Source organism: Candidatus Accumulibacter contiguus, assembly GCF_036625285.1.
Taxonomy (GTDB): domain Bacteria; phylum Pseudomonadota; class Gammaproteobacteria; order Burkholderiales; family Rhodocyclaceae; genus Accumulibacter; species Accumulibacter contiguus.
The window spans coordinates 57,672-115,342 of record NZ_JAZKUC010000003.1 but is presented as its reverse complement, the minus strand read 5'-3'; the positions used below and the strand labels follow the sequence as shown (position 1 = coordinate 115,342).

Genomic DNA, 57,671 nt, shown 5'->3' with positions numbered 1-57,671 from the left:
AGAGGTACGCGCGACCCCAGGGATCGAGCGGCACCGCTTTCTGCAGGTATGGCCCGTTCCAGCGGGTGGCATTGGCCGGCCTGGTCAGCAGCGCATTGAGTCCTTCTTCAGTCGTCGGATAGTGGCCGACGTCGAGCCGGTACGTATCGAGCGCGCGCGCGAAAGCCTCGATCTGTGCCTTGGCGACGCCCTGCTCCGACTTGCCCAGCTGCGAGAAATACTTCGGGCCGACATAGGCTGCCAGGAGACCGATGATCGTCACCACCACCAGCAGTTCGAGCAGGGTGAAGCCGCGCGCGCGGCGCCGATCCGGGGAGCTGCCGTCTGCGGGTAGGATCATGGCCGGTTTCCCCGCGCCGCCGCAGCGAGTACCGCCGGGACATACAGCATGGTTTCGGGATACGGCGGAATGCGCCCGCGGTGCCTGGCCACCGCTCCCTGGCCGGCGTTGTAGGCGGCCAGTGCGAGGGCGACGTTGCCCTGATGCGCGTTGAGCAGATCCCTGAGATGACGCACGCCGGCATCGATGTTCTGTGCCGCATCGCCGGCATCGGTGACCCCGTAGCGGGCGGCCGTCGCCGGCATGAGCTGCATGGCGCCGAGTGCGCCCTTCGGCGAGACGGCCCGGGCGTTATACCCGGACTCCACCCCGACCACCGCCGCCACGAGTTCAGGTGCGACCTGGTGGAGGCGTGCGTAGTGGTCGATCAGCGGCGTCAATTGCAGTTTTCCGGCGGCCTGGTCCACCCTCGCGAGCTTCCTTGAAGCCGTGCCGCGATCCTGGGGCGGGTTCTCGCCGCGGATCAACAGCCGGTAGCTCGGATCGAGGCGCTGGCTGGCGTAGCTCGGCACACCATCGGCAGCATACGAGACGTAAACGCTGCCCGTCGCGCAAGCCATCGCAGGATGCAGCAACAGACCGCCGGCGAACCAGGCCAAGGCGACTCGCAGCCGCTCTGGCTGCGCCCAGGAACCAGCAGATTTCCCCCTTGAACGACCCATTGGTGACTCGGCAGGCAAATTTCGAGAGCAGAGGATAACACGCTGCTGTCCAAATTGTGATCAATGGTAGAGTTCCCGGCCAGGATCGTCGGACCAAAAACCGCTTTACAATTTCGACCGGATGGACTATAACCCGCCGAACGAAAGGGTCAGACCTGTGGCAAACACTGCCCGGCCCCATCGGCCGGCAAAGCCTCGCGGAGTGGCTGGCCCAACAGCCGTAAAAACCGTTCGCCCGAGAGCGGGCGCAGCAGGCAGCACAGACTGCCGACCAATGAGCTGAACGCCAGGCAAGGGGCCTGGCCTTGATTCGAGGTAACTACTCAGGAGTCCTCCGCCAAGCGGACAGGCTGAAGCGTGGCGACGCTCAGGTACTGGAATTTTTGCTCAGAGCGAACGTCCAAGCTTTCAAGAGAACCCAGCATTGACCTCGCAATGGATAGGCTTCGTACAGGTGAGTGGGCATGGACGAGATTCCCGACCTTGAACGACTGAGTGTTGCCGAGAAGGATGATCTGATCCGCGAGCTTTGGCCCTTACGTGCGCTGGTGCGGCAGTTGAGGGGAGAAGTGGAGAAGCTGCAGGCGAAGGTGCAGGAACTGGAAGGTCGAGGGGCCAAGAATAGCCACAATTCGAGCAAACCACCGTCCTCGGATGGGCTGGCCAAGCTGCCGGCCAAGCCCCGTTCGCTGCGCAAACCGGGGCAGCACCCGAATGGCGGACAGCCGGGGCATACTGGACACACGCTCCAGAAGGTAGAAAAGCCGGATCGAGTCGTCGTGCATTTGCCCGCGGCCCACTGCCACGCGTGCCAAGGCCCCCTGGGGGAAGCGACGATGGCCGAGAGCCGGCAGGTGTTCGATCTGCCGCCGTTGCGCTTTGAGGTCACCGAGCATCAAGTTTGGGCGGCGACCTGCGCCTGCGGCGAGGTGTGCCGTGGCGAGTTCCCGGAAGGCGTTTCTTCGCCGGTCCAGTACGGGCCGGCGGCGTTGGCGGCAGCGGTGCATCTGACGCAACACCACATGATGCCGGTGCAACGCACGTCGGAGCTGATGGACGATTTCTTCGGACTGCCGATGGCCGAAGCCACGGTACTCGCCGCCTCACAGGAGGCCGGGGTCCGGCTGACGCCGACGGTGAGCACCATCGGCCAGGCCCTTCAAGTCGCCGATGTCGCGCACGCCGATGAGACCGGGCTGCGTGTCGCCGGCTCGCTGCACTGGATGCACGTCCTGGCGACCACGCTGCTGACCTGGGTCGCCTGCCATGCGAAACGCGGCAAGCAGGCGTTCGATGCCCTGGGAATTCTGCCCGGCTTCCTGGGCACCCTCATTCACGATGGCTGGAAGCCTTATCGTGACCTCCTCTGCAAGCACGGTCTGTGCAATGCCCATCACTTGCGCGAGCTGACCTACCTCTTTGAGGATCTCGGGCAAGCCTGGGCCGGCCGCATGATCGATCTCCTGCGGACGGCCTGTCATGAGGTCGGTCAGACCGGCGCGCCGCTGCCGGAATCCCGCCGGGCGTTCTTCCTGTCCCGCTACGCCGACATTCTCAGTGAAGGGGAAGCCCTCAATCCCCGGGCTCCACCCTCGGGCAAACGCGGGCGTCCCCGGCAAAGCAAGGCGACGAACCTCCTCCTGCGCTTGCGCACCTACACCGACGATGTCTGGCGCTTTGCCACGGATCCCGGCGTTCCGTTCACCAACAACCTGGCCGAGCAAGCCGTGCGCATGTCCAAGGTCAAACAGAAAGTCTCCGGCGGCTTCCGGACCAAGAAGGGGGCCGATGCCTACTGCATCATTCACTCGTATCTCGCAACCATGCACAAGCAGGGCGCCAATCTCTTCCACGCCCTGATCCTCACTTTCCAGGGCCAGCCCCCTCAGCCTCGCCTCGCTTGAGCTTCGGCGTGGTCGCCCTGAGTAGTTACGATTCGAGGCTGTTTTTGAGCGCCTCCAACGCTCGCCCGGGGGGACATGGGGTCGATGTTTCGAACTGCGAAACATGGGGTAGGGCTGCTCCTGTGCTGGTTCGTGCTGGCGGGTCAGGTCTGGGCCAAAACCTGCGACCTCGACGGCGACGGGGATGTCGACCTCGACGACATCACCCTGCTGCAGCGCATGTTGCCGAGCCGTCCCACGGTTACCGGCCCGGATGACCCCCGCGATGCCAATCACGATGGCCGCATCGACATTCTCGACGTGCGCGCCTGCGTACTGTCCTGCACGCGCGCCAAATGCAGCACGATCAACCAGGCGCCCTTCGCCAACGCCGGTCCCGACCAGAGCGTATCGCTCGGCAGCTGGATCCCACTCGATGGCAGCGCCTCCAGGGACCCCGAAGGCGCGACCCTCAGCTACGCCTGGTCACTGATCGCCAGACCCCCCGACAGCCAGGCCGTGCTCACCGCCGCCCACAGCACAAATCCCACCTTCCGCGCCGACCTCCCCGGCCAGTACGTCGTGCAGTTGATCGTCCATGACGGCCAACTCGCCAGCGCCCCCGCCACGGTCAGCATCCTCGTCACCAATACTCCGCCGACGGTCAGTCTGAGTGCTCCAGCGGCCCACCAGAGCTTCACCGCCCTGGCGACGATCACCGTCAGCGCCGAGGCCGCGGACAGCACCGGCAGCATCACTGAAGTCGCCTTCTATCAAGGCAGCACGCCGATCGGCAGCGCCACCAGCGCACCGTACCGCATCACCTGGAGCAACGTCCCTGCCGGCAGCTACGTGCTGAAGGCCCGGGCCACCGACAGTGGCGGAGCGATGACCTGGTCCGCGGAAGTGCCGATCACCGTGGCTGCCGGCGGGGTGAAGCTCTACTACCTGCATCACGATCATCTGAATACGCCACGCCTGGTCACCGATGAGGCGAACCGGGTGGTCTGGAGAAATACGCCGCTCGGCGAGCCGTTCGGGATGAGTCTGCCCGAAGAGGATCCGGATGGCGATGGACAAGCGTTCACATTGAACCTGCGGTTTCCGGGGCAGTACGCAGACACGGAGAGTCATCTGAATTACAACTATTTCAGGGACTATGATCCGATTACTGGGAGGTATGTGCAGAGCGATCCCATTGGGTTAGGAGGCGGCATAAACACCTATGCCTATGTAAAAGGGAATCCGCTTAAATTTGTTGATCCTGAAGGACTCGCCTTCTGCTGGTTCAGCATTTCAGCAGGGCGACTCACCTGTGTCTCAGATGACCACGCTTTGAACAATCCTTTTGCTCTCGATATTCCTGTTGCATCCGGAAACAACGGATACGGAATGCAGTGCAAGAACAATCCAAGTTGTACCCATCTTGCAAACCGAGGTCCGATTCCACAAGGTATGTGGGGTTTCGGCGCGGCGGGATCAAGCGGAAAGCCCAACGGCAGAAGGCTCACGCCGCATCCTGGAACGAATACCTATAACAGGAGCCTGTTAGCGTCGCATAGCTGCCTGAACGCTTTCGGACCATCGCTTAACTCACCTTTTTGCTCCGAAGGCTGCATAACTGGCTCCTCCGCAGATATCCAGCGACTGAACCAGTTGATTGACAGCGAACCCGGTAGCATTCTCCTCGTGACAGATTAACATGCGGAACATATTTGCCCTCGTGCTAGCGGCCCTATTGAACCAGCCGAATCTATCATCGGTCGCTATAGCTGCTGAGGATCGAGAGGATCGCCTGATCTCACACGCTCGCTACTGTCTCCTCAACGATATTATGCTTTCAAGTGTTTCCCCCGGAACGTATCAGTCGTTAGTCTCTTGCCGTGGCAGCGAGTTGGGGCTTGCTTTTATTGGCGAAAGGTCTTCAAGAAGGGCCGACGCAGAGCTGGCGAAGCTTCGCCGCTATGTGTTAGATGGCGCGCTGGGGGAGAGCTATACGTGCTATATCCTGTCAAAAGGCAAGCGCATGCTTCCACTGCTTGACGCCCTGGATTTCTCCGAACAGCGTAAAATCTGCGAAGCCGAGGTAGGACAGCGGATTAGGGAATTAGGTATCGTCCCGAACAAGCTGAATGTTGATACCGTGTGTTCCACACAAAGCAGCGCACAAAACTGGATCAAAGATATCTCCGTTGCGGCCAAAGCAGGGAGAAAATGCAGTGAGCAGGACTGGTAACGTAGTCAGGGCATTCCCACTCGGAATGCATACGCCCCTGAAGACCGTGGCCTGACCCAAATGGCGCAATCAGCGCCAGCTTCGCCCCGTAGCGCGGAGTGTGCATCGCTCGATCACCTGCCGTCGGCAACGAAAACCGGAAACCGCTCACCCACATGTAAACAAGCTCCAAGCGACAAGGACACGGCCATGACCAGACTCTCCCCTGAACATCAGCTCACCGCCCTCCGCACCGTCTCCGCCCTCTGTGCCACGCTGTTCTCCAGCCTCGCCTGGAGCACCGCATGCAGCTACACCAACTTCTCGATCGGCAGCGAGTTCGTGGCCAAGGCGGGGCCGGTCAATGGCCAATACCTGTATTCCTTCCTGTCGCTGCGCTGCGGTCCTGACGGCCAGGTGATCGATGGTGGCATTGGCGGTGGCGGGGAGATCGAAGTCGGTTGGTATGAGCCGGCGAATCTGGAGTCCGGTCTGAAGAAAACCTTTGGCGCGGCGTTCGCCGAGAGTCGCGTCTTTGCCAGTAACTGCAAGTTGCACCTGCTGCTCGTCAACCGTCGTTATCCGGCTTCTCAGAGCATCGCCGGGGTGTCCATGGCCGATTACCCGGATACCACCGGCAGGACCACCTATGAAAACGTTTTCCCCGGGCCGTTGCTGCTCCCCTTCGGCACCAATATCCCGCCCCCCGGAAGCTGTGGCTGCTCTGGTGGCCTGGTCAAGCTGCCCGGATCGCCGCTGTGTGCGCTGCCGCCGGAGAAGAAGAAACCCGACTTGTGCATCGCCAACCCGATCGTTCCCGGCCAGGGCTGCAAGGTCCAGTGGGAAACCGATTATGCCTTTGCCGGCACCTCGCCCCTGGCCTTCAAGCGCTATTACGACAGTCAAAGCCCATATCACGTCGGCAGCGCCTCGCGCCGCAGCCTGGGCAACCGCTGGCGCCACCATTACGACGTGCTGCTCAATCCCGCGGCAGCGACCAATCTCGTCCTGATGCTGCGCGACGATGGTCAGATCCTCTATTTCCGACCCCGACCCGGCAGCGCCACCCAGTGGATCGGCGACGCCGACATCGTCGGCCAACTGGAAAAGACCGCCACCGGCTGGACCTACCGCGACAGCGACGACGCCGTCGAGACCTACGATGCCAGCGGCCGGCGCCTCACGCGCACCGACCGCGACGGTCTCTCGCTCCGCTTCAGTTATGCTCCTGGCGCCAACACGCCGAGCCGCGTCGAGGACCACTTCGGGCGCCGTCTGACTTTCACCCATGACAGCCAGGGACTGCTCAGCGAACTGACCGACCCGGCCGGCCACAAAGTCATCTACACCTACGACGCCGCCGGCAACCTGATCACGGTCACCTATCCCGATGGCACGACTCGTTCCTACACCTACACCAGCCTCCCCGTTGCCGGCCAGGTCGAGCCTGCCTTGCTCACCGGCTTGACCGACGAGAACGGCGTCCCCTACGCCCACTGGACCTACGACAGCAGCGCCCTCGTCGCCAGCAGCGAACACGCCGGTGGCGTCGACCAGCACCGCCTGAGCTACCAGAAAGACGGCAGCGGCAAGATCACCGGCGCCACCCACACCAACCCGTTCAACGCCGTCAGTGAATACCGCTTCCAGGAAATCCTCGGCGCCCACAAGATCAACAGCATCAGCCATGCACTCCTTCCCGGCGTCACGCAGCGCTTCACCTACGACGCCAACGGCAACCTCAGCACGCGCACCGACTTCAACGGCCGCCTCGACACCTACACCTACGACCTTCCCCGCAACCTCGAAACCCGCCGCGTCGAAGCCAGCGGCCAGGCCGAAGCGCGCACTGTCTCGACCCAGTGGCACCCGGCCTGGCGTCGCCCGGTCAAAGTCGCCGAGCCCAAACGCCTCACCACCTGGATTCTCCACGGCGACAGCGTCGGCGGCAACGTCGTCAGCTGCGCCCCGAGTACCAACCCAGCGCTCAGCGTCGTCTGCCAGAAGAGCGAACAAGCCACCGCCGACGCCGCTGGCAGTAGCGGCTTCGCCGCCACTCCTAGCGGGCTCCCGCGGACCTGGACCTTCACCTACAACGACCGCGGCCGTGTGCTCACCGCCGACGGTCCGCGTACCAACGTCGCCGACCTCACCACCTATGGCTATTACGACGCCGCCGACCCCGACCCCGGCAAGCGCGGCCATCTCGCCACCGTCACCAACGCCCTCGGCCACCTCACCCAGATCACCGCCTACGACCCGCACGGCAACCCGCTCACCGTCATCGACGCCAACGGCCGTATCACCACGCTGAGCTACGACTCCCGCCAGCGCCTGGCGAGTCGCAGTATCGACGGCGAAGTCACCACGTACTCCTACGACCCTGCCGGCCAACTCACCCGCGTCACGCTCCCCGACGGTAGCAGCCTCGCTTATACCTGGGATCCCGCGCATCGACTCACCGCCATCAGCGACAACCTCGGCAACCAGATCGTCTACACCCTCGACGCCATGGGCAACCGCCTCCGCGAAGACATCCGCGACCCCGCCAACCAACTTGCCCAGACCCGCCAACGCCTCTACGATGGCCTCGGCCGGCTCGCGCAGGACATCGGTGCCCGCGGCCAGATCACCGCCTACCGTTACGACGCCAACGGCAACCGTAGCCAGATCACCGACCCCCTGGACCAGCGCAGCAGCTTCGCCTACGACGCCCTCGACCGCCTGCTCCAGTTCACCGACCCCACCTCCGGCCAGACCCGCTACCAGTACGACGGTCTCGATCGCCTGACCAGCGTCACCGACCCGAGAAACCTCGCCACCACCTACAGCGTAGACGGCCTCGGCAACCGCCTGCGCCAACAAAGCCCCGACAGCGGCCTGACGACCAGCACGTACGACGCCGCCGGCAACGAAATCACCCGTACCGACGCCAAGGGCCAGACCAGCGTCTTCACCTGGGACGCCCTGAACCGCCCGACGCGCATCTCGTACGCCGACGGCAGCCGCACCGATTACTTCTGGGATCAGGGCGAGAACGGCATTGGCCGCCTGACGCGCATCGACGACACCCGCAACGACGCACTCGTCAGCCGCCTGGAGAACCGCTACGACGCGCAGGGCCGCCTGCTCAGCCAGACCCGCAGCGTTGGCGGTGTCAGTCACACCACCGCCTGGACCTGGTCGGCTGGCCGCATGACCGGCCTGACCACCCCGAGCGGCCGGACGATTGCCTACAGCCGCGATGCCATCGGCCGGATCAGCGAAGTCCGCCTGACCGACAGCGCCCCGGGCGGTGACGGTCAGACACGGGTGATCGCGACCGACATCCACTACCACCCCTTCGGCGGCATCAAGAGCTATCGCAACGGCGCCGGCCAGGTCCACACCCGCAACCAGGACCAGGATGGCCGCATCGCGAGCTACACCCTCGGCAGCCAGAACTGGCTCCTGAGCTACGACGCCGCCGGTCGCATCAGCGCCCAGTTCGACGCCGCCAATGCCGCCCAGAGCGCAACTTACGGCTACGACGGGCTCGATCGCCTGACGAGCGCCAGCCTGCCGAGCACCGCCTACGGCTACACCTGGGACGCCACCGGCAACCGCAGCAGCCACACCCTCGGCAGCAGCATCCGCAACTACACCATCGACCCACTCAGCAACCGTTTGCAAAGTGTCGGCAGCGCCCCGCCGAAGATCTACAGTCACGACGCCAATGGCAGCATCACCAGCGACGGCGCCAACACCTACGTCTATGACGGCAAAGGCCGCCTGACCCAGACCAGCACGGCCGCCGGCGTCACCCGCTACGACTACAACGGTCTCGGCGAACGCATCCGCAAGCAGAACGCCACCGACACCCGCTACCTCTACGACCCCGAAGGTCGTCTGATCGCCGAGAGCGCCGCCGATGGCACGATCCAGCGCGAATACCTGTGGCTCGAAGACCTCCCGCTGGCGGTGATGCAATGAAGACGACCGAGCACGGGCAAAGAGATCTGACGCACTTCTGGCAATTCGATCAGCCCCCATGTCGCGCAGTGCGCCATTCGCCTGCACCCAGTTCCACGCTTTACACAACTTCTTCGACAAAGCCCTACGTCGTGATGGAGGCCTTGCAGAATGCGAAGACCTCCCTCGCGCGCTTTCGCAAGATGTTGTTTGGCGCGTCTACGGAGAGCAAAGACAACTGCTAGAGCGGCCAGCTCGATGGGAAACCGCCGAGGCCGACCATCAACAGCCAGTTCAGACGGGAAGCAGTCGCACAGATTTCGTAGGCCACCGGCAGCCACCGACCCAGAACGGCCTGATGGATTTATCATGGGCAATGGCGGCTTACTGATCAATAAGTTGCCGGCGGCGGGAATCTGACTTTAGCCAACTGTTTGGCCAAAGCGGCCGGTGAGGTGGCTCAGTTGAATGGCCGGTGTCGGTACACATTACGATTGACGAATCACTTGCCAAAACATATCGTAGACGATATAGAATGTCAGTTCTGAACACGATCGAAGAGTTCGAAGACGAGCTCGATGCGTTGGTGGAAACCAACCCAGATGACGCCGGGCTGATCGATGCACTGATCGAGGAACTGGGGGCTGACCATGACCTCTTGGGAACGCCCACGAAATAACTTCCCGGTTTTATGCTGTTGAATTTGGCAGGATGGTGTAATTCCATGGGGGCAGTAGTGCATCGGCGACGATGCGCAGGGATGCCTTGAGATCAAGCGCCGCTTTCCGTCCGGTTTCGTAGACGCGATCGATAATATCGACGGTGACCTGAAGTCCAGTTCGAGTCTGGGTACGCTCGATCAGTTGTTTGACCAGAGGCACGCTTTCAAATACGACGCCTTCGCAAGCGCGCGTGACATGGGGGAAGACGCGGTGCTCAATCGGATTGTGCTTGGAGCAATACGGCGGGAAGTGGGCGATCCGAATTTCCCGCTTGAGCCGATTGGCAAGCGCTTGCAAGTCCTGCTGAAACAACGGCGAGCGTGAGGGGTTGCTGCCACCGCCATCGCACAGAATCAATATCTTATCGGCATTGGGATGATCGTGACGTCCGTGCAAAGACCACCAACGTTCCACGCTGTCACACGCGAACTGCGTGGTGTCATGACTCGTGCCCAGATTGACATGGGCTTTGTTCAAACCGATGTCGTACAAGCCATGCGGTACGACTTTGCCTTCGCTATAGCTGGGAAAGTCATGATCCAGCACGGCCAGGGTCTCTCGGGTGTAAAGCGTGCCGTTCCGGTAAAAATTGCCGAGCATCTCTTTCTTCTTGGTGTCCATGGAGAGTACGGGCTGACCAGCCGCCAGGTACGCGGCCTTGAGCGCTGTGATGTTTTCAAACTGCGGGTTGCGCTCAGGGTGCTGCTTGAACGACGTCTTCTTCTGCGCCTGACGGCGAACAAAGCCATGCTGCTTCAGCAACTGGCGAACAATCCGGCAACTGACCGGGGTTCCCGTCGCGCTAATGCGCCGGGCAATCTCCGGCTGGCGCAGATGGGTCCAACGAATGGCGTGCTGCGGACAGCCCGCCGTATGCTCTCGAACGACGTCCAGAAACGTCGTCGATAATTCGGGCGTCAGGTCGAGCTTACGCTTCCGCCCACCGCCTTTTTTCGGAGCTTATCCCCCGTCGCCTCTTCCGCTATGTCCAGGTCGGCCAGTCCTTGTCGGATCGTCTTGCTATCGATCTCAAACAACTGCGCGATGTACTGCTGGCCCCCATGCCCCAACTTGTCAGACTCCACCGCCGCGTACCGGCGACGATCCTTTTCCGATAGTCGCCGATAGAATTCCTTCATTCGCCGCTCTACGTCTTCCCGGTAATAGCCCACGCTGCATTCCCTTTGCTGTTTTCAGAACAACCAAGCAAGCAAGTGGCATGCCCGAGCGCACAGTCAAAACGGGAAGTTATTTCGTAGGCGTTCCTTGGACACACTCAGCGACGAGGTTCCCAAGTGGCACTACATGTTCAGTCCCTCCTTCGAGATCAAGTGCTTCGCAGAGTGTTGGCAAGCGTGCCGAAGAATTTACACGCTGAAACCTTATGACGAAGACGGACATCTGATTGATTACCGTGTTTTCATCGGGCATGACGCGCATACCGACGAATATTTTGTTTTGACCGTTCAACCCAGGGCGACTTGCTATGACACCACAACTGATGAACACCGAAGTCTCTGTGATCGGTACGACAGGCTCAACATTCCTGCCATTAGGCGGGTCCCATAGCGGCCTCTTCGGATTGCAGATCACGCCGGTATTGATCGCGATGAATCGGCATGTGGCCGGCGATAGCTCGCCGAAGAGAGGCGTTTCTGCAACCGAGCGCATTGCGCGCATCAGGAACAACCCCCTGCGTGCTGTGGCGATCGTGAAAGGGCGACAGCGTCTTGCCAAAGTTGCTGACCACCTTAATCCGGGATTCCGGCCACTTTCCGCCTTGCGCCTGGCGGCCGGCCTGTCGCAGTCTGAGCTGGCTGGGAAGATGGACATGAAGCAGCCCAACATTGCGCGCCTCGAGAAAAAACCAGGGGACCCGAGTCTGTCTACCCTCCAGAAACTTGCCGCCGTGCTCGGGGTTGATATCAGAGAGGTCATCGCTGCGGTTGAGGCGACTAATAAAGCGGAGGCTGACCGTGTCTAACTCCCCGTACCTCTTTTGCCTCTATGCCGAGGATGTCCGCCAGGAAATTACCGGGCAGATGTCGATCATTGGAGCTTTTCAAGGTGGGTTGCGGGTTCCCTCGGTGCCAACCCATCTCCCTAAATTGGCGATCATTGCCAACTTGCGCATGCCATCTGAAAAGGCACCTTCCTCTGTAAAACTTGAGGTGCATCGTGATGGCGAGGTCTTGCAAGCGATCGAGCCGCCGCCTGAGTTTTTACAATCGGTTATCAAGCAACCCCGTGTAGGACTGGACGACGGCTACGCCATGCAGTTCGTCGTCGGATTTGCCGGTTTCCCGGTACCTGCCGCAGGTAAGCTGGAGGTTCGTGCAATGATCGACAGCGTGGTCCTGCGAGGCAACTCGCTGGAAATCACCGTCGGCGATGTGCCGCCCGCGACTGTCGGACTGAAAAGCGAGTAACGCGATGATTACCGGGTGGATGAGCACCCGATTCCGGCGTTTCAATCCCCTCTTTTCGCTGTAGTCCGCAGGGTTTGGCAAGATTCCGCAACTTCGGTAATCCGCCCCTTCACCTCCATCTCGGTTGCGAACGAAGCTGGACAGCCTCGTGGCTCGGCCCGCAGGAGGCAAACCAGATCGGGCAGGCAGCGGCCTGCTCCAGCCGCTCGAGCAGCGACGCCGCTGCAGTCAGCGTGCGCGCCTGATAGACCGGACGTACCCGGAAGAGCAGGTCCGTCAGCGCTGCCTGGTGTGCCAGGTCTTCTCTGGCGCTGCACGGCAGGCTCGTCACGCGCCCGGACGGCGCCAGCCAGCCGGCAGCCTGGCACTCTTCTCCGGGCACGGTCGTCTCGTAGGCCTCGCACCAGCGCAGCCCGGGAACATGCCCGAAGGCATCGAGGTGACTGACCAGCAGGCCGTCGAGACGCCCGGTGGCCGCCAGTGCGTAGCGCAGGAGCACACCGTCCGGGTGGCCACGCCGGAAGCGGCCCTGCCAGCCCTGGTCGCTGTTATGCGGCTCCGGGAGAACGTCCAGTCCGGCGTCGGCCGTCGGGAAGGGACCCGCTCCGTGCCGCGTGAGATAGGCGCGCAGGACCCCGAGGTGCTCGACCCGGGCAGGGCAGCCGTAGTCTGCCGCTACCGCTTCGACGGCGCGCGGGTGGATGCTGCTCCAGGTGGTGTGCGGATGGAATCCCCGCCATTCATCGAGGAGAACGCCCTGTGCCCCCTCGAACAAGACCGTCCCGGGGCGCGTCAGGCGCGCGGCGATTCTTTCTGCTGACGATGGGGGAACGTACCGCAACAGGTTCTGGATGTTTTCCAGCCAGGCTTCGGCAAGCTGCGCGTCGGCGAGCAAACGATGCTCGGCCGCGATTGCTGCAGCATTTGCGACAGCCTTGCCCAGGGCGGCGAACACGGGCAGGAGATCGCGGCGAATGGCCTGCAGTTTCTGCATCGCCAGCGCGGGTCGCGCCAGGTCGCCGTAATGCAGCGTGTGCTCGGGGTGAGCGAGCGCATGGTGTACGGTTTCGCCGACCCCGACCCCGCAGCTTCCATGTGCCGCGGCGCCACGCGCCAGCTCGCGCAGACGACCGGCGGCCTGATGAAACGGCGTATTGACCCGACAGCGCCGATCGATGAACAGGCGCGCCAGGCCATCATCGACGCCCATCGACTGCAGCCGGGAATGCTCGACCAGAAGCGCGCCGGGATGGACGACCACCGGATAGGCGAGAACGGTCGCCACTCCCGGCACCAGCGTCCCGGCAGCGAATTGCGAGAAGGTATGCTGCCGGCCGTCGGGCAGGACGACGTTGTGTCCGGCCTGCGCGCCGCCGTTGAAACGGACGACCGTGTGTACCTGCCAGCGCCGGCAGAGGGCGTCGGTAAACACGCCCTTGCCACAATCGCCGAAACCCAGACCGAGCAGGGAGACCAGGCGGGGCATGCGCACAGGCCCTCCCCCTTAGTGTGAAAGTCGCATCAGCGACTCACGAATCTCCCCTCCCCCCTCGCGGGGGAGGGGTCGGGGGAGAGGGAAACGGTCATGACTGTCATGATCGGGGATACCTGCAACCGCCATGACCGTCAGGAAAACAGGCGCTTCCACCAGTCGGGTTTGCCGATCGCGGTCGAAGCCGGATGCGTGTGTATACGCTTTGGCGCGTCCGGGTCGAGCAGATCAGCATAAGGCTGCAGCGCACGGACGGTGGCGGCAATGCGATCACGCGGGGTGCCGTTGGCGTGCAGGACATCGGCGACCGCGTCGACGCCGCTGAGGGCGCCCTCGGTCAGACCGACAATCGCTGCCGCGATCGCGCAGGTATCCACATGAGATTCCATGCAGATCACCTGATCGCCGAGCACCTCGCGCCAGCGTGCTTCACAGCCTTGACGGCGTTGCCGATCCGGAATCAGGAAGAAGAGATGCCAGGTTTCGGCGGCAGCGGCGACGACCTCCTCGAGCGCGATGTCTTCGTCGAGCCTCTCGCCGATCAGGGCTTCGATCTGATGACGAGAAACGGCCGGATAGGGGTGCTCATCGCCGGTCATGAACAGATAGCCACGCTTCCTGCGCTTCACCCAGCAGTCGAGGTCGGTGTGTTGCGCGAGTACGTAGAAAGCCAGCTCGTAACTCTCGCTATTCGAGCCACCGCCTCCTCCTTCGAGGTAACTCCAGGTGAGCCACTGGTCGATCAGTTCCGCAGTGGTTTCGAACTGCCCGACCTGCAGCGGCGCGCCATCCGAGGTGGCATCGCCAATCGCCATGAACATCACCTGCGGGTCGGGAACCCGGCAATCGGTCAGCAACTTCATGAAAGTCGGCAGATCGTGGCGCGCGAGGAATTCGGGAATATTTCCCATCGAGCCGGTGACATCGAGCGCAAAGACGATGCCGAGCGAGTTCGGATGTTCGGCGCTGTCGCGCGCTTCGCGAACCGTCAGGCCCCTGGGGTCCATCAAGGCGTGACAGCCCCGTTGTTTGAAGACTTCGGCGCGTGACAGCGCCGCCCGATCCGTGGTCAGCGCCGCATGCGCGCTGTGTGAATAACTACCGTAGCCCATGATTTTCTCCTAGCGGCAAGTCGCCGAAGTGGGGTTGAAAGGGATGAATTTCGGTGGCCCGAAGGCGGCGCGAGCGGCCGCGACCAGCGCCTGGTCGAGCCCACGCGCGCCGACCTCGGCACACCAGGCGGCGTCTTCGCTGCTGCGTTGCAGCAAAGCCACCAGGGGAGAAGGCGTACTGCGCCCGCAGGTGGGCAGCGCGTCGCCTCCGCACAAGAGCGCACGCAGGGTCCACGCCGATTGCCGCAGATCGCGGGCGATCGCTGCGCCATCCGCGCCAGGCATGGCGTGCGACCAGCCGACGAGGAGCACGCCGTGATCGCGCGGGTGTACGAGCCAGTGCTCGGGTCGCAGGTCGCCGTGCGTCCAGCCGCTGTCGTGCGCAAATGCCAGCACTTCGAGGACTCGCCTCCAGATCCAGACAGCGTGCCGCGGATCGATTCCGGTTGCTGCGTAACGCAGGGCCTGCGCCAGACTGCCCCAGTATCCGGAAGGATGGCGAAGCAGCAGCCCTTCCCGCTCGTTCCCGCCGGCCGTTTCGCCGACACCGCTGGCAATCGCTTGCGGAACCCTTTGCGAGAGGTACGCCGCCTCTGCCAGCGTACTCGCCTGCAGGGCGCGCAGGATCTCGGCCTCGGCTGCAAGCACGCCGGGTTTCGTACCGGCGTGCGCCAGTTTGACGATCACCCGTTCCGGAAAGAGACCCATGCGTTCGGCGAGATGGACTTCGGCGTGTTCGCCGATGCCCACCCGCTTGAGCAGTTGGTAGCGTTGCCCCTGCCAGCGCAGCACCGGCAAGGTCGATGGGTAGCCGGCCAGGGCCTGCGCACGAACTCGCGCCGCCGCTTCGCGCAAGGGCGCCGCCTGCACCAGCGACTTGTTGCGGGTGACCGTCGCGCTGCAATAGGGACAGATCACCATGCGCCAGCTCGCCTGCCTGGGCAGCGCCGCGCCGCATTGCGGACAGGTGAGTGCGGTGAATGACATCGCGCCAGGCTCAGGGATGCAGGGACAGGAAGTGGTCGAGCAGGTTGAAGTGATCTTCAAAAAAGCGACTTTCCATGGCCTGGAGTTCTGCAATCGGAGTCCACCTGGCTTGCGCCGCATCGTCGGCGCCGCAGACATCGGGCAAGCGGCAGTCGCCGAGATCGAAGCAGTGCGCATGCGTGATCGTTCGCCCGCGCAGACTGCGGTCGGGATGATCGAAAACGGCGACGCTTTGCAGGGCCACTTCAAGGGTGGAATCGAGCAGGCCGAGGCCGGTTTCTTCGCGCAACTCGCGAATCGCGCCCTGCAGGACGCGCTCACGCGCCTCGAGGAAACCGCCCGGTACCGCCCACAAGCCCTTTCCCGGCGGATGCCCACGTTCGATGAGGAGGACGTGCGCGGACGCGATGACGACCGCGTCCACGGTCACGAAAGGACCGTTTCCCCAGATCCGCCGGTTCTCCTCGAGGGCCAGATGCTCACCGCGCAGTTGGCGGTAATGCGGCAGACGGGTCCAGCCCTTCAGATAATGAACGATCGTCGCCGGTAGCAGCCCGCCGAGCAGTGCCTGCGTCGCCGGCCAGTCTTCGCTCTCGAAGTAGATCTGGCGGATGCTGGTCGCATCGATCTCGTCAAATTGCGGCGCGGCGACGAACTGCCAGCGCGGAAAACGTTGCAGGTATTGGCTGGAGGCATCCTTGAGGTAGCCGACGAGGGCAATCCGCGCGCCCGGCGCACTGTGCTCCTGCACCGCGGCGACGACCGCCTCGCTCCAGCGCCGATCGTCGTAGTAGTCGCGAATCGGCAGAAAACGGACACGCTCGCGCGTCGCGTCGTCGAGCGTGCTGCCGATCATGGCGGCGCGCTCCTCCCAGGTAAACGGGTTCTTCGCATTGCGCGCGGCGTGCGCCGACCCGAGCAGGACGATCACCTGCCCGGCGCTTTGCAGTGTTCTGGCGAGCAAGGCCGCATGCGCATTGTGGAAGGGCTGGAAACGGCCAATCAGTACGGCGATGTCGAATCGGTCGGGGGTCATTTGGGCTCCTGGTCAATGGGCTCCTGTTCAGTCATAGCAAGCGGCAATCGGCATCTGCCGGCCGCTGCCGAAAGCGCGCCCGCGCAGGCGCAGAATCGGCGGGGCCTGGCGTCGCTTGTATTCGTTGCGCGCGATCATGCGCCGAATTCTCGTCAGCAGCGCCCTGCCCTCGGCGTCGGCCAGCAGTTGCGCATAGGCGGACTCGACTTCCGCGCGCTCGCCGGCACCGAGGCGCTCACCCTCGATCAGCACCTTGAGGATCGTATCCAGGAGCGGATACGGCGGCAGGCTGTCGGTGTCCCGCTGACCGGGCGCGAGTTCGGCCGAAGGCTCCTTGTCGAGGATCGCCTGCGGGATCACTTCGCCACCGGCGCATTCGTTGAGGTGCCGGCTCAAGGCAAAGACTTCGGTCTTGTAGAGGTCGCCGATCAAACCCAGACCGCCGTTGGTGTCGCCGTACAGCGTGCAATAGCCGACCGAGATTTCACTCTTGTTGCCGGTGGTGAGCAGCAGGTGGCCATAACTGTTGGAATACTCCATCAGGATGGTGCCGCGCACCCGCGCCTGCAGATTCTCGAGCGCCAGGCCGCGCAAGGGGCCGTTGCAGGCTGAGGCAAAATCCGCTGCGAACTGGCTGACGAGGTCGCGGATCGGATGCTCGATCAGGCGGATTCCGAGCCTGCGGCAGAGCACTTCGGAGTCGCAGACGCTGCCTGGCGTCGAGAAAGACGAGGGCATGGTGATGGCGACGACATGGTCCGCGCCGAGTGCCTCGACCGCGAGCGCCAGCGTCAGCGCGCTGTCGATCCCGCCCGAGGAACCGACGACCGCGCGGCTGAAGCCGCAGCGGCGAGCGTAGTCGCGCAAGCCGAGAACGATCTGCCGGCGGTAGAACTCCATCACCGGCAAACCACCGGCGACGATCGGCGGCAGCGCTTCCCCGGTAGCCGACAGAAAAAGCGTGCCGTCCCACAGCAGCGTGCTCACCGCTTCGGCAAAGCGCGGCGCCTCGAAAACCACACCAGCCGTTGGAGAAACTGCGAACGAGGCGCCGTCGAAGACCAGTTGGTCGTGCCCGCCGATCTGGTTCACATAGACCAGCGGGATCTGGTGGCGCTGGCTGGCCGCCGCAAAGAGACGATGGCGCTGTTCGCGCTTGCCGATGTTCGACGGACTGGCGTTGATCGTCACCAGCAGATCGGGACGGGCATCGGCGAGGCGGCTAAACGGGTTGACCGCATAGTCGCTGCCGGCGTCATTCCAGCCGTCTTCACAGATCAGGAAGCCGACCTGCGTGCCGCCAACGCGCAGGATCCGGGCGACATCCGGCCCCGGCTCGAAATGGCGGCGCTCGTCAAAGATGTTGTAGGTCGGCAGCAACTGCTTCGCGTAGCGGACAACGACGGCGCCATCACAAATCACGAGCAGACTGTTTTCGAGCGGCTTGCCGGGGCCGCTGCGCCGCGTCGGCGCGCCGACCACCCAATACAGGCCCGGTGTCGCATGGCTGGCTGCAAGCAGCGTGTTCAGGCCCGCCGCCGCGCGCTCGATGAATTCGGGTTCATCGAGCAGGTCACCGGGCGAGTAAGCGGTCAGCGACAGTTCGGGGAAAACCACCATCTGCGCCTGCTCGGCATGCGCCTGAGCGGCTGCTCGACACATCAGGCCGATGTTGCCGTCGATGTCGCCGATCGTCGGATTCAACTGCGCGAGGGTGATGCGAAAGTGGCTCATGGCGTTTCCAGCGGATGATTGAAGACCTGGCGCAGGTAGGCAAGGAAGGTGCGGTCCTCGCACAACGTCTTGCCCGCAGAATCGGAGAGCTTGGCGACCGGCTGCCCGTTGCACGCCATGATTTTCATGACCACATTCAGCGCCTGGTGCGGCGTATCGTTCGAAAGGTCGGTACCGATGCCGTAGGAGGTCTGCACACGTCCGCGCAAACGCCGGTACAGATCGACCGCGCGCGGCAGGTTGAGGCCGTCGGAGAAGACCAGGCGCTTGCTCATCGGGTCGATGTGCAGTTGCGCATAGTGGCGCAGCGCCTTCTCCGCCCATTCGACGGGATCGCCCGAATCGTGGCGCAGGCCGTCGAACAGCTTGGCAAAGTACAGGTCGAAATCGGCGAGAAAGGCATCCATGCCGACCACGTCGGTCAGCGCGATGCCGAGATCGCCGCGGTACTCCTGCACCCAGGCCTCGAGTGCCGCTTTCTGAAAATCGCGCAGGCGGAAGCCGAACGCCTGGTAAGCCTGCAGGTACTCGTGCGCCATCGTGCCGATCGGCGTCAGCCCCAGCTTCTTCGCAAAGTAGACGTTGGACGTGCCGCGGAAATGCTCCGGCACCTCTCTGGCCAGCGTGCGCACGACTTCCTCGTGCCAGGCAGCGGAATAGCGCCGGCGCAGGCCGAAGTCGAAGAAGATGAAAGGCTCGTTCGCCGACAGCAGCGCCGGGCGCTCCGACTTGAGGAATTCGACCTTCGCCTGCAGTCGTTCGCGCGCCACGGCAAGGATCGAAGCCTCGGTCGACAGCCGGCGGAAATAGAGCTCATTGACGATGTAGAGCACAAAAATCTCGAAGGCCATGACATGCACCAGGGGGCCGCTGGCGACGACCCGCAGATGCTCGCCGTCGGCGCGCGTGCTGATGAAGCGGCGCTGGAAGCGAAACACCGAGAGGAAGTCGACGAAGTCGCTCTTGATGAAGCGCAGGCTGCGCAGATACGCGAGTTCATCGTCGCCGAAGGTCAGGGTGCACAACTGGTCGAGTTCGGCATCGACGTCGGCCTTAAGCTCTGCCAGCGGATAGACGGGCCGGTTCCGGCAGAAGAAGGCGTATTCGGCCTGCGCTCCCGGGTGGCTATGCAGCAGCGCCTGCCACATCGTGAACTTGTACAGGTCGTTTTCCAGCAGGCTGCGAACGACGGGGGGATGAATCTTCTGCCAGGTCATACTCACTCTCCTTCTTCGGCAACGCCGACCAGCCGGCGCATGAACACACTGTAGACCACTTTGTTGCATTTTGCAACTAACAGACACAAAATTTTTTCTGCCCGCTCCCCCGCGAGTGGCGAGGGAAGCTATCGGGCCGAGCTATGAACGCGGCTTCATCGACCACAGCTATCTAAAAGAGCAGGCGATCGCCTGGCCCGGGGACTAATGCTCTATATTTGTAAGCATTACTATGGAAGTCGCGAGCGACTCTCGAATCTCCCCTCCCCCCTCGCGGGGGCGAAGGCGGGGTTTCGCGGAGCACTGCTCCGCGCCGCCGCAGCCGGCCCGCGATGCAGCGCGGGCCGTGGGAGGGGTTGGGGGAGAGGGGAAACGGTCATGACTTTCATCATCGGGGGTGTCTTGCAAAGTCATGACCGTTTGTGACCGGACATCGATTCGGTGTACCGAGCAGAGGCGTGTTCACTGATCGCCCGCTCGCGAACCGACAAAACGGTAGCCCACACCCGCTTCGGTCAGAATGTGCTGCGGTCGCGACGGATTGTCTTCGATCTTCTTGCGCAGATAGCCCATATAAACGCGCACGTAGTGGCTGTCTTCGACATGCGCCGGACCCCAGACGTTTTTCAGCAATTGCCGATGCGTCAGCACGCAGTCGGGGTTAGCGATCAGATAGCAGAGCAATCGGTATTCGATCGGCGTCAGGTGAATCACGGTGCCGTTGCGTTCGACGCTTCGCCGCGTCAGGTCGACACGCATCGCACCGAATTCAATGATGGCCACACCGCGATCATCACGGCTGCGACGGCGCAATTGCGCACGTACCCTGGCGAGCAACTCGGCGGTGCCGAAGGGCTTGGTCAGGTAGTCATCGGCACCGGCATCGAGTGCAGCGACCTTGTCGGTCTCGGCGTTGCGCGCCGAAAGCACGATCACCGGCATCTCCGACCAGCTTCTCAGTTCGTGAATGAAATCGATCCCGTTACCGTCAGGAAGACCGAGGTCGAGCACTACCAAGTCGGGGCGGCGGGTGCCGGTCTCGATCAGGGCACGCTGCACACTGTCGGCTTCGAAGACCTGATAGCCTTCGCTTTCGAGCGCAAGTTTGATGAAACGGCGGATATTGGCTTCATCCTCGACGACGACAATGCCGGCGATCGGGTTGTTCATGGAGTGATGTCCTCTGCCGCCAGCAAGTCATCTTCGCAGACCGTCGGCGGTACACCGCGAGGCAGAGAAAAGAGGAAACGTGCCCCGCCATTGGCGCGGTTCTCGGCATGAATCCTGCCTCCGTGCGCTTCGACGATGGCGCGGCAGATGGCCAGACCCAGCCCTACCCCCGGCGTCGTGCTTTCCCGCGCACCGCGTTCAAACTTCTGGAAAATACTCTCTTCGCGTCCTTTCGGCAAACCCGGACCGCAGTCGTCGACCCAGACTTCGATCTCGTACTCGCGCAGCATGGCACCGATGCTGATTACGGTGCCGGCCGGTGTGTACTTGACGGCATTTTCGAGAAGATTGCAGAGCACCCGCTCAATCAGTACCGCATCAATCTCGATCAGTGGCAGCTCATCGGGTAGCGCCGTACGAACCGAATGTGCAGTCAGCGACATTTCCATGGCCTTGAGCGCGCTGCCGACCACTTCCTCGAGCGGCTGCCACTGGCGGTTGAGCTGAACCCTGCCGGCCTGCAGACGAGCCATAACGAGCAACTTGTTGACCTTGGTGCTCATGCGTAGCGCTTCCTCCTTGAGGGTTTCGACGATCAAAGCCTGAGCGTCGCTCGGCTGCGTCAGCCTGAGCGATTCAGCCAGGCCGACGAGTACGCTCAGCGGTGTTCGCAGATCGTGCGAGATGGCGGCCAGAAGCGAGTTGCGAAGGCTCTCGGATTCCATCTGCAGCAGCGTCGCCTGCGCCACCTCGACATAGTGCATGCGCTCGACGGCGATCGCCACCAGACTGGCAAAGGTCTCGAGCTGGCGGCGCGTCTCCGGACCCTGGACGCGTAGCGGGTCGCGCGGCGCGATGGCGAGAACGCCACGCGTGCGCATCGGCGCCTTGAGCGGCAAATAGAGCAGCGGGCTGCCCGGCAGGGTGTCGGTAGACAGTCCTGCCGCTTCGCCGTGATCGAAGGCCCAGCGGGCGACGCCCTCGTCGACGATCAGCGTATCGGCGGTACCCGGTCTGGCATTGACGACTTCCGCTCGCAAGCGGTCTTGGGCGTCGGTCAGGAGCAGCGCAGCCTGGGCATTGAATTCGACCGCCAGAAAGCGATCGCAAGCCTCGGCGATCTGCATCGGCAGCAAGGCTGCCGACAGATCACGTGCCATTTCGTAAAGCCCGCGGGCGCGCGCCTCGCGCTGCGTTGCCACATCGGCGTGCTGCTTGTAACGCGCGGTGAGCTGGCCTGTGATCAAGGCCACAATGAGCATCACGGCGAAGGTCATCAGATATTGTGCATCGCTGACGGCGAAGGAAAAACGCGGTGGCACGAAGAAGAAGTCGAAGGCCGCAACTGCCAGAAAGGAGCTGGCCACCGCAGGGCCACGGCCAAGACGCATGGCCACGAAGAATACTGCGAGCAGGAACAACATGGCGATGTTGGTGAGTTCGATCGCGCCGGCCAGCGGCGCCGCCAGAGCCGTTAGCGCGCCACAGATCGCCGCTGCCTTGAGATAGGCCAGCCACTCGCCAGCTGTCGGTGGAGCCGTCGGCGCCGGCACGGCGGCGCGCTTGTCCTCGCTGCGTGCCGCCTGAACCACGTCGAGGTCGGGCGCGGCGTGGCCGATACGGTCGGCGATCGAACGGTACCAGGGTTGCCAGGGGCGCGAGTGGTCGCGCCCGACCAGCACCCGCGACAGATTCTGAGTGCGAGCATAGTCGACGATCGCGGCGACCGCCTCGTTGGCCGAAAGTGTCGCGGTTTCGGCACCGAGGGAAGCAGCCAGTTCGAGCGCGCGGACGATGCGCTGGCGTTGCACTTCCGGCTCCGGCCCCGCGGTGTGCGTGTCGACGTGAATGGCATGCCATGGAGCTTCAAGCCGCCCGGCCAGGCGCGCACCGGTGCGCACCAGGCGCTCGCCACCCCTTCCCGGTCCGATGCACACCAGCAGCGCGTCGCGCGTTTGCCATACCTTGCTCACCGAGGTTTCGCGGCGGTAGGCCAGCATCTCGTCGTCCACGCGGTCGGCCGTGCGGCGCAGCGCCAGCTCGCGCAGGGCGATCAGGTTGCCCTTGCGGAAGAAGTTGCGGATCGCACGTTCCGCCTGCTGCGGCAGATAGACCTTGCCCTCTTTCAAGCGCTGCAGCAATTCGTCGGGCGGCAGGTCGACCAGCACCACTTCGTCGGCGTCGTCGAAGACACGGTCGGGTACGGTTTCCCAGACACGAATGCCGGCGATGCCGCTGACCACATCATTGAGGGTTTCCAGATGCTGCACATTGACCGTGCTGTAGACGTCGATGCCGGCAGCGAGCAGTTCATGCACGTCCTGCCAGCGTTTGGGATGGCGCGAGCCGGCGACGTTGGCATGGGCCAGTTCGTCCATCAGGATCAGCGCTGGACGGCGCGCGAGTGCGCCGTCAAGATCGAACTCCCTGAGCACCTTGCCGCGGTAGGGAATTTCAAGCTGGGGTAGCCGTTCGAGACCGGCGATCAAGGCCTCGGTTTCCTTGCGGCCATGCGTTTCGACGACGCCGATGAGCACGTCCGTTCCCAGCTCTTTCTGCTGGTGGGCGGCGAGGAGCATCGCGTAGGTCTTGCCAACGCCGGCCGATGCGCCGAAGAAAATCTTCAGTTTGCCGCGTGCGGCTTTAGCCTCTTCCTCCTGGACGCGTGCCAGGAGTTGATCGGGGTCGGGACGTTCAGTCATAGCCAGCCCAGGCGCCTAAAGCGGAAGAAGAGAAACCCCATGGCACCAGCGATCATGGCCAACGCCAGCGGGTAGCCGTATTCCCACTCCAGTTCAGGCATCACCTTGAAGTTCATCCTTTCCGATGCCGACACGCCCGCCTGCGAGGCCGCCGGTGTTCACTGCGGCAGCGCGTCGAGGGCGAGGTTGAGCCTGAGGACATGCACCCGCGGTTCACCGAAGACGCCGAGGTCGCGGCCTTCAGTATTCTCGGCAAGCAGTTGCCGCACGGCCTTCATCTCGAGATGGCGGGCGCGGGCGACGCGCTCCGCCTGGTAGTCGGCAGCGGCCGGGCTGATGTGCGGGTCGAGACCGCTGGCCGAAGCCGTGAGCAGGTCGATCGGTATGGGTCGCTGGTTGCCAGGGTCGGCGGCGTGCAGCGCCTCGACCCGACTCTTGACGGCATCGGCGAGGGCTGGGTTCAAGGGTCCCTGGTTCGAGCCCGAGGATGCGGCAGCGTTATAGGGTTGGGGTGCCGTCGCCGATGGGCGGCCCCAGAAGTACTTCGGATCGCTGAAGTTCTGGCCGATCAGTGCAGAGCCGATCGGTTTGCCGTCCTTGATGATCAGGCTGCCTCCGGCGGCGGCAGGAAAGGCGATCCGGGCCACGCCGGTGACCAGGAGCGGATACAGAACACCGGTAATGAGCGACAGCAAGACGAACAGCGAAATGGCGGGACGCAGCAGCATTTTCATGGATACCTCCTCAGGCCAGACCGGCGGCGGCCAGCGCCATGTCGATCAGCTTGATACCGATAAAGGGGGCGACGAGACCACCGAGTCCGTAGATCGCCAGGTTGCGACGCAGCAAGCTGGCGGCGCCGACGGCGTGATAGCGGATGCCTTTGAGGGCCAGCGGAATCAGCGCGATGATGATCAGGGCGTTGAAGATGACCGCCGAGAGAATCGCCGAGGCTGGGCTCGCCAGTCCCATCACGTTGAGCGCCGAGAGCGCCGGGTAGGTAGTGACGAAGGCGGCTGGAACGATGGCGAAATACTTGGCGACGTCGTTGGCAACGCTGAAGGTGGTCAGGGCGCCACGCGTCATCAGCATCTGTTTGCCGGTCTCGACGACTTCGATCAGTTTGGTCGGATTGGAGTCGAGGTCAACCATGTTGCCGGCTTCCTTGGCGGCCTGGGTGCCGGAGTTCATGGCCACGGCGACGTCCGCTTGCGCCAGCGCCGGCGCATCGTTGGTACCGTCGCCGGTCATCGCGACCAGGCGGCCCTCGCCCTGGTACTGGCGGATCAGCGCCAGCTTGGCTTCCGGCGTCGCCTCGGCGAGAAAGTCATCGACGCCTGCCTCGGCGGCAATCGCCGCGGCGGTCAGGCGGTTGTCGCCGGTGATCATCACCGTCTTGATCCCCATCTGGCGGAGTTCGGCGAAACGCTCCTTGATGCCGCCCTTGACGATGTCCTTCAACTCGACGACGCCGAGCACGCGCGTGCCGTCGGCCACGACCAGCGGCGTGCTGCCACGCCGCGCCGCCGCCTCGACCGCCGTCAGCACCGACACCGGCATGGCGCCACCGATGGCCTCGACATGCTGGCGGATGGCGTCGGTCGCCCCCTTGCGAATTTGCCGGCCAGGCACATCGACGCCGCTCATCCGCGTCTGCGCCGAGAAATGCACGAACTGTGCTTCAAGCGCGTGCACGTCGCGCTCGCGCAGGTTGAAGCGCTGCTTGGCGAGGACGACGATGCTGCGACCCTCCGGCGTTTCGTCGGCGAGCGACGCCAGTTGCGCGGCGTCGCCGAGTTCTGCCTCGTTGACACCGTCGGCGGGCAGGAAGGCCGCGGCCTGGCGATTGCCGAGCGTGATCGTGCCGGTCTTGTCGAGCAGCAGCACGTCGACGTCGCCAGCGGCTTCGACGGCGCGGCCCGAGGTGGCGATGACGTTGGCTTGCATCATGCGGCTCATGCCGGCAACGCCGACGGCGGAAAGCAGGCCGGCGATGGTCGTCGGAATCAGGCACACCAGCAGCGCGATGAGGACGGTGATGCTGACCGGCGAGCCCGATCCGGCCACCGTCACGCTGAACTGGGAGAACGGCAGCAGGGTCGCGGTGACGCCCAGGAAGACGATGGTCAATGCCGCCAGCAGGATGGTCAGTGCGATCTCGTTCGGCGTCTTCTGCCGTTTGGCGGTTTCGACCATGGCGATCATGCGGTCGACGAAGGTCTCACCGGGATTGACGGTGACGCGCACCACCAGCCAGTCGGAGAGTACGCGCGTGCCGCCGGTGACCGCCGAAAAGTCGCCGCCGGATTCGCGGATCACCGGTGCCGATTCGCCGGTAATCGCCGATTCGTCCACCGAGGCCACCCCTTCGATGACCTCGCCGTCGGCAGGAACGGTTTCGCCGGCAGTGATCAGGACGACGTTGCCGATGCGCAGATCGTCCGCAGGCACGGTGTACCATTCGGACTCCGCGTGCGGGGAATGCAGCCGCTTTGCCCAGGTCTCCTTCTTGAGGCCGCGCAGCGATGCGGCCTGCGCCTTGCTGCGGCCTTCGGCAAGAGCCTCCGCGAAATTGGCGAAGAGTACCGTAAACCATAGCCAGACCGAGACCGCGAGAATGAACGAAGTCGCTTCCTGACTCGGGCCGCGCAAGGCCGGAATCGATGCCAGGGTCGTCAGGATCGAGCCGATATAGACCACGAACATCACTGGATTGCGCCATTGCACGCGCGGGTTCAGCTTGCGGAACGAGTCGGCGATGGCCGGCTTGAGCAGCGCCGGGTCGAACAGGGAAAAGGTCTTGCGAGTCATCGAATTCTCCAGTCAATCAACGGGCAGGCCACAACACCAGGTGTTCGACCAGCGGACCGAGCGCCAGCGCGGGTACATAGTTGAGCAGTCCGACCAGCAACACGGAGCCAATCAACAGCGTGACGAACAGCGGGCCGTGCGTCGGCAGCGTGCCGGCAGTGGCGGCAACCCGCTTCTTGGCCGCCAGCGACCCGGCCATGGCCAACACCGGCAGGATCACGCCAAAGCGGCCAAACCACATCGCCACGGCCAGCAGGACGTTGTAGAAGGGCGTATTGGCGGACAGCCCGGCGAAGGCGCTGCCGTTATTGTTGGCTGCCGACGATAGGGCATAGAGGATTTCGGAAAAGCCATGCGCGCCCGGATTGGCGATGCCGGCACGACCGGCTTCGGTCATCACCGCAATGGCGGTGCCGACGAGAACCAGCAGGGGGGTGACGAGGATGGCGATCGAGGTCATCTTCATCTCGTGCGACTCGATCTTTTTGCCCAGGTATTCCGGTGTACGTCCAATCATCAGGCCAGCGATGAATACCGCCAGAACGGCGAAGACCAGCATGCCGTAGAGGCCGGAACCGACGCCGCCGAACACCACTTCACCGAGTTGCATATTGACCAGTGGCACCAGACCTCCCAAGGGCGTAAAGGAGTCGTGCATCGAATTCACGGCGCCGCACGAGGCAGCGGTGGTGATGGTGGCAAACAAAGCGGAGTCGGCGATGCCAAAGCGTGTCTCCTTGCCTTCCATGTTGCCGTCGGCCAATGCCGTGGTGCTTACGAGGGTATCGCCGGTGGCGACCTTCGCCAGCAGCGGGTTGCCCTGTTGCTCGAAACAGATCGCTGCGATGGCAAAGGTGACGAAGAGTACCGTCATCGCGGCCAGCACCGTCCAGCCCTGGCGTTCGTCGCCAACGATGCAACCGAAGGCAATGCACAGCGCTCCGGGAATCAGGAAAATCGACAGCATTTGCAGGAAGTTGACCAATGGCGTCGGATTCTCAAAGGGATGCGCCGAGTTGGCATTGAAGAAACCGCCGCCGTTGGTGCCAATCATTTTGATCGCCTCCTGCGAGGCAACCGGACCCATCGGCAAGGTCTGGGTCGATGTCGTCGCCGGCTCGGTTATGGCGTTGCCCTTTTCATCCCTGAGCGGCTGAGCAGCGGCGTCGAGCTTCGGATTGTCGTATTTCGTGACTTCCAGCGTGCTCACATCCTGGTAGGCAGCAAAATTCTGGATTACGCCCTGGCTCGCCAGAAACAGCGCGAAAAGCGACGACAGCGGCAGAAGAATCCAGAGGGTAACGCGCAACAGGTCCACCCACGCATTACCGATGCCCGCCGAAACATGCCGCACAAAACCGCGAATCAGGGCAATGACGACGACAATGCCGGTGGCCGCTGAAAGGAAGTTCTGCACCGTCAGGCCCAGCATCTGCGTCAGGTAGCCCATTGTCGATTCACCACCGTACCCCTGCCAGTTGGTATTGGTGACGAAACTGACCGCCGTGTTGAACGCGGAATCCGGGCTGACATTGGCCATGGCCTGCGGATTCAACGGTAGCCAGACCTGCAGGCGCTGCAGGGCATAGACGGTCAGCAGGCCGAGCGCGTTGAACAGCAACACGGCGAAAGAGTATTTCAGCCAGCCCATGTCTTCTTTACGCTCGATGCCACACATCCGGAATAGCGTGTCTTCGAATCGGGTGACCAAGGTCACGCGATTTTCCATCATCATTACCCTGGCGATGTAAATTCCCAGCGGTCTGACCAGAAGCAGCAGAATGCCCAGATACAGACCGAGCAACAACCAGGCATGGTTGCTCATGAAAAATCCTCCGAAAACAGCAGCGCCGCAATCAGGTAGATCAACAGGCCAGCAGCGGCAAGCCCGGCCAACAGCGTCAGCAGGTTCATGCGCTTCTCCCCGCAAGTCGCGCGAAGCCCTTGACCAGAGCCACAGCGACGCCGAACAGGGCAGCGAGAGCGGCTAGATAGACGATGTCCATTACATTCCTCCGTATCAGTGTGTCGACCAGAAGAATATTAGACATCGGAACATCAAGATGGTCTAAGAAGAGCCTTGCCGCCTGTAAAGGAACGATAAGAATTCACGGACCGCTACAATTCTGCTGAACGGACGACGGTTTCCACTCAGGAAATCGCCACCATGATTGATGCCACACAGAGGATTGAAGACAATGGCGCCCCGGCCAGGGAAGTATCCCGTTCCGCAAGCAGCCTCGAACAACTGGCCAGAAGCCTGAAAGCCAGTGTCGACAGGATGAAGGTTTAAGCGCTTGCCCGCACCGCACCACGACTACCGTCAGGCGGACTTCTCGTTCTCAAGCGCCTTGGCGGTGATCTCTTCGTAGAGACTGGCCATTCTTGCCGCCAGATCCTGATATTCGGGGTGCCGACCGAGGATGGGTTTCACTTCTTCGGAATCGGCAAATACACGCTCCAGAAAGGCGATGTCCATGTCGTCGAGGCACTCACCCGCGTCCACCTTTGCTTTCAGATCGAGCGCTCTGGGCAAGCGTTCCTTTTCCAAGCGCTCCAGCACGACTGTCGCTACACCGATGTCTTCCTTTTCCTGAGTCATTGCCCGCTCCTTTGTTGCTTTATTGACCCGAACTCGCCGCACGATTGGCCGGCGACCGATAGCGCAGGTAGGACACTGCGACTTGACGACAGAATAATGCCAGCTTCAATGGGGAAAAGGCAATAGCAATCGACAGCAGCAGCGACGATAGTCATCGGCGCTCGATCGAAAACCCGTCCCGCATCATTCGCAGCGATCGCTGGGCAGATCACACCCCGTTACACAACAGGGACAGAGAAGCAACAGATTACCGGGTCCGCATTAGCTATTCTCTGTTTCGTCGCTGTCACGCCCTCCCCCCTCCCCCTCCCCCGCGTGACAGTGATCGTTGTACCCGGCCCGCCCAGCCCTCCCTCTGAGCGGGCCGTTCTCGTTCTGGCAAGCTATAATCGTGCCACCGGCACTTCCTGCCAGGCTGCAGACAGCAAACTGCGCATCTCTTGGAGTGGTCGTGATGAATCGTTGGATGAAAACTCTGGCATGCCTGTTGTCGTGGCTGACGCTGAGCCTGCTGCCGCCGACCGCTGAGGCCAGGCAATCCGCTTCGACGCCACTGCCAGCCGGCGTCGACAAGCTGGCCACCGTCGAAGGCATCAGCGAGTACCGCCTGGCCAATGGCCTGCGCTGCATCCTTTTTCCCGATGCGGCCAAACCCACTGCCACCGTCAACGTCACCTATCTGGTCGGTTCGCACCAGGAGAACTATGGCGAGACGGGCATGGCACATCTGCTCGAACATCTGATCTTCAAGGGATCAAAGAATTTCGTCGATCCGGCCCGGCAATTCAAGGCGCGCGGCTTCGAGATCAACGGCAGCACCTGGCTCGATCGGACGAATTACTATCTCACCTTCCCGGCCAGCGAAGACAACCTCAAGTGGGCTCTCGCGTGGAGCGCCGACGCGATGGTCAACTCGTTCATCGCCAGGAAAGACCTCGACAGCGAAATGAGTGTCGTGCGCAATGAATTCGAGATGGGCGAAAACAATCCGTCCAGCGTGATGTTGAAGCGCATGCAGTCTATGCTCTTTGACTGGCACAATTACGGCAACAGCACGATCGGTGCGCGCAGCGACATCGAGAACGTCAAAATAGAAAACCTGCAGGCTTTCTACCGAAAATATTACCAGCCCGACAACGCCGTATTGACGGTGGCCGGCAAGTTCGACGAGCACCAGGCCCTCCGCGCGATTGCCGCCACCTTTGGCAAACTGCCGAAACCTACACGCGTACTGCCAAAGCAATGGACGGTCGAACCGACGGCCGATGGCGAGCGCCAATTCACGATCCGACGCAAGGGCGAGGTACAGCTCGTGACCCTCGCCTACCGCACGCCGTCCAGCCTGCATCCTGACTCTGAAGCCATCGGCATGGCTGTCGAAGTGCTCGGTGATACCCCGAATGGTCGCCTCTACCGGGCGCTGGTGCAGAGCGGACTGGCGACACAGGTGTTTTCCTATGGCATCGACGCGCGCGAGCCTGGCTTTGTGGTCTTCGGCGCGCTGCTCCACAAGGGCGAAGCACTCGATCGTGTTCGCGACAAGATGATCGAGGTGATCGAGGGCGGCTTCGCCAAGGAAGCCGCAACCGCCGCTGAACTCGATCGTGCGGTCGAACAGTCACGCACCGCCTACGAACGGGCTCTGGCCGATCCGGAGGCCTTCGCGGTGATGCTGTCAGAGTACATTGCGCTCGGTGACTGGCGGCTCTTCTTTTACGGCCGGGATCAACTCGACCAGATCAGGACGACACAGCTCGACGCTGCCGCTGCCAAGTACTTCGTTCGCGACAACCGCGTCCTCGGCACCTTCATTCCCGACGATTCTCCACAACGCGCCGAGGTTCCCCAGGCACCGAACGCAGCCGAGCTGCTGGCCAATTTCAAGCCGCAGAAAAATGGCGATGTCGGCGAGACTTTCGATCCCTCCTACGAGAATCTCGATCGACGCACCCGCCTGCAGACCTTCGGCGATCTGAAGCTTGCGCTGTTGCCGAAAAGGAACCGTGGGCAAACCGTGAACGTGGCGATGAGCTTCCGCTGGGGTGACGAAAGCTCGCTGCAGAACCGCAACATTGCCGGCACGCTGGCGATTGCCATGCTCTCCCGCGGCACCAGCCGCCTGAGCCGCCAGCAGATTGCCGACCAACTCACACGTTTGAAAGTTCAAGGCCGCCTGACGAACTTTGAAACGACCCACGACAAGCTGCCCGAGGCGCTGGAACTGGTTGCGCAACTACTCCAGGATCCCAGTTTCCCGCCAGCCGAGTTCGAGGAACTTCGCCGGGAGATGCTGACCACACTGCAATCCCAGCTCGACAATCCGGAAACATTGTCGAACGACACCCTGAACACGCACTTCAACACCTATCCGCCTGGCGATCCCCGTTACCATGCCTCACTGCAGGAACGCATCCAACAGCTACGCCAGGTGACCCTGGACGAGGTCATCCGCTATCAGCGCGACCTCATCGGAACCGCCCGCGGCGAGATCGCCATCGTCGGCGATTTCAATGAAAAAGTGATCAATGACGAACTGCTGAGGCTATTCCCGGAGCACGTCTCAAGATCGCCGTATCAACGCCTCGATCGCGAATACCGCAGCGTGCCAGCGCAGCGGATCGTGATCGACACGCCCGACAAAGAAAACGCTTTCCTGCGCGCGCGCATCGACATCCGGCTGCGCGACGACGATCCCGACGCTGCCGCCCTGTACGTCGCGAATGATATCTTCGGCGGTCATTCCGGCCTGTCGAGCCGCATGGTCGATCGCCTGCGCCAGAAGGAAGGCCTCAGCTACAGCGCCGGATCGAGCCTGTCGATGGGCAGCCGCCAGCCACTGTCGAGCTGGAATGTGGCGGTGATGGTGGCTCCGCAGAACGCGGCCCGTGCCGAACAGGCCTTCCTCGAAGAACTGCGGCGGGCGCGCCGCGACGGTTTCACCAGCGAAGAGGTCGCCGCGGCCAGGAAGGGCATCATCCAAGAGCGTGCCGTCGCCCGCTCGCAGGACAATGCGGTTGCCTCCCGCTGGATGAACTTTCTCGATCTTGGCCGCAACTGGCAGTTTTCGAAAGACTTCGAAGCCAGGCTGATGGCCGTCACCCCGTCAGAAGTCAGCGCCGCTTTCCGCAAGTACATCGACCCCGAGCAAATGACGCTGGTCATCGCCGGCGACACCCGCAAGGGTATTGCCAACGGACGAGTCCAATTGACGAGTCGCCACAGCCATGACCGTTAGCCTATTTCTTCAGGTTGTCGCGAATCTCGCGCAGCAACAGCACTTCTTCGGCCGGCTCGGGTGGTGGCGCAGCTGTGGCAGGCGGCTCGCTCCGCTTCAGACGATTCATCTGCTTGATCATCACGAAGATGATGAAGGCAAGAATGATGAAATTCACCAGGATGGTGAGGAAGCTGCCGTAGGCGAACACCGGAACCTGCGCCTTCTTGAGTGCATCCAGGGTCCTCGCGGTACCCTCCGGGATGGTCCCGAGCACCAGGAACATGCCCGAGAAGTCGAGTTTGCCACCCATGATCCAGGCAATGAAGGGCATGATCAGATCAGCAACCACCGAATCGACAATCTTGCCAAAGGCTCCGCCAATGATCACGCCGACGGCGAGATCCATGACATTGCCTTTCATGGCAAACTCTTTGAACTCCTGCACCATGCTCATGGCGAATCCTTTACGTTGTTTCTGAAATTGTTTCCGGGAAGCCGAGCCCTCTTCCTCGACTCGGCGCGCGATTATAGGTGGAATGGCCAGCGCATGTGAACAGCCCTTACAGGCTACGCAGCCTTGCACCGGCGGCGGCCAGGGTCGCCTCCTGCTTGGCAAAGCAGAAGCGCACGACGCGCTCGTCGCGACCGTCGTGATGAAAAGCCGACACCGGGATCGCTGCCACTCCCGCCTCGCAGGTCAGCCAGCGGGCAAACTCGCGGTCCGGCAGGTCGCTGATCGCGCCATAACGAGCGAGTTGAAAATAGCTGCCGCGGCAAGGCAGCAGTTCGAAGCGCGAGCCATGCAACTGGCTGCGAAAGAACTCGCGTTTGCCTTCGTAGAACGCCGCCAGACCGAGGTAGCGTGCAGCGTCGCGCAGGTATTCGGCGATCCCGAGCTGGCATGGCGTATTGACCGTAAACACGTTGAACTGATGCACCTTGCGGAATTCGCCCATCAAGGCAGCGGCGCCGAGAACGTAGCCGATCTTCCAGCCGGTGATGTGAAAGGTCTTGCCGAAAGACGAAACGATGATGCCGCGCGCCGCCAGTTCCGGATGCGCAGCAACGCTCTGATGCTGCACGCCATCGAAAACGATGTGTTCGTAGACCTCATCGGAGAGCACAACGATGTCGGTATCACGGGTCAGCGCAGCCAACTGATCGAGGTCGTCGGCAGCAAGCAGGCTGCCGGTTGGATTGTGCGGCGAATTGATGAGGATCATGCGCGTCTGCGGACTGATCAGCGAACGCACCTGCTGCCAGTCCGGCCGGTAATCCGGGAAACCGAGCGCAGCATACACCGCCTTGCCGCCGACCGTTTCGATCGCCGGCAGATAGCTGTCATAGACCGGTTCGAAGACGATGACCTCGTCGCCAGCACGTACAAAGGCCGCGATCGCGGTGAAGATCGCCTGCGTCGCACCTGCGGTGACGGTGATTTCGCTGTCGACGTCGTAGCTCGCCCCGTACAACGCTTCCACCTTGTCGGCGATCGCCGAGCGCAACTCGGGGACACCGGCCATCGGCGGATATTGATTGCGTCCTTCGCGCATCGCGCGCGCGGTCGCGTCGAACAATGAGGGATCGGCCTGGAAATCGGGAAAGCCCTGCGAGAGATTGATCGCGCCACAGTCGGCGGCGAGTTTCGACATCACGGTAAAGATGGTGGTCCCGACCTGGGGCAGCTTCGAGTCGATGCCGACGGATGACTGGCGCATGGCGATCCGCGCCGGGCGCGGTAACGAGTGAGGAAGTAAGTAGTGTAATGTGAAAGTCGCGTCAGCGACTCACGAATCCACGAATCCGGCCCTGAGCCTCATGGCGCCACGTTAAGCTCGAGGCCCTCGCGGCGGCCACCCCACCCGCCATTCACCCCGGCAGCGGCTCCGGATTGCCGAGCGCCGTGGTGTTCAGTCCGCCATCGACATACATGATCTCGCCGGTAATGCCACTGGCGAGGTCGGAGAGCATGAAGGCGGCGGCGTTGCCGACTTCGTCGATGGTGATGTTGCGGCGCAGCGGTGCGTTGTGCGCGTTGTAGGCGAGCAAGCGCGAGAAGTTGCCAACGCCTGAAGCGGCCAGCGTCTTGATCGGGCCGGCCGAGATGGCGTTGGCACGGATTCCCTGTGGACCGAGGCAGAAGGCGAGGTAGCGGGTGGCGGCTTCGAGGCTGGCTTTGGCGAGGCCCATGGTGTTGTAGTTGGGCATGGTGCGCTCGGCGCCGAGGTAGGAGAGTGCAAGCAAGGCTGGCTTGCTGCCTTTCAGGAGCATTGGCCGGGCAGCCTTGGCGAGCGCCGGGTAGCTGTAAGACGACACATCATGCGCGATGCGGAAGGCGTCGCGGGTGATGCCGGCGAGAAAATCGCCTTCGATGGCTTCGCTGGGGGCGTAGGCGATCGAATGCACGAGACCGTCGAGGCCTTCCCATGCTTCGGCAAGATCGGCGAAAACCTGTTCGATCGCGGCGTCGTCTGAGACATCACAGGGGTAGACGAGGGTGCTGTCGAATTCTTTGGCGAATTTGGCGACGCGATCCTTGAAACGATCGTTCTGATAGGTGAGAGCCAGTTGCGCGCCTTCGCGGTGACAGGCCCTGGCAATGCCGTAGGCGATCGAGTGTTTCGACAGCACGCCAGTGATCAGGATGCGCTTGTCTGCGAGGAATCCCATGAGTTCTCCGTAACTAAAGTTGGCTAAAATTGCCGTGTTTCTGGATCATCTTAACCCGCGCATTATAAAGGAATTGCTGCCTGAGCCGGCGATTCATGGCCGCCTGTGCACCTGCTCTGGCGACTGCCGGACCTCAAGGCGCCTGCTTTACCAGGCCATCGAACGCAGCTGACCAGGAGGTCAGGGTAGTAGCTGTGCTGTGCTCTGCATCCACCACCACCTTCATGTCGCTGATCCCGGTATTGACGGGAGGTGACGCAATCGGCGTGTCCGCATGTCGGCCATGGCCCGTCCTGCCGAGTGTCCCCAGCAGCACGGCCAGTGGCCATCGGTTCGGCAGCAGAGCTGCCCACTTCGCGCTACACTTCGGCCCATGCCTTTTTTTCGCTTCCCCTTTCTCCTGTCGCTGCTGCTCCTGCTCACGGCCTGTGGGAGCGAGCAGAATGACCCCTATCCGCGCGCCGAGCGCGGCCAGAACATCCTCTACTCGGCATTCACCGAGCGGCCCAAGCATCTCGACCCGGTGCAGTCCTATACCGAGGATGAAATCACCTTCACCGCACAGATCTACGAGCCGCCGCTGCAATACCATTACCTGAAGCGACCGTACACACTGATCCCCCTGACCAGTGATGCCGTGCCGGCGCCGCGTTATTACGACGACAGCGGTCGCGAACTGCCGGCCACTGCACCGGCAGAAGCAATCGCGCACAGTGTCTACGAGATTCGCCTTCGCCCCGGCATCCGTTATCAACCGCATCCGGCCTTTGCCAGCGATGCCACCGGCCAGCCGCTGTATCGGGATCTCGACAGCGAACAACTGCGCGGCATCGAGACGATTGCCGATTTCAGAATGACGGCCAGTCGCGAGCTGGTCGCCGACGATTACATCTACGAGATCAAGCGCCTCGCGCATCCACGCCTGCATTCGCCGATCTTCGGGATGATGGCCGAGCGCATCGTCGGCCTGCGCGAACTCGGCGCCGCGCTGCAGGCAGAGGCCAGGACGCTGCCACCCGACGCCTGGATCGATCTCGACCGCTTTGCGCTCAGCGGCGTCACGCGGGTCGACCGCCATACCTATCGCATCACCCTGCGCGGCAAGTATCCGCAGTTCGTGTACTGGCTGGCGATGCCCTTCTTCGCGCCGGTGCCGCGCGAGGTCGACCGTTTCTACCATCAACCCGGAATGGCCGCGAAGAACCTGACCCTCGACTGGTATCCGGTCGGCACCGGCCCGTTCATGCTGACGCAGAACAATCCGAACAGCCGCATGCTCCTCGAACGCAACCCGAACTTCCATGGCGAGGCCTATCCCTGCCAGGGCGACCCAGAAGACCAGACCGACGGGTTGCTGGCCGACTGCGGCAAGGCGCTGCCGTTCATCGACCAGGCGGTCTTCTCGCGTGAAAAGGAGAGCATTCCCTACTGGAACAAGTTCCTGCAGGGCTATTACGACGCCTCTGGGATTTCCTCCGACAGCTTCGATCAGGCGGTTCGGCTCGGCGTCGGCGGCGACGTGCAATTGAGTGACGAGATGCGCGGCAAGGGGATTCGCCTGCTGACCAGCGTGCGCGCTTCGATCTTCTACATGGGTTTCAACATGCTCGACCCGGTCGTCGGTGGCCTTGCAGAAGAGCAGACGAAGCTGCGCCAGGCGCTGTCGATCGCCATCGACCAGGAGGAATTCATCTCGATCTTCATGAACGGCCGGGGTATTGCCGCGAATGGCCCGCTGCCGCCGGGAATCTTCGGTCATGTCGAGGGTGAAGCGGGCATCAACCCGGTAGTCTACGACTGGGTCGACGGACAGGCGCGGCGCAAACCGCTCGAAGTGGCGAAGAAACTGCTCGCCGAAGCCGGCTGGCCGAATGGCCGCCATGCCAGCACCGGCGAGCCGCTGGTGCTGAATCTCGATACCACGAGCGGGGGCATGGGCGACAAGTCGCGACTCGACTGGCTGACGCGCCAGTTCGCCAAGCTCGACATTCAGCTCGTGGTTCGCTCGACCGACTTCAACCGCTTCCAGGAGAAGGTCCGCAAGGGTGCGGTGCAGCTTTACTACCTGGGCTGGAACGCCGATTATCCGGACCCAGAAAACTTCCTGTTCCTGCTCGCCAGCCGCGAAAGCAAGGTCGCCAAGGGCGGCGAGAACGCCTCCAACTATGCCAACCCGGCGTTCGACCAACTGTTCGAACAGATGAAGAACCTGGAGAGCGAGGGACCGCAAGGCGTCGAGAGGCTGGCGATCATCCGCCAGGCGGTAGCGCTGCTGCAGCACGATGCGCCGTGGATCTACGGCTTTCACCCGACGAGTTATACGCTGAGCCATGTCTGGCTCAAGAATCGCAAACCGACCGAGGTCGGCCACAATACGCTGAAATACCAGCGTATCGACGTCGCCGAGCGGCAGCGCTTGCGGCAGGAATGGAATCGACCGGTACTCTGGCCGCTGGCGGCAATGGCCGTTCTGCTCCTGGCCGTGCTCCTGCCGGCGGCGCTCGGCTATCGCCGCCGCGAGCGCAGTACGGCACGCGGATGAATCCGTTGATGACCCCGCCACAGCCACTTTCACGATAACCATGCTTGCCTATCTCATTCGCCGTCTGCTCTACGCGGTGCCGATCCTGATCGGCGTCAACCTGATCACCTTCGCGCTGTTCTTCGTGGTCAACACGCCCGACGACATGGCACGCATGCAGCTTGGCGTCAAGCGCGTGACGCCGGAAGCCATCGAGCGCTGGAAAGCCGAACGCGGTTACGACAAGCCGCTGTTCATCAACCCGGCGGCCACCGGCAGTGCGGTGTTCACCGATACCATCTTCTTCGCCAAGTCGGCGCGCATGTTCGCCGCCGATTTCGGGCGCGCCGAGGACGGTCGCGACATTGCCAGGGAAATCGTCTCGCGGATGGGCCCGTCGCTGGCCATCGCCCTGCCGACCTTCATTCTCGGCCTGCTGGTGACGGTCTCGTTTGCCTTGCTGCTGACCTTCTTCCGTGCCAGCTATCTCGATTTCTGGGGCGTCGTCCTGTGCGTCGCGATGATGTCGATCTCGGGCCTCTTCTACATCATCGGCGGCCAGTATCTGGTCAGCAAGCTCTGGCGGCTGGTGCCGATCTCGGGTTATGGCGGCGGCCTCGAAGCCTGGAAGTTCCTGATCCTGCCGGTGCTGATCGGCGTCATCTCCGGCATCGGTTCCTCGACGCGCTGGTACCGCACGATCTTCCTCGAGGAAATCTCCAAGGACTACGTCCGCACCGCGCGTGCCAAGGGGCTTGCCGAAGCGGCCGTGCTCTTCCGGCATGTCCTGCAGAACGCCATGATTCCGATCCTGACCGGCGTGGTGGTGGTGATTCCACTGCTGTTCATGGGCTCGCTGCTCACCGAATCGTTCTTCGGCATCCCCGGCCTCGGCAGTTACACCATCGACGCGATCAACGCGCAGGACTTCGCCGTCGTGCGCGCGATGGTGTTCATCGGCTCGGTGTTGTACATCGTCGGACTGATCCTCACCGATCTCTCCTACACTCTCGTCGACCCGCGGATTCGCTTCCAATGATGACACCTGTCGTACTCTGGTCGGACGTGCTGATCTGGCTGCTGGTACTGGCGGCGAGCGTGCTCGGCTGGCTCTCCCGGCGCAATCCGCTGTTGCGCGCCGCCTGGCAGCGGGTCGGCCGGAGCCGGGCGGGAATGGCATCGGCAACGGTATTGCTGGTCTTCGTCTGCATCGGCCTGCTCGATTCGCTCCACTATCGGCCGCGCCTCGAAGATAGCGCCGGCCGCGGCACCGGCACCAGCAGCGAGAAAACTGCGGTCTATTCCGTCGAAGTGCTGTCGCTGCTCGACTTCCTCCTGACGCCGCTGCGCACGCGTACCGAAAAAACCTATTCGGAACCTCTGGCGACGCGTGCGCACGCCAAGGAATCGATCGAGATCCGCGATGCCGATGGCCAGCTTCGGCAAAGCCGCGACTACCCGCGGCTGAAGCATGGCGGCGCGCATCTGGGTAGCGACGAGGCACGCCGCGATGCCGACGTCGCTGAACGCGTATTGCGCGCGCTCGGCCTCGCAATGCTCGTCTGGTGGATGCTGGCGGCAGCCACCGCGGCTCTCCTGGCGCGTCGCCAGAACTGCTCGCACCGGCAAGCGTGGCGGCGCATCTGGCACAACGAGAGTGATCTGGCCTGCAATGCGGTGCTCGCCGCGATCGCCGCGCTGCTGCTGTGCGGCCTGCCGCTGGCGATTCTGGCCAGCGATTACCACGTCTTCGGCACCGACAAGGTCGGCCAGGACGTCCTTTATCAGGTGCTCAAGAGCGTTCGCACGGCCCTGGTCATCGGCCTGGTGACGACGCTGGTGATGCTGCCGGTGGCGATCTTTCTCGGCATCGTCGCCGGCTACTTCCGCGGCTGGATCGATGACCTGATCCAGTACCTGTACACGACCTTGAGTTCGATTCCCGGCGTGCTGCTGATCGCCGCCGCGGTGCTGATGATGCAGGTGCTGATCGACACGCATCCGCAATGGTTTGCGACTGCCGCCGAGCGCGCCGACCTGCGCCTGCTGGCACTCTGCTGCATTCTCGGGGTGACCAGTTGGACCGGGCTGTGCCGCCTGCTGCGCGGCGAGACGCTGAAGCTGCGCGAACTCGAGTACATCCAGGCGGCGCAGGCCTTTGGTGTTTCCGACCTGCGCATCATCGCGCGGCACATCCTCCCCAACCTGATGCACATCGTGATCATCGCGCTGGTGATGGATTTTTCGAGCCTGGTGCTCGCCGAGGCGGTGCTTTCCTACGTCGGCATCGGCGTCGATCCGACGATGATCAGCTTCGGAACGATGATCAACAATGCCCGCCTGGAGCTGGCCCGCGAACCGATGGTGTGGTGGTCGCTGGCGGCAGCTTTCGTTTTCATGTTCACGCTGGTGCTCGCAGCCAACCTGCTGGCCGACGCCATGCGCGACGCTTTCGATCCCCGCCTGGCGGGGTCGGCATGAGCCAGGAAACCACCGTGAACGAAAAACGCTTGCTCGAAGTGCGTGATCTCTCGATCGCTTTTGCCAGCGGGCGTTCGCTGTTGGCGGCGGTCGAAGGCATTGCTTTCGAGGTCGCAGCCGGCGAGACGCTGGCGCTGCTCGGTGAGTCCGGTTGCGGCAAGTCGGCGACGGCGCTGGCACTGCTGCGGCTGCTGCCGGCCGCCGGGCGGATTCTCGGCGGCGAAGTATCATTCACCGGCCGTGACCTGCTGCGGCTGCCGGAAGCCGATATGCGCGGCGTTCGCGGTGGCGGCATGGCGATGATCTTCCAGGAACCGGCGACCAGCCTCAATCCGGTGTTGACCGTTGGTCGCCAGATGGCCGAAGTACTCGAACACCACCTCGGTCTGGCTGGGCAGACAATGCGTGCGCGTTCGCTCGAACTGCTGACGGCGGTCGGCATTGCCGACCCCGAACGCCGCCTCGGCGAGTATCCCTTCCAGCTCTCGGGCGGCATGAAACAGCGGGTGATGATTGCCGTTGCGCTGGCCGGCAATCCGTGCCTGTTGATCGCCGACGAGCCGACGACGGCGCTCGACGTCACCATTCAGGCGCAGATCCTCGAACTGCTGCGGCGTTTGCAGGCCGAACGGGCGATGGGTATGTTGCTGATCACCCACGACCTCGGCGTCGTCGCGCAGATGGCGACCCGCGTCGGCGTCATGTACGCCGGCGAGATCGTCGAAGAGGCGCCGCGCGCTGCCTTCTTTGCCTCTCCACGCCATCCCTATACGCAGAAGCTGTTCGCCGCCCTGCCCAACCTGGCGCGGCGTGGCGGCCGCCTGGAAACGATTCCCGGGCAGGTGCCGCCACTATCGGCCATGCCCGGCGGCTGTCGCTTCGCCGCGCGCTGTGCGCACGCCTGGGATCTGTGCCGCCAGGAAGCACCGCAGTGGCGGGAGGTGGGTCCGGATCATCGCGTCCGCTGCCACCTCGATGACGAACAGGGCCGCGTGCACAGCACCGGCAGCAAAAAGGTGATCGCCAGCACCACCGGCACCCTGGCCACACCCGCGCTGCTCGCGGTGGCCGATCTGTGCGTGCATTTCCCGATCCGGCGCGGCCTTCTGCAGCGTCCCGTCGGCTACGTTCGCGCCGTCGACGGCGTCTCGCTCGAACTGGCGCGCGGCCGCACGCTGGCGCTGGTCGGCGAATCCGGTTGCGGCAAGACGACGGTCGGCAAGGCGATCCTGCAACTGCTGCCGGCCAGCGGCGGCAGCGTGCGCTTGCTGGGACAGGAACTCGTCGGCCAGTCGCGCCGCGAGCTGCGGCCGCTGCGCCGGCGCCTGCAGATGATTTTCCAGGACCCCTTCGCTTCACTGAATCCGCGCATGGCCGTCGGCGAGATCATCGGCGAGGGCATGCGCGCGCTGGCGATGCCGGGAACCAACCCGCAGCGGCCGGATCGCGCGGCGGCGATCGCTGCCGTCCTGCAACAGGTGGGCCTCGATCCAGCGGCCGCCGGACGTTACCCGCACGAGTTCTCCGGCGGGCAGCGGCAGCGTATCGCGATTGCCCGCGCGCTGGCGGTACAGCCCGACCTGGTGGTCTGCGACGAGCCGACCTCGGCGCTCGACGTTTCGGTGCAGGCGCAGATTCTCAATCTGCTCGCCGACTTGCAGGCCGATCTCGGGCTCGCCTACCTGTTCATCACCCACAACTTCGCCGTCGTCGATCATCTGGCGCACGCCGTGGCGGTGATGTACCTGGGCCGTATCGTCGAGCAGGGAACGGTCGATGAAGTGCTGCGTTCACCGCAGCACCCTTACACGCGCGCCCTGTTGTCCGCCGTGCCGAGTCCGCGTCTGGACGAGCAACCGGAGTTCATCCGCTTGCCGGGAGAAATCCCCTCGCCGGCCAATCCACCAGATGGTTGCCATTTCCATCCGCGTTGCCGGCAGGCCAGTGCCGTCTGCCGCGAACGCTATCCCGGGACGAGCACGCTGTCGACCACGCATACGGTACGCTGTCACCTGTATCGATAGTCAAGGTGCACGACAAAACGCCGCCTCACGGCGGCGCTTTGTCGGAGAACGGGTGACTTACAGCGTGTTCTGCACGAGCTGGATGGTCAGCGTCTGTCCAGGCTTGATCTCGTTGCCGTGGATACGGTTCCAGCGCAGCAGATCATCCTTTTCGACCCGGAACTGCTTGGCGATCGAGACCAGCGTGTCGCCACGACGGATCGTGTATTGCGCGAGCTTGGTCTGTTTCCTGCTGGCCTGCCGGGAATGGTCTGATGACTCTTCAGTCTTCTTCCCAGGCCTGGCGTCGGCCTTGGCCAGTGTCTGGCGGCTGTCGGCCTTGCCCTGCCGGCTCTCGATTTCGGCGACATCGATTCGCGATTTTCCTGCCGGGATCTTGCTGGCTGGCTCGGGCGCCGCCACCGCCAGTTTGGCGCCAGCGTTCACCTGATCGCCACGCAGCTTGTTGAGCTGCTTCAGTTCGGCGACGCTCATGTCGTAGCGGTCCGCCACCTGCGCCAGTGTTTCCCCTTTGCGAACAGTGTGACTGCGAGTCGCGGCGACGGGGGTCGGCTCGGCACGTTTGCTGTCGACTTCCGCGAGGACGGTGCGTGGGCCTGCGACTGCCGGTTTGCTGCTGGGCTCGGGCGCCGCCACCGCCAGCTTGGCGCCAGCGTTCACCTGATCGCCACGCAGCTTGTTGAGCTGCTTCAGTTCGGCGACGCTCATGTCGTAGCGGTCCGCCACCTGCGCCAGTGTTTCCCCCTTGCGAACGGTGTGACTGCGAGTCGCGGCGGCGGGGGTCGGCTCGGCGTGTTTGCTGTCGACTTCCGCGAGGACGGTGCGTTGGCCCGCGGCTGCCGGTTTGCTGCTGGGCTCGGGTGCCGCCACCGCCAGTTTGACGCCGGCGTTCACCTGGTCGGCACGCAGCTTGTTGAGCTGCTTCAGTTCGGCCACGCTCATGTCGTAGCGGCTCGCAATCTCGGACAAGGTTTCGCCCTTGCGCACGGTATGGCTGCGCGCGGCAGCCATGAGCGCGTGTTCGGAGCGGGGCTCGACATGCCTGCTGTCGACTTCTGCCAGTGCCCGGCCAGCGCTTGTCGGCTTGCTCGGCTCGGGTGCTGCCACCGCCAGCCTGCTGCCAGGGGTAACGTGATCGGAGCGTAACTTGTTGATCTGCTTCAGCTCAGCCAGCGTCATCCCGTAGTGCTGGGCGACCTTGAGCAGGGTTTCTCCTTTCTGTACCGTGTGCGTGCGCGTGACCGCGACTGGTGCGGGTTCGGGCGGCGCGAGACGCGGCTGTTCTGCGACCAGTGATGGTTCAGGCAGTCCGGCGAGGTCGGCGGGATCTGCGCCCTCCTGTCCGGCGACCAGCAGAGTCAGTCCCGGAGCGAGCCTGATCCTGCCGTTGATGCCATTGACCGCCTTGAGGTTGGCTACCGTCATGCCGAAACGCGGCGCGACTTCTTCGAGCCTGTCGCCCGCCCGCAGGGTATAGGCCTGCCAGGACGAAAGCGGTTTCTCGCTCTCCTCGTGTGCCTCGAGATTGCTGATGAAGGTGTCGACCTTGTCGGCCGGGATCACCATCGGCGTCTCGGACTTGATCACCGGACGATTGTGCGCCGGATTCAGCGCGACAAAATCCTTGACCGGCATTTCGGCGAGCTGCGCCGCCAGCTTGACGTCGATATTGGCGGTCCTGGTGACCGTCGTGAAATAGGGCCGGTTGGGAACACCGCGGATATTGAGATTGGCTAGGATGTTGGGATTGCTGAAGACATTCTTCAGGGCCTGCAGTTTGGGAACGTAATGCCGCGTTTCCTCGGGCATCGTCAGGCTCAGATAGTCGGTCGGCAAACCATTGGCCCGGTTCTTGTTGATCGCCTTGCCGACAGCGCCTTCGCCCCAGTTGTACGAAGCCAGCGCCAGATGCCAGTCGCCGTGCAGATCGTAGATGTATTGTAGGTAATCGAGTGCCGCCGCGGTCGAAGCGACGATGTCACGGCGAGCGTCGACCCACCAGTTCTGTTCGAGCTTGTACTGCTTGCCGGTTGCCGGAACGAACTGCCACAGACCGGAAGCATGGCTGCGCGAGTACGCGGTCGGATTGTAAGCGCTCTCTACCATCGGTAGCAGGGCAAGCTCCATCGGCATGCCGCGCTTTTCGATTTCCTCGACGATGTGATGCAGGTAGCGGCTGCTGCGCTCGACCATGCGGCGCAGCGATTCCGGATGATTCAGATACCACTGCTGATGATGCAGAACCAGCGAGTTATTGATGTTGGGCATCGAGAAGCCCTGCCGCATTCGATGGAAAATTTCCTCTGGCTGCGCAGTCAGATCAATGGTTTCGGGAAGCTGTGTCGGTGCGGCGAGTTCAATGACCGGCAGGACTCCATCGGGGTCGAGCCGCCAGGCAGCAGCTCCAGCCTGCGGCAAACTCGAAGCGGGCGGTGCCTGACTGATCGAGGCAAGGTTTGCCGATTCGTCTGACGAAGCCGCCCCACAAGCAAAAGCAAGAACAATGGCGAATGCAATTCGTGGCGTCATCCGTACATCCTTTTCTCGTTCTCGGGTGGGCGCCAGTTCATCCCCGCAGTGTGGGATCACCTGGTCGAATGGTGAGACTGCAAACGAGTGATTATAGAACAGAAAAACAGGCGGGGTGGACAACAATTGCCCAGCCGATTCCCGACAGGATGATGATTTTATATCCGGAAGGCTCATGTTGCGTTTTGAGGACAGGTATCATGTTCATGAATGGAGTACATGGCAGCAGGTAAAATGCGAACAGTATAATGCCCTCACAACCCAATAAGCGCTCAGCAAAAAGTCATCCGATATTTAGATCCGAAGCCGTCCAGAATTTCTGTGACGTCGGCCTCCAGGAGAGCGGCGCTCCTGGCTTTGAACGCCATCCACTCGTACTTCATCTTGTGCCAGAGCTTCTCGATGCGGTTCAACTCCGGGCTGTAAGGCGGCAGGAAGTAAAGCGTCAGGCCCTTGCCCTTCAGTAAAGCCAGCAGAGGCTGGATTTCCTTTGCCTTGTGGATCGAAGCATTGTCCAGGATGACCGTCAGAGGCTTTCCGCTGCATTCCAGAAGGAGACCGAGGAAGCCACCAAAAGCAGCCGCGGTCGTGGTCTCCCAGAACTTGGCGGTGAACAACGTCCCGTTCGAGATCAACGCACCGAGCACATTCAAGCGCTTTCCGCGCTCGGCCGTAATGAGGTGAACCTCTCCCTTTTCGGTCCACGCCGTCCGGTTGGGTTGCGCCTGTGCAAAGCCGGCCTCGTCCACATATGCCAAATTGGTTTCGCCAGTCCTTGATTTTTCAACCAATTGCTCTATTTCTGCCTGGGCTTCCCGGAATTTCATTTCGTCCCGTTTTTTTTAGACTATGACGGGTCCTTTTCCAGACGTAGCCTTTCTCTGTCAACGCGCTTTGCACCAGCCACACCGACACCTGTACGCCATGCTCCTCTAACAGCCGGTTCCTCAACTGAGGTGCCGTACAGGCCTCAGCCGTCGCCCAAGCGCAGAGCACCTGCTTATGCGTTTCCGATAGCTTGCGAGGTGCGCCGCTGCGCGGCAGGTCGCGCAGCCCGGTGACCCCTCGTGCCAGCCAAGCATCCCGGTGGCAGGCCACGGTCTCTTTATGAATTTTCTGCGCGGTCACTACGGCGCTGATCGACAGCCCCTTGTCGAGGAGGAGTACGGTCCGCGCTCGCCGGCGTTCGCGCCAGTCGCTGCCGCGCTCGTCGATCTGCGTCAACTGGCGGCGTTCTTCCTCAGTGAGGGCTAGGGTCTTGGCTGTGCGGGACATCGCGAGGCTTCCGGAAGGTGGGGGTGGCAAGTATACAGGCATAAAGCGGGGGACTTATCTGGAACCGCTTATGAGCCTTCTCATTTTGGCCAACGATGCCTTCTGCTTCCCCACCGAGCGCATCGAAATCGGCAAAATTTAGGGGCCAAACCCCTCTCATGGACGGCAGAAAGGCGCTTTCCGACCAACTCGCCCCATTGCTTGAGTCATAACGAGATCCTCCGCCTCAATCGACTGTTCGAGCGATAGCGAGAAACACGGAGATTCCACAGTCTTGCCTATTATTTCGTTGGAGTATGCCGGGTATTACGGTACATTTGCAGAGCGCGGTTTTTGTGGCTTTTCCTGCAGGAATTCTCGTCCCGACGCGGGCCAGTTCTCCCGATCGTGGCCAGTTGCCTGCCGACAACGATGTCGTCGACGGGAACGGGGGGAACGATCATTGGCAACTCGTGTGACCGAGGGATTCAACGATAGGGAGGGCGGCGGCTGTCGGGGCTCTCCGAACAGTGCCAAGCCGTGATCAGGGAACAGAACACCACTGCCCGCCGGTGGCAAGAAGAACAAAACAACCAATAGCGACCATGTCCAACCCCTTCTTCGACCACCCGATTCTCAATTCTCCCTACGACTGCCCGGCGAAGCACTGGGAACTGAACGAGGACGGACAACCGACGGAGAAGGTCCTCGAAGCTCGCCGCCGGGCGCAGTTCATCACCCCGATCCCGAAGCCCAAGAAGCGCAAGACTGCCGCCAAGCAGCAGACCTTTGTCTTCGATGACGGCAAGGGGCTGTCAACACAGGAGCAGCAGTACGACCCCACCTCGATCATCAACGAAGTCCGCGGGTACGTGGATTCGTGGCGATCCCTGCCCAATCCCAATCAGTGGCAGGTGACGCCGGAGACCGCCCGCCTGCTGCAGTATTGGCGTCATCACCGGTTCAGCGGTGTCCGACCGTTCTTCTGTCAGGTCGAAGCCGTGGAAACCGCGATCTGGCTCACCGAGGTCGCGCCGCAGTCCAGACACGGCAAACGGATTCTCGACCATCTTGCGGCGGCGAACAGAGACGCCAATCCCGAGTTGCTGCGCCTCGCCCTGAAACTGGCCACTGGCGCCGGCAAGACTACGGTCATGGCCATGCTCATCGCCTGGCAGACGATCAATGCGGCGCGCCGGCCAAGCAGCAGGAACTTCACGCGCGGCTTCCTGATCTGCGCGCCCGGCCTGACGATCAAGGACCGTCTGCGCGTCCTGCAGCCGAACGACCCCGACAGCTACTACAAGGACCGCGAGCTGCTGCCGGGCGACCTGCTCGACGACATGAGTCGGGCCAAGATCGTCATCACCAACTACCACGCCTTCAAGATGCGCGAGCGCATCGAGATATCCAGGGGTGGGCGGCAGCTCCTGCAGGGCCGCACCGGCGAGGAACTCAGGACGCTCGAAAGCGAAGGCCAGATGCTGCAGCGGGTGATGCCCGACCTGATGGGCATGAAAAACATCCTCGTCATCAACGACGAGGCGCACCACTGCTACCGGGAGAAACCGAAGGACGCCGATGATGAGGATCTCAAAGGTGACGACAGGAAAGAGGCCGAGAAAAACAACGAAGCGGCCTGCCTCTGGATCTCCGGCCTCGAAGCCGTCAACCGCAAACTCGGCACGACCCGCGTCATCGACCTGTCGGCGACGCCCTTCTTCCTGCGTGGCTCCGGTTATGCCGAGGGGACGCTGTTCCCGTGGACGATGAGCGACTTCTCGCTGATGGACGCCATCGAATGCGGCATTGTCAAGCTGCCGCGCGTACCGGTGGCCGAGAACATTCCCGGTGACGAAATGCCGATGTTCCGCAAGCTCTGGGAGAACATCAGCAAGGACATGCCGAAAAAACGCCGCGGCCAGGGCGAGGAGCTCGACCCTCTCAGACTCCCGACCCGCTTGCAGACGGCACTGCAGGCGCTGTATGGCCACTACGAGCAGACGTTCAGGCTGTGGGAAGAGAAGGGCATCAGGGTGCCGCCCTGTTTCATCGTCGTTTGCCAGAACACCGCCATCTCCAAGCTGGTCTACGACTTCGTCTCCGGCTTCCAGCGCAGGAATGACGACGGCACGACGACGCTGGAGAACGGGCGCCTGCCGTTGTTCCGCAATTTCGACGAAACCACCGGCAACCCGCTGCCACGCCCGAACACGCTGCTGATCGACAGCGAGCAACTCGAAGCCGGCGACGCACTCGACGACCACTTCCGCGGCATGGCGGCCGACGAGATCGAGCGTTTTCGCCGCGAGATCGTCGAGCGCTCCGGCGATGCCCGTTCCGGCGACCACATCAGCGACCAGGAGTTGCTGCGCGAAGTCATGAACACCGTCGGCAAGCCAGAGCAGCTTGGCGGCGCCATCCGCTGCGTCGTCTCGGTCTCGATGCTCACCGAGGGCTGGGACGCCAATACCGTCACCCATGTGCTCGGCATCCGCGCCTTCGGTACCCAGTTGCTCTGCGAGCAGGTCATCGGCCGGGCGCTGCGCCGCCAGTCCTACGAATTGAACGAGGAAGGGCTGTTCAACGTCGAGTACGCCGACGTGTTCGGCATTCCCTTCGACTTCACGGCCAAGCCGGTCATTGCACCACCGCAGCCGCCGCGCGAGACGGTGCAGGTCAAGGCCGTTCGCCCCGAGCGCGACGCCCTCGAAATCCGCTTTCCCCGGGTCGAGGGCTATCGCGTCGAGTTGCCGGAGGAACGGCTGACCGCCGCCTTCAACGACGACTCGATCCTGGAACTCAGCCCCGACCTGGTCGGCCCGTCGAGGACCCGCAATTCCGGCATCATCGGCGAAGGCGTGGACATGAGCCTGCAGCACCTCGGCGACATGCGACCGTCGACGCTCGTTTTCCAGGTAACCCAGCGACTGCTGTACACCAAATGGCGCGATCCCGGCGAGGAGCCCAGGCTCTACCTCTTCGGCCAGCTCAAGCGCATCACCAGACAATGGCTGGACACCTGCCTGGTCTGCAAGGGCGACACCTACCCCGCGCTGCTGATGTACCAGGAACTCGCCGACATGGCCTGCAACCGGATCACGGCGGCGATCACCCGGCAGTTCCTCGGCGAGCGCCCGATCAAGGCGCTGCTTGATCCCTACAATCCGATCGGCTCGACCAGGCACGTCCGCTTCAATACCTCGAAGACCGACCGCTGGCAGACGAGTTCGCAATCTTGCCACATCAACTGGGTGATCCTCGACAGCGACTGGGAGGGCGAATTCTGCCGCGTGGCCGAGTCGCACCCCAGGGTTCGCGCCTATGTGAAGAATCACAACCTCGGCCTCGAAGTCCCCTACCGCTACGGCTCCGAGACGCGCAAGTACCGGCCCGATTTCATCGTGCTGGTCGATGATGGCCACGGTCCCGATGACCTCTTGCACCTGGTGGTCGAGATCAAGGGGTACCGGCGCGAGGACGCCAAGGAGAAGAAATCGACGATGGACACCTACTGGGTGCCCGGCGTGAACCATCTCGGTAGCTATGGCCGCTGGGCGTTCGCCGAGTTTTGCGAGGTTTACCAGATCGAGTGCGATTTCAAGGCCAGGGTCGAGAGCGAGTTCGCCAGAATGATCCACACGCGGCTATGAGCCAACATCGCGCGTACTTCGCCCTTCTCGCCAGCACGCAAGGCGACCGGGTGCCACGCCGCTCGTTTCAGCCGCGGCCCATTCACGGGCTTCCCAGGCCGGGACCCACGCTTTCCCGGGATCGGCAAGGTAAAACTGCTGGTCGCTGTACACTTCGCTGGCAAATACCTCGCTGGCAACGTGGTGTGAAGTCCGGAGTCGCGAGCGTAATGCTTGACATACACACTTCAGTATGTATAGTCATGGTCCATGCGCTACACATGGGACGAAACCAAACGGCAGGCCAACCTGAAAAAGCACGGCCTGGATTTCTCCGATGCGGAAAAAGTCTTTGCCGGACCGTTGTTGCTGATCGATGATCAGCGAGCGGACTATGGCGAGCAGCGCATGATCGGCATCGGCCTTCTGGATTGCCTGGTAGTGCTGATCATGCATGTCGAATCTGACGAGGCAATCCGCATCATTTCCATACGCAGGGCGGACAGCGATGAAACAGACCTTTTCTACCGAAGCGCCGGATACTTCTGACGACGCGCCAAAGCTCACGCAGACGGACTTCGAGCGTGCTCGCCCGCGAATCGCTGGAAAGGATGCCAGCCACGCCGAATGGCAAGCGGCCGTACGGGCTCGCGTGGGCAAGCTGCGCATCAACATCATGCTCGACGCGCCGATCGTTGAACACTTCAAGGCGCTGGCCGGCAAGCGCGGCTACCAGACGATCATCAACGACACCCTGCGCCGGGTAATCGAGACCGGCCACCTCGAAGCCGATCTACGGCGGGTGATTCGCGAAGAGCTGGCACGCCGCTGAATTCACATTCCTGCCCAGCGAAGGATAAGAAATTCAACGGCATCATCGAGAGCATAGTAGGGCATGACCATGGCCAGACCCGGCAATACCAAGACCGTCGAAACGCTGACCCACGACGAGGCCCGGCGCAAGAACATCCCGACCGCGGAATACCAGTCGGTGCTGCCGACCGAGCAGCAGCAGCCGAAGCAGATCCGCTACCCGCGCCCCGACGCTGACAAGCTGGGCGAGGAGAAGTCGGCCAGAAATCGCGACCTCGACCCGCAGCTCGTCTGGCGCGGCAAGGACGAGCAGGACTGGAGCGACCTCGTCGTCTCCGCGCCACCGCTGTACATCCAGGAAAAGGTGCATCCCAAGGTGCTGATCGACGACCTGCTGCGCAGCACCAAGGAGCGCAAGCACGAGGCCGGCCAGATCACCGCCGACCTCTTCGCCGATTTCAACGGCATCCCCAAGGGCGCCGACAAGACCGACTTCTACCAGCACGACCAGAACTGGACCAACCGCATGATCCTGGGCGATTCGCTGCAGGTCATGGCCAGCCTCGCCGAGCGCGAGGGGCTGCGCGGCAAGGTGCAGTGCATCTACCTCGATCCGCCTTACGGCATCAAGTTCAACAGCAACTTCCAGTGGAGCACCACCAGCCGCGACGTCAAGGACGGCAATGCGAGCCACATCACGCGCGAGCCGGAGCAGGTCAAGGCGTTTCGCGATACCTGGCGGGACGGGATTCACAGCTACCTGACCTACCTGCGGGATCGGCTGACCGTGGCGCGGGATCTGCTGACCGAATCGGGGTCGATCTTCGTGCAAATCGGGGATGAGAATGTCCATCGGGTGCGGGCGGTGATGGATGAGGTGTTCGGGGAAGACAACAGCGTCTCGCAAATCAGTGTAATGAAGACTGCGACTCCAAGCGGGCTGTTGGACGACAACTTCTTCTATGTGCTGTGGTACGCGAAAGAGCGAAAGAACACCAAGTTCCGTCCGCTGTTGTTGGACAAGTTCGTCGAGGACTGGGTATCGGAAACGCGAGGCGGTTCATGGGGCCTAAAGTTCAGCCCAGTCGACTATCGACCTCTTGACCCATCGGAGCGCGACGATCCCAAGACGATCCCGAAAGGTGAGGTTTATGCGCTTTCAAAGACGAATTCGGCTGGCCCCGCCGCGACGGACAGGCCTTTCGTGTTTCACGCGAAGAGTTACTCGGCTGGTGTGAATGCGCACTGGAAAACAACCAGTGAAGGCATGGAGAGACTTGTGAAAGCAGACCGCATGGAGACACGCGGGGGTCCTCCTTGGATGCGAAAATTCCATGCCGATAGCCCATTTAAGCGAATGACAAACGCTTGGTTGGATACGTCGGGAAAATCTTCGCAAAGATGGTATGTCGTGCAGACGGATACTCCGGTCATTCAACGCTGCCTCCTGATGGCCACCGACCCCGGCGACCTCGTACTCGACCCGACCTGTGGTTCCGGCACCACCGCCTATGTCGCCGAGCAATGGGGCCGCCGCTGGATCACGATCGACACCTCGCGCGTTGCACTCGCGCTGGCCCGCGCCCGCATCATGGGCGCCCGCTATCCGTTCTACCTGCTCGCCGATTCCCGCGAGGGCCAGCTCAAGGAAGCCGAAGTCACCCGCAGCGCGCCGAGCACGCAGCCGGTGCAGGGCAACCTCCGCCACGGCTTCGTCTATGAGCGCGTGCCGCACATCACGCTCAAGTCGATCGCCAACAACGCCGAGATCGACGTCATCTGGGAGCAGTGGCAGGCGAAGCTCGAACCCCTCCGCGAGTCGCTGAATGCCGCCCTCAACAAGACTTGGCAGGAATGGGAGATCGCGCGCGACGCCGACCCCGGCTGGCCCGACACCGCGAAGATGCTGCACGCCGACTGGTGGCAGGCGCGCATCGCCCGGCAGAAGGAAATCGACGCCTCGATCGCCGCCAGGGCCGATTTCGAAACCCTCTACGACAAGCCCTACCAGAACACGAGGTGTGTCCGCGTCGCCGGTCCCTTCACCGTCGAAAGCCTCTCGCCGCACCGCATGCTCGGCGTCGACGAGGATGACGAGCTGATCGACGGTTTCCAGGAAGACCGCGCCGAGTACAGCGCCCGGCAGTCGTTCCCGCAGTTGATTCTCGAAAACCTCAGGACGGCCGGTGTGCAGCAGGCGCACCGGGAAGACCGGATCAGCTTCACCGCGCTGACCCCGTGGCCGGGCGAGGGAGCGATCTGCGCCGAAGGACGCTATTTCGAAGGCCAGGAAGGTGAAATGCGCGAGAAGCGTGCCGGCATCTTCATCGGCCCCGAGTTCGGCACCGTGCAGCGCAGCGACCTGGTCGAAGCCGCCCGCGAGTGCGGCGAAGCCGGTTTCGATGCGCTGATCGCCTGCGCCTTCAACTACGAGGCGCACGCCACCGAGTTCAGCAAACTCGGACGCATCCCGGTGCTCAAGGCGCGCATGAACGCTGACCTGCACATGGCCGCGGATCTCAAGAACACCGGCAAGGGCAATCTCTTCGTCATCTTCGGCGAGCCGGACATCAGCCTGCTGCCGCAGGACGACGGCAAGCTGTGCATCAAGGTGAACGGCGTCGATGTCTTCAAGCCGCAAACCGGCGAAGTGATCAGCGACAGCACCGACGGCATCGCCTGCTGGTTCATCGACACCGACTACAATCAGGAAAGCTTTTTCGTCCGCCACGCCTATTTTCTCGGCGCCAACGACCCCTACAGCGCCCTGAAAACCACGCTGAAGGCAGAGATCGACGCCGAAGCCTGGGCCAGCCTGAACAGCGACACGTCGCGTCCGTTCGAGAAGCCGAAGTCAGGGCGGATCGCGGTGAAGGTGATCAACCACCTGGGGGATGAAGTGATGAAGGTGTTCAGGGTCTAGCATCATGGCACGTGCTCGGCGGCTTGTCCGGAACATCGATTAGCCATGGTTAACCAACAGCTTGCCGCCATTTGTCAGTTAAGGTAAAAACTTTTATATTAGCCGGAACAACCCGATTGACATGACTGACATCGCTCCCTGGTCGTTTTACGGCCGTCGCTCCGAGCTGCAACAGATGCAGCGCATTCTGGAGCGGCGGCGGTGGTTTTTCCTGCAGATTTCAGGGCGGCGGCGCATCGGCAAGACCGCGCTGATCCAGGAGGCACTGCGCGACGCCGGGATCGACAAGACCCTCTACATACAGATCCCGGATTCCGACCCCGCCGGCGTCGTGGCCGCCTGCAACGGCTATCTGGAAACCTTCGGCATCGATGCGCGGGTAGCCAGCCTGGGCGAGCTGGCACAACTGATCGGCCGGCTGGCAAGCGCTGGTTACGTCGTCGCCCTCGACGAGTTTCAGTATTTCCATCGCAAACAACTGGCTGACTTCTGCTCGCTGCTGCAGGCCGAAGTCGATCGTCTCGCTGCGCGTGCAGCGGAGGTCGTCGGCGGCCTGATCGTCCTCGGCTCGCTGCATGCGGAAATGACGGCGGTGCTTGAGGACCGGGATGCCCCGTTGTTCAACCGCACCACGGATACGATCGAACTGGGACATCTCGACATCGCCTCAGTGCTGGAGATTCTGCGCGTCCATGCCGACGACGATCCGGCACGGCTGCTGTTTCTCTGGAATCTGTTCGAGGGGGTGCCGAAGTTTTACCGCGATGCCTACGAGCAGGGTGTGCTGAATGCGGAGCGCCGGTCCTTGCTGCGCAGCCTGTTCTTTTCCAGCTCGTCGCCCTTGCGTAACGAAGCCGACAACTGGTTTCTGCGCGAGCTGCGCGGGCGGTACGACATGGTGCTGCAATACCTGGCCCGACATCCGGGCTGCACCAACGCCGATATCGAAGCCACCATGGTCGAGCTTTCCGGCCCCGGCGAGGTACGCCAGGTGGGCGGCTATCTGAAAATCCTGTCCGAACGCTACCGCATGATCGAACGACGCTTGCCGATCTTCTCTCCGGCGCGGGCCCGCAGCGGCCGCTATTACATCCGTGACAATTTCCTGCGTGCCTGGCTGTCTGCCTTGCAGCGGCCTGTGTCGGCGGTCGCCTTCAGGCCGGTCGAGGTGCTGATCGACCAGGCAGATGGACGTTTGGCCGATGTCGAAGGGTATGCCCTGGAAGATCTGGCGGGCCAACTCTACGCCGAGCGCAGCCGTCTGGGAATTGGCGACTTCGCGCTCAGCGAGCGGATTCGCGGCTACTGGGATCGCGCCGATGTCGAGATCGACCTGGTAGCGGTAAATGAAGACGAAAAGCGAATTCGCTTCGGCACCTGCAAGCGCAATCCCGACCGGCTGCCTGGCGCTGCCGATGCGCTGAAGCGTAGTGCCGGGCGCTTCCTCGATGCGCATGCGAAGTTCAAAGGGTGGACGAGCGAGTATGTGGCCATCGCACCCGACATTGGCGAGAACGTCAGGGCGGCATTGCAGGAGCGTGACGTCCTGCCGCAGAGCCTCGTCGACCTGACGGCCGGGCTGTAATCCCTGCACGGGACAACCGATGGAATTCCGCATCGCCGACACCTTCACCGATAGCCTGGCGCGCCTGAGCGGCGACGAGCAGCGAGCGGTCAAGACCACGGCCTTCGACCTGCAGCTCAACCCGGCCAACCCCGGCATGAGCCTGCACAGGCTGGACCGGGCGAGGGACCGGAATTTCTGGTCGGTGCGTGTCAGCAGCGACATTCGCCTGATCGTGCACAAGAGCGATACGAGCTTCCTGCTCTGCTACGTCGACCACCACGACAGGGCCTATGACTGGGCGGAACGGCGCAGGCTGGAAACCCACCCAAGGACCGGCGCCGCGCAGTGGGTCGAAATCCGCGAGACGGTGCGGGAGGTGTTCGTTCCCGTGTATGTGCAGGCGGAACTGCCGCTCGCACCGCTGCCCGCCCCGCTGCTGAAGCCGCTGTTCGCCGGTCGCAGCAACGAGGAGTTGCTGGCCTACGGCGTGCCCGCCGAGTGGCTGAACGACGTCAGGCACGCGACCGAGGACACGCTGCTGGCCTTGTCCGACCACCTGCCGGCCGAGGCGACCGAGGCCCTGCTGGAACTGGCGACGGGCGGCAAACCGCGGGTGCCGACAGCACCGCCGGTAACCACCAACCCCTTCGACCATCCGGACGCGCAGCGCCGCTTCCGCGTCATGAGCAACATCGAGGAACTGCAGCGTGCTCTCGATTACCCGTGGGAAAAGTGGACGGTCTTTCTGCACCCCGAACAGCGGCAGTGGGTCGAGCGCGACTACGCCGGGCCGGCGCGCGTTTCCGGCTCGGCGGGAACGGGCAAGACGATCGTGGCCCTGCATCGGGCGGCGTTTCTCGCGCGCGCGCATCCCGATGCCCGGGTGCTGCTGACGACCTTCTCCGACGCGCTGGCCAGCGCCCTGCATAGCAAGCTGAGGCGGCTGCTGGATCACGAACCACGCCTTGCGGAACGTATCGACGTTCATTCGCTCAACAGCATCGGTCTTCGTCTCTACAGGGCGCACATCGGGCCGGCGACCATTGCCAGCCGCGAAATGGTCCGCGAAGTGGTGAGCGAGGCTGCCCGCACCGTGGCCGGCCAGCGCTTCAGCCTGCACTTCCTGCGGACGGAATGGGAGCAGGTGGTCGATGCCTGGCAATTGTCGACCTGGGGGGAATACCGCGATGTGGCCCGGCTGGGCAGGAGGACCCGCCTGCCGGAGGCGCAGCGCGCGCTGCTGTGGTCGATCTTCGAGCGCGTTCGTTCGGCCTTGCACGAACGCAAGCTGGTCACCCACGCCGGATCAAGGCTTTGTTCAGATCCGATCGGAAATCATGCTGCCAGAGTTCCTGGACTCGGCGCCACTGGCCAGGTTTTTTGGAATCGAGCCAGAGAATCTGGGCTCCTGTTCGACGACGATGGAGTGAGGCCTACCTGCCGATGGCTCAGGAGCAAGTGGATGGCGGTTTGCGGCGACTGGTTCGTCACACTCTTTTCGAGGGTCAGGAGACTGAGCGGCTCGTTCGACAGGCGGGTGTCGAAATGGAAGTGGCCTTCGACGAATGGCAGGCCGAGTGGCAGGCGCTCATTGAGCAGGAATCCGGCTTGGGACCAGGGGCCACAACCGATCCGGCTGCGAAGGCCATCGGCTTCCAGAAAAAGCGGTTGGCCGAGGAGTATCTTCTACGCGAGCTGGCGACCCAGGGCTTCCTTCCAGGCTATGGATTCCCGACATCCATTGCCAGCTTTGACAACACGACAGTCACTGCTGCGAGGCGCCTACCGCCGCCTGACGGGCCTGCCAAACGTGGCCGCGACGACAATCGTTTTCAGAAGCGGGATCTCGCCAGCCGAGACCTGGTGACCGCTCTGCGTGAGTACGCTCCCGGTGCCGAACTGGTGATGGACGGTCTGGTGTATCGATCGGCGGGAATTACCCTGAACTGGCATATCCCGGCGGATCAGGAGGGCGCCAGGGAAACCCAGGCGATCAAGTTCGCGTGGCGGTGTCGAAGCTGTGGCGCGAGTGGCACGACGATGTCGCTGAAGCTTGCCTCGAACTGTGACGCTTGCGGTGCCGGGGTACAAGCCAACGATATCCAGCAGTTCCTTGAACCAGCCGGGTTTTCGGTTGACTTCTATGAAGAGCCGCACAACGACGTGACGAGGCAGCAGTTTGTCCCGGTCGAGCGTCTGTGGATCAGTGCAAGAGGGGAGTGGTCTCCCATGCCGAATCCGGCCTTGGGGCGGTTTCGGGTGACCACAGACGGGCGTGTGTATCACCATTCGGCCGGTCTTCATGGCAAAGGCTACGCTCTGTGCCTGAGTTGCGGACGTGCCGAGCCGATGCTTGCGGACGGGAAGCCGCCAAAGCCTCTCGCACCAGGTTCAGAACACAAGAAGCTGCGCAGCCGAGCCACGGACCGGGTGTGCGCCGGTAGCACCAATCAATATCAGATCAAGACTGGCATCGCGCTCGGCCATCAGGTGCGCACGGATGTTCTGGAGATTCAGCTTCGCGATCTCAATGGCCAGTGGGTCAGCCATCGTGGCATCGCCCTGACCATTGCCGTCGCTTTACGTGATGCACTTGCTGCATTGCTTGGTGTTCAGACGGGCGAGCTGGGATGCGACGTTCAGGAAACCCGCGCCGCGGACAACCAGCGCTGCCAGTCCGTTTTCGTCTTCGATCGGTATGCTGCAGGCTATTCGTCGAGCGCCGAACGTCTGATCAACGACATGTTCAGGGAAGCCGCCAAGCGTCTGGATTGCCCGAAGGCGTGCGACAGCAGTTGCCCACATTGCATCCTCGATTTCGATCAACGATTCGAGGCCGGTGTGCTCGACCGATTTGCGGCTTTGACTGTCGTGTCGGCCGACTGGCTGGACATGCTGAAGATTCCCGAATCGCTTCGCTACTTCGGGGACAGCTCCAAGGTCGAGATCTCGGGAATGGTGGCGGCGGTGTTGCG

43 protein-coding genes and 1 pseudogene (2 of these 44 cut by a window edge) are annotated in these 57,671 nt (G+C 62.6%); 20 read left to right on the top strand and 24 right to left on the bottom strand.

The window, feature by feature from the left end; translation table 11 throughout:
* Positions 1–340, bottom strand: partial view of a type II secretion system major pseudopilin GspG gene (gspG, locus tag V5B59_RS25525; protein WP_332352515.1) — the 5' portion only. The gene continues 101 nt to the left of window position 1, outside the view; only the first 340 of its 441 coding nucleotides appear in the window; it begins with the start codon at positions 338–340; its stop codon lies beyond the left edge, outside the window.
* Positions 337–939: a lytic transglycosylase domain-containing protein gene (locus tag V5B59_RS25520; protein ID WP_332352514.1), complete on the bottom strand. Its 603-nt coding sequence runs from the start codon at positions 937–939 to the stop codon at positions 337–339. The genes gspG and V5B59_RS25520 overlap by 4 nt, the downstream gene beginning before the upstream one ends.
* 527 nt (positions 940–1,466) lie before the next feature.
* On the opposite strand from V5B59_RS25520, the gene tnpC reads away from it, so the two are divergent.
* The 5 genes from tnpC to V5B59_RS25495 all read left to right on the top strand — a co-directional run bounded on the left by tnpC (position 1,467) and on the right by V5B59_RS25495 (position 9,730).
* Positions 1,467–2,906, top strand: a complete 1,440-nt coding sequence (tnpC, locus tag V5B59_RS25515) for an IS66 family transposase (protein ID WP_169072211.1) — start codon at positions 1,467–1,469, stop codon at positions 2,904–2,906.
* Positions 2,907–2,990: 84 nt separating this feature from the next.
* Positions 2,991–4,586, top strand: coding sequence for an RHS repeat-associated core domain-containing protein (locus tag V5B59_RS25510; protein WP_332352513.1), 1,596 nt, complete (start codon positions 2,991–2,993; stop codon positions 4,584–4,586).
* 1 nt (position 4,587) lies between these two features.
* Positions 4,588–5,121 (top strand): Imm57 family immunity protein, encoded by a 534-nt coding sequence (locus V5B59_RS25505; RefSeq protein WP_332352512.1) that lies wholly within the window; start codon positions 4,588–4,590, stop codon positions 5,119–5,121.
* A 189-nt stretch (positions 5,122–5,310) separates the two neighbouring features.
* Positions 5,311–9,072 carry a DUF6531 domain-containing protein gene (locus V5B59_RS25500; protein WP_332352511.1) on the top strand — a complete coding sequence of 1,254 codons (3,762 nt, stop codon included), beginning with the start codon at positions 5,311–5,313 and terminating at the stop codon, positions 9,070–9,072.
* Positions 9,073–9,586: 514 nt separating this feature from the next.
* The gene (locus V5B59_RS25495; protein WP_332352510.1) at positions 9,587–9,730 is read left to right on the top strand and encodes a hypothetical protein; all 144 of its coding nucleotides are present in this window, start codon (positions 9,587–9,589) and stop codon (positions 9,728–9,730) included.
* A gap of 10 nt (positions 9,731–9,740) precedes the next feature.
* Here the strand turns inward: V5B59_RS25495 and V5B59_RS25490 are convergent, their stop codons facing one another.
* Together V5B59_RS25490 and V5B59_RS25485 are read right to left on the bottom strand one after the other, a co-directional pair.
* Positions 9,741–10,667, bottom strand: coding sequence for an ISAzo13 family transposase (locus V5B59_RS25490; RefSeq protein WP_332352539.1), 927 nt, complete (start codon positions 10,665–10,667; stop codon positions 9,741–9,743).
* Positions 10,668–10,690: 23 nt separating this feature from the next.
* Positions 10,691–10,912: a hypothetical protein gene (locus V5B59_RS25485; RefSeq protein ID WP_248594609.1), complete on the bottom strand. Its 222-nt coding sequence runs from the start codon at positions 10,910–10,912 to the stop codon at positions 10,691–10,693.
* A gap of 362 nt (positions 10,913–11,274) precedes the next feature.
* Between V5B59_RS25485 and V5B59_RS25480 the strand changes: the two genes are divergently transcribed.
* Both V5B59_RS25480 and V5B59_RS25475 read left to right on the top strand, forming a co-directional pair.
* Positions 11,275–11,757, top strand: coding sequence for a helix-turn-helix domain-containing protein (locus tag V5B59_RS25480; RefSeq protein ID WP_332352509.1), 483 nt, complete (start codon positions 11,275–11,277; stop codon positions 11,755–11,757).
* Positions 11,750–12,202: a DUF6941 family protein gene (locus V5B59_RS25475; protein WP_169071724.1), complete on the top strand. Its 453-nt coding sequence runs from the start codon at positions 11,750–11,752 to the stop codon at positions 12,200–12,202. Before V5B59_RS25480 ends, V5B59_RS25475 begins: the two co-directional genes overlap by 8 nt.
* Before the next feature lie 109 nt (positions 12,203–12,311).
* On the opposite strand, the gene V5B59_RS25470 is transcribed toward V5B59_RS25475, so the two are convergent.
* The 13 genes from V5B59_RS25470 to V5B59_RS25410 all read right to left on the bottom strand — a co-directional run bounded on the left by V5B59_RS25470 (position 12,312) and on the right by V5B59_RS25410 (position 28,377).
* Complete coding sequence (locus V5B59_RS25470; RefSeq protein ID WP_169071723.1) at positions 12,312–13,688, bottom strand: adenylosuccinate synthetase; 1,377 nt, start codon at positions 13,686–13,688, stop codon at positions 12,312–12,314.
* A 140-nt stretch (positions 13,689–13,828) separates the two neighbouring features.
* Positions 13,829–14,806, bottom strand: a complete 978-nt coding sequence (locus V5B59_RS25465; protein WP_169071722.1) for a VWA domain-containing protein — start codon at positions 14,804–14,806, stop codon at positions 13,829–13,831.
* Between the two features lie 9 nt (positions 14,807–14,815).
* Positions 14,816–15,793: a protein kinase family protein gene (locus tag V5B59_RS25460; RefSeq protein WP_169071721.1), complete on the bottom strand. Its 978-nt coding sequence runs from the start codon at positions 15,791–15,793 to the stop codon at positions 14,816–14,818.
* A 10-nt stretch (positions 15,794–15,803) separates the two neighbouring features.
* The gene (locus V5B59_RS25455; protein WP_169071720.1) at positions 15,804–16,829 is read right to left on the bottom strand and encodes a bifunctional nicotinamide-nucleotide adenylyltransferase/Nudix hydroxylase; all 1,026 of its coding nucleotides are present in this window, start codon (positions 16,827–16,829) and stop codon (positions 15,804–15,806) included.
* A 27-nt stretch (positions 16,830–16,856) separates the two neighbouring features.
* Positions 16,857–18,563 (bottom strand): NAD+ synthase, encoded by a 1,707-nt coding sequence (locus V5B59_RS25450; protein ID WP_169071719.1) that lies wholly within the window; start codon positions 18,561–18,563, stop codon positions 16,857–16,859.
* Positions 18,560–19,780 (bottom strand): nicotinate phosphoribosyltransferase, encoded by a 1,221-nt coding sequence (gene pncB, locus V5B59_RS25445; RefSeq protein WP_169071718.1) that lies wholly within the window; start codon positions 19,778–19,780, stop codon positions 18,560–18,562. The genes V5B59_RS25450 and pncB overlap by 4 nt, the downstream gene beginning before the upstream one ends.
* A gap of 462 nt (positions 19,781–20,242) precedes the next feature.
* Entirely contained in the window at positions 20,243–20,950 is a 708-nt protein-coding gene (gene kdpE, locus V5B59_RS25440; RefSeq protein WP_034913720.1) for a two-component system response regulator KdpE, read from the bottom strand.
* Positions 20,947–23,652, bottom strand: coding sequence for a DUF4118 domain-containing protein (locus tag V5B59_RS25435; RefSeq protein WP_169071717.1), 2,706 nt, complete (start codon positions 23,650–23,652; stop codon positions 20,947–20,949). Before V5B59_RS25435 ends, kdpE begins: the two co-directional genes overlap by 4 nt.
* Positions 23,649–23,768, bottom strand: a complete 120-nt coding sequence (locus V5B59_RS25430) for a CorA family divalent cation transporter (RefSeq protein ID WP_308240189.1) — start codon at positions 23,766–23,768, stop codon at positions 23,649–23,651. The genes V5B59_RS25435 and V5B59_RS25430 overlap by 4 nt, the downstream gene beginning before the upstream one ends.
* 42 nt (positions 23,769–23,810) lie before the next feature.
* On the bottom strand, positions 23,811–24,386 hold the full coding sequence (gene kdpC / locus V5B59_RS25425) for a potassium-transporting ATPase subunit KdpC (protein WP_169071716.1): 576 nt from the start codon (positions 24,384–24,386) through the stop codon (positions 23,811–23,813).
* 10 nt (positions 24,387–24,396) lie between these two features.
* A complete protein-coding gene (kdpB, locus tag V5B59_RS25420; protein ID WP_169071715.1) occupies positions 24,397–26,463 on the bottom strand; it encodes a potassium-transporting ATPase subunit KdpB in 2,067 nt (688 codons plus the stop codon).
* 16 nt (positions 26,464–26,479) lie between these two features.
* Entirely contained in the window at positions 26,480–28,288 is a 1,809-nt protein-coding gene (gene kdpA, locus V5B59_RS25415; protein ID WP_169071714.1) for a potassium-transporting ATPase subunit KdpA, read from the bottom strand.
* The gene (locus V5B59_RS25410) at positions 28,285–28,377 is read right to left on the bottom strand and encodes a potassium-transporting ATPase subunit F (protein WP_169071713.1); all 93 of its coding nucleotides are present in this window, start codon (positions 28,375–28,377) and stop codon (positions 28,285–28,287) included. The genes kdpA and V5B59_RS25410 overlap by 4 nt, the downstream gene beginning before the upstream one ends.
* A gap of 253 nt (positions 28,378–28,630) precedes the next feature.
* On the opposite strand from V5B59_RS25410, the gene V5B59_RS25405 reads away from it, so the two are divergent.
* On the top strand, positions 28,631–28,756 hold the full coding sequence (locus V5B59_RS25405; protein WP_256436018.1) for a hypothetical protein: 126 nt from the start codon (positions 28,631–28,633) through the stop codon (positions 28,754–28,756).
* A 30-nt stretch (positions 28,757–28,786) separates the two neighbouring features.
* Here the strand turns inward: V5B59_RS25405 and V5B59_RS25400 are convergent, their stop codons facing one another.
* On the bottom strand, positions 28,787–29,065 hold the full coding sequence (locus V5B59_RS25400; protein WP_169071712.1) for a hypothetical protein: 279 nt from the start codon (positions 29,063–29,065) through the stop codon (positions 28,787–28,789).
* A 466-nt stretch (positions 29,066–29,531) separates the two neighbouring features.
* On the opposite strand from V5B59_RS25400, the gene V5B59_RS25395 reads away from it, so the two are divergent.
* Positions 29,532–32,300: a M16 family metallopeptidase gene (locus V5B59_RS25395; RefSeq protein WP_248595039.1), complete on the top strand. Its 2,769-nt coding sequence runs from the start codon at positions 29,532–29,534 to the stop codon at positions 32,298–32,300.
* A gap of 1 nt (position 32,301) precedes the next feature.
* Here V5B59_RS25395 and mscL read toward each other — a convergent pair whose 3' ends face one another.
* From mscL to fabI, 3 genes are all read right to left on the bottom strand, one after another.
* A complete protein-coding gene (gene mscL, locus V5B59_RS25390) occupies positions 32,302–32,736 on the bottom strand; it encodes a large conductance mechanosensitive channel protein MscL (RefSeq protein ID WP_169071710.1) in 435 nt (144 codons plus the stop codon).
* Between the two features lie 106 nt (positions 32,737–32,842).
* Positions 32,843–34,000, bottom strand: coding sequence for a pyridoxal phosphate-dependent aminotransferase (locus V5B59_RS25385; RefSeq protein WP_034919669.1), 1,158 nt, complete (start codon positions 33,998–34,000; stop codon positions 32,843–32,845).
* A gap of 151 nt (positions 34,001–34,151) precedes the next feature.
* Positions 34,152–34,952, bottom strand: coding sequence for an enoyl-ACP reductase FabI (fabI, locus tag V5B59_RS25380; protein ID WP_034919667.1), 801 nt, complete (start codon positions 34,950–34,952; stop codon positions 34,152–34,154).
* Between the two features lie 373 nt (positions 34,953–35,325).
* On the opposite strand from fabI, the gene V5B59_RS25375 reads away from it, so the two are divergent.
* The 4 genes from V5B59_RS25375 to V5B59_RS25360 are packed head-to-tail and all read left to right on the top strand — an operon-like array spanning position 35,326 to position 41,978.
* The gene (locus V5B59_RS25375) at positions 35,326–37,494 is read left to right on the top strand and encodes an ABC transporter substrate-binding protein (RefSeq protein ID WP_332352508.1); all 2,169 of its coding nucleotides are present in this window, start codon (positions 35,326–35,328) and stop codon (positions 37,492–37,494) included.
* Between the two features lie 40 nt (positions 37,495–37,534).
* The gene (locus V5B59_RS25370; RefSeq protein WP_169071709.1) at positions 37,535–38,512 is read left to right on the top strand and encodes an ABC transporter permease; all 978 of its coding nucleotides are present in this window, start codon (positions 37,535–37,537) and stop codon (positions 38,510–38,512) included.
* Positions 38,509–39,954 (top strand): ABC transporter permease, encoded by a 1,446-nt coding sequence (locus V5B59_RS25365; protein ID WP_372703811.1) that lies wholly within the window; start codon positions 38,509–38,511, stop codon positions 39,952–39,954. The genes V5B59_RS25370 and V5B59_RS25365 overlap by 4 nt, the downstream gene beginning before the upstream one ends.
* A gap of 14 nt (positions 39,955–39,968) precedes the next feature.
* Positions 39,969–41,978 carry an ABC transporter ATP-binding protein gene (locus V5B59_RS25360; protein ID WP_372703810.1) on the top strand — a complete coding sequence of 670 codons (2,010 nt, stop codon included), beginning with the start codon at positions 39,969–39,971 and terminating at the stop codon, positions 41,976–41,978.
* Between the two features lie 57 nt (positions 41,979–42,035).
* Here V5B59_RS25360 and V5B59_RS25355 read toward each other — a convergent pair whose 3' ends face one another.
* The 3 genes from V5B59_RS25355 to V5B59_RS25345 form a co-directional block, all read right to left on the bottom strand.
* Positions 42,036–44,507 carry a lytic transglycosylase gene (locus V5B59_RS25355; RefSeq protein WP_332352507.1) on the bottom strand — a complete coding sequence of 824 codons (2,472 nt, stop codon included), beginning with the start codon at positions 44,505–44,507 and terminating at the stop codon, positions 42,036–42,038.
* Between the two features lie 272 nt (positions 44,508–44,779).
* Positions 44,780–45,334 carry an IS630 family transposase gene (locus tag V5B59_RS25350; RefSeq protein ID WP_248594647.1) on the bottom strand — a complete coding sequence of 185 codons (555 nt, stop codon included), beginning with the start codon at positions 45,332–45,334 and terminating at the stop codon, positions 44,780–44,782.
* Positions 45,291–45,782 carry a helix-turn-helix domain-containing protein gene (locus V5B59_RS25345; RefSeq protein WP_332352506.1) on the bottom strand — a complete coding sequence of 164 codons (492 nt, stop codon included), beginning with the start codon at positions 45,780–45,782 and terminating at the stop codon, positions 45,291–45,293. Before V5B59_RS25345 ends, V5B59_RS25350 begins: the two co-directional genes overlap by 44 nt.
* Positions 45,783–46,366: 584 nt before the next feature.
* Here V5B59_RS25345 and V5B59_RS25340 point away from each other — a divergent pair.
* The 7 genes and pseudogenes from V5B59_RS25340 to V5B59_RS25310 all read left to right on the top strand — a co-directional run.
* Positions 46,367–49,414 carry a BPTD_3080 family restriction endonuclease gene (locus V5B59_RS25340; protein ID WP_332352505.1) on the top strand — a complete coding sequence of 1,016 codons (3,048 nt, stop codon included), beginning with the start codon at positions 46,367–46,369 and terminating at the stop codon, positions 49,412–49,414.
* Between the two features lie 249 nt (positions 49,415–49,663).
* A complete protein-coding gene (locus tag V5B59_RS25335) occupies positions 49,664–49,942 on the top strand; it encodes a BrnT family toxin (RefSeq protein ID WP_169071678.1) in 279 nt (92 codons plus the stop codon).
* Positions 49,902–50,225: a BrnA antitoxin family protein gene (locus V5B59_RS25330; protein WP_169071677.1), complete on the top strand. Its 324-nt coding sequence runs from the start codon at positions 49,902–49,904 to the stop codon at positions 50,223–50,225. Before V5B59_RS25335 ends, V5B59_RS25330 begins: the two co-directional genes overlap by 41 nt.
* 69 nt (positions 50,226–50,294) lie before the next feature.
* On the top strand, positions 50,295–53,129 hold the full coding sequence (locus tag V5B59_RS25325; protein WP_169071682.1) for a site-specific DNA-methyltransferase: 2,835 nt from the start codon (positions 50,295–50,297) through the stop codon (positions 53,127–53,129).
* A 175-nt stretch (positions 53,130–53,304) separates the two neighbouring features.
* Entirely contained in the window at positions 53,305–54,714 is a 1,410-nt protein-coding gene (locus V5B59_RS25320) for an ATP-binding protein (protein WP_169071681.1), read from the top strand.
* A 19-nt stretch (positions 54,715–54,733) separates the two neighbouring features.
* Positions 54,734–55,999, top strand: a pseudogene (locus V5B59_RS25315) (UvrD-helicase domain-containing protein); the annotation flags it as partial.
* A 560-nt stretch (positions 56,000–56,559) separates the two neighbouring features.
* Positions 56,560–57,671, top strand: partial view of a DUF1998 domain-containing protein gene (locus V5B59_RS25310; RefSeq protein ID WP_169071676.1) — the 5' portion only. 1,093 nt of this gene lie beyond the right edge of the window; 1,112 of the gene's 2,205 nt are visible here — the first part of the coding sequence; its start codon is at positions 56,560–56,562; its stop codon lies beyond the right edge, outside the window.

Coding starts and splice junctions, on each gene's coding strand:
- V5B59_RS25480 (WP_332352509.1), top strand. CDS start 11,275: ATGAACACCGAAGTCTCTGTGATCGGTACGACAGGCTCAACATTCCTG.
- V5B59_RS25365 (WP_372703811.1), top strand. CDS start 38,509: ATGATGACACCTGTCGTACTCTGGTCGGACGTGCTGATCTGGCTGCTG.
- V5B59_RS25340 (WP_332352505.1), top strand. CDS start 46,367: ATGTCCAACCCCTTCTTCGACCACCCGATTCTCAATTCTCCCTACGAC.
- V5B59_RS25470 (WP_169071723.1), bottom strand. CDS start 13,688: ATGCCCCGCCTGGTCTCCCTGCTCGGTCTGGGTTTCGGCGATTGTGGC.
- kdpC (WP_169071716.1), bottom strand. CDS start 24,386: ATGAAAATGCTGCTGCGTCCCGCCATTTCGCTGTTCGTCTTGCTGTCG.
- V5B59_RS25335 (WP_169071678.1), top strand. CDS start 49,664: ATGCGCTACACATGGGACGAAACCAAACGGCAGGCCAACCTGAAAAAG.
- fabI (WP_034919667.1), bottom strand. CDS start 34,952: ATGGGATTCCTCGCAGACAAGCGCATCCTGATCACTGGCGTGCTGTCG.
- V5B59_RS25330 (WP_169071677.1), top strand. CDS start 49,902: ATGAAACAGACCTTTTCTACCGAAGCGCCGGATACTTCTGACGACGCG.
- V5B59_RS25430 (WP_308240189.1), bottom strand. CDS start 23,768: ATGAACTTCAAGGTGATGCCTGAACTGGAGTGGGAATACGGCTACCCG.
- tnpC (WP_169072211.1), top strand. CDS start 1,467: ATGGACGAGATTCCCGACCTTGAACGACTGAGTGTTGCCGAGAAGGAT.
- V5B59_RS25320 (WP_169071681.1), top strand. CDS start 53,305: ATGCAGCGCATTCTGGAGCGGCGGCGGTGGTTTTTCCTGCAGATTTCA.
- pncB (WP_169071718.1), bottom strand. CDS start 19,780: ATGACCTGGCAGAAGATTCATCCCCCCGTCGTTCGCAGCCTGCTGGAA.
- V5B59_RS25460 (WP_169071721.1), bottom strand. CDS start 15,793: ATGTCATTCACCGCACTCACCTGTCCGCAATGCGGCGCGGCGCTGCCC.
- kdpE (WP_034913720.1), bottom strand. CDS start 20,950: ATGAACAACCCGATCGCCGGCATTGTCGTCGTCGAGGATGAAGCCAAT.
- V5B59_RS25405 (WP_256436018.1), top strand. CDS start 28,631: ATGATTGATGCCACACAGAGGATTGAAGACAATGGCGCCCCGGCCAGG.
- mscL (WP_169071710.1), bottom strand. CDS start 32,736: ATGAGCATGGTGCAGGAGTTCAAAGAGTTTGCCATGAAAGGCAATGTC.
- V5B59_RS25385 (WP_034919669.1), bottom strand. CDS start 34,000: ATGCGCCAGTCATCCGTCGGCATCGACTCGAAGCTGCCCCAGGTCGGG.
- V5B59_RS25455 (WP_169071720.1), bottom strand. CDS start 16,829: ATGACCCCCGACCGATTCGACATCGCCGTACTGATTGGCCGTTTCCAG.
- V5B59_RS25395 (WP_248595039.1), top strand. CDS start 29,532: ATGAAAACTCTGGCATGCCTGTTGTCGTGGCTGACGCTGAGCCTGCTG.
- V5B59_RS25410 (WP_169071713.1), bottom strand. CDS start 28,377: ATGAACCTGCTGACGCTGTTGGCCGGGCTTGCCGCTGCTGGCCTGTTG.
- V5B59_RS25370 (WP_169071709.1), top strand. CDS start 37,535: ATGCTTGCCTATCTCATTCGCCGTCTGCTCTACGCGGTGCCGATCCTG.
- V5B59_RS25485 (WP_248594609.1), bottom strand. CDS start 10,912: ATGAAGGAATTCTATCGGCGACTATCGGAAAAGGATCGTCGCCGGTAC.
- V5B59_RS25465 (WP_169071722.1), bottom strand. CDS start 14,806: ATGGGCTACGGTAGTTATTCACACAGCGCGCATGCGGCGCTGACCACG.
- V5B59_RS25495 (WP_332352510.1), top strand. CDS start 9,587: ATGTCAGTTCTGAACACGATCGAAGAGTTCGAAGACGAGCTCGATGCG.
- V5B59_RS25510 (WP_332352513.1), top strand. CDS start 2,991: ATGTTTCGAACTGCGAAACATGGGGTAGGGCTGCTCCTGTGCTGGTTC.
- V5B59_RS25345 (WP_332352506.1), bottom strand. CDS start 45,782: ATGTCCCGCACAGCCAAGACCCTAGCCCTCACTGAGGAAGAACGCCGC.
- V5B59_RS25375 (WP_332352508.1), top strand. CDS start 35,326: ATGCCTTTTTTTCGCTTCCCCTTTCTCCTGTCGCTGCTGCTCCTGCTC.
- V5B59_RS25505 (WP_332352512.1), top strand. CDS start 4,588: ATGCGGAACATATTTGCCCTCGTGCTAGCGGCCCTATTGAACCAGCCG.
- kdpA (WP_169071714.1), bottom strand. CDS start 28,288: ATGAGCAACCATGCCTGGTTGTTGCTCGGTCTGTATCTGGGCATTCTG.
- V5B59_RS25355 (WP_332352507.1), bottom strand. CDS start 44,507: ATGACGCCACGAATTGCATTCGCCATTGTTCTTGCTTTTGCTTGTGGG.
- V5B59_RS25325 (WP_169071682.1), top strand. CDS start 50,295: ATGGCCAGACCCGGCAATACCAAGACCGTCGAAACGCTGACCCACGAC.
- V5B59_RS25450 (WP_169071719.1), bottom strand. CDS start 18,563: ATGAGCCACTTTCGCATCACCCTCGCGCAGTTGAATCCGACGATCGGC.
- V5B59_RS25350 (WP_248594647.1), bottom strand. CDS start 45,334: ATGAAATTCCGGGAAGCCCAGGCAGAAATAGAGCAATTGGTTGAAAAA.
- V5B59_RS25500 (WP_332352511.1), top strand. CDS start 5,311: ATGACCAGACTCTCCCCTGAACATCAGCTCACCGCCCTCCGCACCGTC.
- V5B59_RS25400 (WP_169071712.1), bottom strand. CDS start 29,065: ATGACTCAGGAAAAGGAAGACATCGGTGTAGCGACAGTCGTGCTGGAG.
- kdpB (WP_169071715.1), bottom strand. CDS start 26,463: ATGACTCGCAAGACCTTTTCCCTGTTCGACCCGGCGCTGCTCAAGCCG.
- V5B59_RS25435 (WP_169071717.1), bottom strand. CDS start 23,652: ATGACTGAACGTCCCGACCCCGATCAACTCCTGGCACGCGTCCAGGAG.